50 protein-coding genes, 1 pseudogene and 1 riboswitch (1 of these 52 running past the window's edge) are annotated in these 55,890 nt (G+C 74.7%); of the genes and pseudogenes, 18 read left to right on the top strand and 33 right to left on the bottom strand.

Features of this window, described 5'->3' with window-relative positions; all coding sequences use genetic code 11:
• Positions 1-109: 109 nt before the first annotated feature.
• Positions 110-1,378 (bottom strand): glycoside hydrolase family 16 protein, encoded by a 1,269-nt coding sequence (locus tag ABT263_RS16700; RefSeq protein ID WP_352291152.1) that lies wholly within the window; start codon positions 1,376-1,378, stop codon positions 110-112.
• A 4-nt stretch (positions 1,379-1,382) separates the two neighbouring features.
• Positions 1,383-1,507, bottom strand: a riboswitch (cyclic di-AMP (ydaO/yuaA leader).
• Positions 1,508-1,952: 445 nt separating this feature from the next.
• On the opposite strand from ABT263_RS16700, the gene ABT263_RS16695 reads away from it, so the two are divergent.
• Entirely contained in the window at positions 1,953-2,282 is a 330-nt protein-coding gene (locus tag ABT263_RS16695) for a MoaF-related domain-containing protein (protein ID WP_329490584.1), read from the top strand.
• Between the two features lie 69 nt (positions 2,283-2,351).
• Here the strand turns inward: ABT263_RS16695 and ABT263_RS16690 are convergent, their stop codons facing one another.
• Both ABT263_RS16690 and ABT263_RS16685 read right to left on the bottom strand, forming a co-directional pair.
• On the bottom strand, positions 2,352-3,494 hold the full coding sequence (locus tag ABT263_RS16690; RefSeq protein ID WP_352291151.1) for an alpha/beta hydrolase: 1,143 nt from the start codon (positions 3,492-3,494) through the stop codon (positions 2,352-2,354).
• A gap of 288 nt (positions 3,495-3,782) precedes the next feature.
• Positions 3,783-4,403 (bottom strand): TetR family transcriptional regulator, encoded by a 621-nt coding sequence (locus ABT263_RS16685; protein ID WP_352291150.1) that lies wholly within the window; start codon positions 4,401-4,403, stop codon positions 3,783-3,785.
• Positions 4,404-4,882: 479 nt separating this feature from the next.
• Here ABT263_RS16685 and ABT263_RS16680 point away from each other — a divergent pair, with 479 nt between their 5' ends.
• From ABT263_RS16680 to ABT263_RS16670, 3 genes are all read left to right on the top strand, one after another.
• Positions 4,883-5,647, top strand: a complete 765-nt coding sequence (locus tag ABT263_RS16680; protein ID WP_352291149.1) for an SDR family NAD(P)-dependent oxidoreductase — start codon at positions 4,883-4,885, stop codon at positions 5,645-5,647.
• A gap of 161 nt (positions 5,648-5,808) precedes the next feature.
• A complete protein-coding gene (locus tag ABT263_RS16675; RefSeq protein WP_352291148.1) occupies positions 5,809-6,918 on the top strand; it encodes an FHA domain-containing protein in 1,110 nt (369 codons plus the stop codon).
• A gap of 41 nt (positions 6,919-6,959) precedes the next feature.
• A complete protein-coding gene (locus tag ABT263_RS16670) occupies positions 6,960-7,352 on the top strand; it encodes a hypothetical protein (RefSeq protein ID WP_329490579.1) in 393 nt (130 codons plus the stop codon).
• Positions 7,353-7,920: 568 nt separating this feature from the next.
• On the opposite strand, the gene ABT263_RS16665 is transcribed toward ABT263_RS16670, so the two are convergent.
• From ABT263_RS16665 to ABT263_RS16650, 5 genes and pseudogenes are all read right to left on the bottom strand, one after another.
• Positions 7,921-8,880: a phosphotriesterase family protein gene (locus ABT263_RS16665; RefSeq protein ID WP_352291147.1), complete on the bottom strand. Its 960-nt coding sequence runs from the start codon at positions 8,878-8,880 to the stop codon at positions 7,921-7,923.
• Entirely contained in the window at positions 8,877-9,293 is a 417-nt protein-coding gene (locus tag ABT263_RS16660; protein WP_352291146.1) for a carboxymuconolactone decarboxylase family protein, read from the bottom strand. Before ABT263_RS16660 ends, ABT263_RS16665 begins: the two co-directional genes overlap by 4 nt.
• Before the next feature lie 11 nt (positions 9,294-9,304).
• Entirely contained in the window at positions 9,305-9,940 is a 636-nt protein-coding gene (locus ABT263_RS16655) for a DUF4865 family protein (RefSeq protein ID WP_352291145.1), read from the bottom strand.
• A 161-nt stretch (positions 9,941-10,101) separates the two neighbouring features.
• Positions 10,102-10,188: pseudogene (locus ABT263_RS38905) on the bottom strand (TetR/AcrR family transcriptional regulator); the annotation flags it as partial.
• A gap of 218 nt (positions 10,189-10,406) precedes the next feature.
• A complete protein-coding gene (locus tag ABT263_RS16650) occupies positions 10,407-11,426 on the bottom strand; it encodes an LLM class flavin-dependent oxidoreductase (RefSeq protein ID WP_352291144.1) in 1,020 nt (339 codons plus the stop codon).
• 410 nt (positions 11,427-11,836) lie between these two features.
• Between ABT263_RS16650 and ABT263_RS16645 the strand changes: the two genes are divergently transcribed.
• Positions 11,837-12,826 (top strand): aldo/keto reductase, encoded by a 990-nt coding sequence (locus tag ABT263_RS16645; protein WP_329490574.1) that lies wholly within the window; start codon positions 11,837-11,839, stop codon positions 12,824-12,826.
• Positions 12,827-13,075: 249 nt separating this feature from the next.
• On the opposite strand, the gene ABT263_RS16640 is transcribed toward ABT263_RS16645, so the two are convergent.
• The 6 genes from ABT263_RS16640 to ABT263_RS16615 form a co-directional block, all read right to left on the bottom strand.
• Positions 13,076-14,152, bottom strand: coding sequence for an LLM class flavin-dependent oxidoreductase (locus ABT263_RS16640; protein ID WP_352291143.1), 1,077 nt, complete (start codon positions 14,150-14,152; stop codon positions 13,076-13,078).
• 4 nt (positions 14,153-14,156) lie between these two features.
• Positions 14,157-15,062 (bottom strand): ABC transporter substrate-binding protein, encoded by a 906-nt coding sequence (locus ABT263_RS16635; protein ID WP_352291142.1) that lies wholly within the window; start codon positions 15,060-15,062, stop codon positions 14,157-14,159.
• A gap of 56 nt (positions 15,063-15,118) precedes the next feature.
• Positions 15,119-15,898, bottom strand: coding sequence for an ABC transporter ATP-binding protein (locus tag ABT263_RS16630; protein ID WP_352291141.1), 780 nt, complete (start codon positions 15,896-15,898; stop codon positions 15,119-15,121).
• On the bottom strand, positions 15,895-16,701 hold the full coding sequence (locus tag ABT263_RS16625; protein WP_329492337.1) for an ABC transporter permease: 807 nt from the start codon (positions 16,699-16,701) through the stop codon (positions 15,895-15,897). The genes ABT263_RS16630 and ABT263_RS16625 overlap by 4 nt, the downstream gene beginning before the upstream one ends.
• 104 nt (positions 16,702-16,805) lie before the next feature.
• Complete coding sequence (locus tag ABT263_RS16620; RefSeq protein ID WP_502885812.1) at positions 16,806-17,834, bottom strand: ABC transporter substrate-binding protein; 1,029 nt, start codon at positions 17,832-17,834, stop codon at positions 16,806-16,808.
• Between the two features lie 133 nt (positions 17,835-17,967).
• Complete coding sequence (locus ABT263_RS16615; protein ID WP_352291139.1) at positions 17,968-19,050, bottom strand: ABC transporter substrate-binding protein; 1,083 nt, start codon at positions 19,048-19,050, stop codon at positions 17,968-17,970.
• 555 nt (positions 19,051-19,605) lie between these two features.
• Here ABT263_RS16615 and ABT263_RS16610 point away from each other — a divergent pair.
• Positions 19,606-20,388 carry an IclR family transcriptional regulator gene (locus ABT263_RS16610; RefSeq protein WP_352291138.1) on the top strand — a complete coding sequence of 261 codons (783 nt, stop codon included), beginning with the start codon at positions 19,606-19,608 and terminating at the stop codon, positions 20,386-20,388.
• A gap of 76 nt (positions 20,389-20,464) precedes the next feature.
• On the opposite strand, the gene ABT263_RS16605 is transcribed toward ABT263_RS16610, so the two are convergent.
• The 6 genes from ABT263_RS16605 to ABT263_RS16580 all read right to left on the bottom strand — a co-directional run bounded on the left by ABT263_RS16605 (position 20,465) and on the right by ABT263_RS16580 (position 26,615).
• Positions 20,465-21,286: a winged helix-turn-helix domain-containing protein gene (locus ABT263_RS16605; RefSeq protein WP_352291137.1), complete on the bottom strand. Its 822-nt coding sequence runs from the start codon at positions 21,284-21,286 to the stop codon at positions 20,465-20,467.
• Positions 21,287-21,368: 82 nt separating this feature from the next.
• The gene (locus ABT263_RS16600; protein ID WP_329490566.1) at positions 21,369-21,497 is read right to left on the bottom strand and encodes a hypothetical protein; all 129 of its coding nucleotides are present in this window, start codon (positions 21,495-21,497) and stop codon (positions 21,369-21,371) included.
• A 658-nt stretch (positions 21,498-22,155) separates the two neighbouring features.
• Positions 22,156-22,704, bottom strand: coding sequence for a GTP-binding protein (locus ABT263_RS16595; protein WP_352291158.1), 549 nt, complete (start codon positions 22,702-22,704; stop codon positions 22,156-22,158).
• Between the two features lie 70 nt (positions 22,705-22,774).
• Positions 22,775-23,242 (bottom strand): DUF742 domain-containing protein, encoded by a 468-nt coding sequence (locus ABT263_RS16590; RefSeq protein ID WP_352291136.1) that lies wholly within the window; start codon positions 23,240-23,242, stop codon positions 22,775-22,777.
• 8 nt (positions 23,243-23,250) lie between these two features.
• Positions 23,251-23,670 (bottom strand): roadblock/LC7 domain-containing protein, encoded by a 420-nt coding sequence (locus tag ABT263_RS16585; RefSeq protein ID WP_329490565.1) that lies wholly within the window; start codon positions 23,668-23,670, stop codon positions 23,251-23,253.
• Positions 23,667-26,615, bottom strand: a complete 2,949-nt coding sequence (locus tag ABT263_RS16580) for a sensor histidine kinase (RefSeq protein WP_352291135.1) — start codon at positions 26,613-26,615, stop codon at positions 23,667-23,669. The genes ABT263_RS16585 and ABT263_RS16580 overlap by 4 nt, the downstream gene beginning before the upstream one ends.
• A gap of 577 nt (positions 26,616-27,192) precedes the next feature.
• Between ABT263_RS16580 and ABT263_RS16575 the strand changes: the two genes are divergently transcribed.
• From ABT263_RS16575 to ABT263_RS16565, 3 genes are all read left to right on the top strand, one after another.
• Positions 27,193-29,022, top strand: a complete 1,830-nt coding sequence (locus ABT263_RS16575; RefSeq protein ID WP_352291134.1) for an AMP-dependent synthetase/ligase — start codon at positions 27,193-27,195, stop codon at positions 29,020-29,022.
• Between the two features lie 213 nt (positions 29,023-29,235).
• Positions 29,236-30,369 carry a polysaccharide deacetylase family protein gene (locus ABT263_RS16570; protein ID WP_352291133.1) on the top strand — a complete coding sequence of 378 codons (1,134 nt, stop codon included), beginning with the start codon at positions 29,236-29,238 and terminating at the stop codon, positions 30,367-30,369.
• A gap of 322 nt (positions 30,370-30,691) precedes the next feature.
• A complete protein-coding gene (locus ABT263_RS16565) occupies positions 30,692-31,570 on the top strand; it encodes a nitroreductase/quinone reductase family protein (RefSeq protein ID WP_352291132.1) in 879 nt (292 codons plus the stop codon).
• A 144-nt stretch (positions 31,571-31,714) separates the two neighbouring features.
• Here ABT263_RS16565 and ABT263_RS16560 read toward each other — a convergent pair whose 3' ends face one another.
• The 4 genes from ABT263_RS16560 to ABT263_RS16545 all read right to left on the bottom strand — a co-directional run bounded on the left by ABT263_RS16560 (position 31,715) and on the right by ABT263_RS16545 (position 35,094).
• Positions 31,715-32,515: an SGNH/GDSL hydrolase family protein gene (locus ABT263_RS16560; protein ID WP_380384441.1), complete on the bottom strand. Its 801-nt coding sequence runs from the start codon at positions 32,513-32,515 to the stop codon at positions 31,715-31,717.
• A 298-nt stretch (positions 32,516-32,813) separates the two neighbouring features.
• Complete coding sequence (locus ABT263_RS16555; RefSeq protein ID WP_352291131.1) at positions 32,814-33,176, bottom strand: VOC family protein; 363 nt, start codon at positions 33,174-33,176, stop codon at positions 32,814-32,816.
• Between the two features lie 4 nt (positions 33,177-33,180).
• Positions 33,181-33,993 (bottom strand): hypothetical protein, encoded by an 813-nt coding sequence (locus ABT263_RS16550; protein WP_352291130.1) that lies wholly within the window; start codon positions 33,991-33,993, stop codon positions 33,181-33,183.
• A gap of 204 nt (positions 33,994-34,197) precedes the next feature.
• A complete protein-coding gene (locus ABT263_RS16545) occupies positions 34,198-35,094 on the bottom strand; it encodes a DUF8829 domain-containing protein (protein WP_352291129.1) in 897 nt (298 codons plus the stop codon).
• 555 nt (positions 35,095-35,649) lie between these two features.
• On the opposite strand from ABT263_RS16545, the gene ABT263_RS16540 reads away from it, so the two are divergent.
• Positions 35,650-36,819 carry an exonuclease SbcCD subunit D gene (locus tag ABT263_RS16540; RefSeq protein WP_352291128.1) on the top strand — a complete coding sequence of 390 codons (1,170 nt, stop codon included), beginning with the start codon at positions 35,650-35,652 and terminating at the stop codon, positions 36,817-36,819.
• Entirely contained in the window at positions 36,816-39,866 is a 3,051-nt protein-coding gene (locus ABT263_RS16535; RefSeq protein ID WP_352291127.1) for an AAA family ATPase, read from the top strand. The genes ABT263_RS16540 and ABT263_RS16535 overlap by 4 nt, the downstream gene beginning before the upstream one ends.
• Before the next feature lie 67 nt (positions 39,867-39,933).
• Here the strand turns inward: ABT263_RS16535 and ABT263_RS16530 are convergent, their stop codons facing one another.
• Entirely contained in the window at positions 39,934-40,155 is a 222-nt protein-coding gene (locus ABT263_RS16530) for a hypothetical protein (protein ID WP_352291126.1), read from the bottom strand.
• A 254-nt stretch (positions 40,156-40,409) separates the two neighbouring features.
• On the opposite strand from ABT263_RS16530, the gene ABT263_RS16525 reads away from it, so the two are divergent.
• A complete protein-coding gene (locus tag ABT263_RS16525; protein ID WP_352291125.1) occupies positions 40,410-41,096 on the top strand; it encodes a DUF1990 domain-containing protein in 687 nt (228 codons plus the stop codon).
• Positions 41,097-41,187: 91 nt separating this feature from the next.
• Here the strand turns inward: ABT263_RS16525 and ABT263_RS16520 are convergent, their stop codons facing one another.
• Positions 41,188-41,625, bottom strand: coding sequence for a YjbQ family protein (locus ABT263_RS16520; protein WP_329490552.1), 438 nt, complete (start codon positions 41,623-41,625; stop codon positions 41,188-41,190).
• 254 nt (positions 41,626-41,879) lie between these two features.
• Positions 41,880-42,146, bottom strand: a complete 267-nt coding sequence (locus ABT263_RS16515; protein ID WP_329490551.1) for a hypothetical protein — start codon at positions 42,144-42,146, stop codon at positions 41,880-41,882.
• A gap of 799 nt (positions 42,147-42,945) precedes the next feature.
• Between ABT263_RS16515 and ABT263_RS16510 the strand changes: the two genes are divergently transcribed.
• On the top strand, positions 42,946-45,144 hold the full coding sequence (locus tag ABT263_RS16510; protein ID WP_352291124.1) for a bifunctional glycosyltransferase/CDP-glycerol:glycerophosphate glycerophosphotransferase: 2,199 nt from the start codon (positions 42,946-42,948) through the stop codon (positions 45,142-45,144).
• Positions 45,145-45,346: 202 nt separating this feature from the next.
• Here the strand turns inward: ABT263_RS16510 and ABT263_RS16505 are convergent, their stop codons facing one another.
• Complete coding sequence (locus ABT263_RS16505; protein ID WP_329490549.1) at positions 45,347-45,559, bottom strand: EF-hand domain-containing protein; 213 nt, start codon at positions 45,557-45,559, stop codon at positions 45,347-45,349.
• Positions 45,560-45,796: 237 nt separating this feature from the next.
• Here ABT263_RS16505 and ABT263_RS16500 point away from each other — a divergent pair, with 237 nt between their 5' ends.
• Positions 45,797-46,465 carry a lysophospholipid acyltransferase family protein gene (locus ABT263_RS16500; protein WP_352291123.1) on the top strand — a complete coding sequence of 223 codons (669 nt, stop codon included), beginning with the start codon at positions 45,797-45,799 and terminating at the stop codon, positions 46,463-46,465.
• 41 nt (positions 46,466-46,506) lie between these two features.
• On the opposite strand, the gene ABT263_RS16495 is transcribed toward ABT263_RS16500, so the two are convergent.
• On the bottom strand, positions 46,507-48,324 hold the full coding sequence (locus tag ABT263_RS16495) for an ABC transporter ATP-binding protein (protein WP_329490547.1): 1,818 nt from the start codon (positions 48,322-48,324) through the stop codon (positions 46,507-46,509).
• A 231-nt stretch (positions 48,325-48,555) separates the two neighbouring features.
• Positions 48,556-49,329 (bottom strand): SDR family NAD(P)-dependent oxidoreductase, encoded by a 774-nt coding sequence (locus tag ABT263_RS16490; protein ID WP_352291122.1) that lies wholly within the window; start codon positions 49,327-49,329, stop codon positions 48,556-48,558.
• A gap of 189 nt (positions 49,330-49,518) precedes the next feature.
• Between ABT263_RS16490 and ABT263_RS16485 the strand changes: the two genes are divergently transcribed.
• From ABT263_RS16485 to ABT263_RS16470, 4 genes are all read left to right on the top strand, one after another.
• Complete coding sequence (locus tag ABT263_RS16485) at positions 49,519-49,707, top strand: hypothetical protein (protein WP_329490545.1); 189 nt, start codon at positions 49,519-49,521, stop codon at positions 49,705-49,707.
• A 94-nt stretch (positions 49,708-49,801) separates the two neighbouring features.
• A complete protein-coding gene (locus ABT263_RS16480; RefSeq protein WP_352291121.1) occupies positions 49,802-50,614 on the top strand; it encodes a hypothetical protein in 813 nt (270 codons plus the stop codon).
• A complete protein-coding gene (locus ABT263_RS16475) occupies positions 50,611-51,549 on the top strand; it encodes a DUF6895 family protein (protein ID WP_329490543.1) in 939 nt (312 codons plus the stop codon). Before ABT263_RS16480 ends, ABT263_RS16475 begins: the two co-directional genes overlap by 4 nt.
• 5 nt (positions 51,550-51,554) lie before the next feature.
• Complete coding sequence (locus tag ABT263_RS16470; protein WP_352291120.1) at positions 51,555-52,658, top strand: serine hydrolase domain-containing protein; 1,104 nt, start codon at positions 51,555-51,557, stop codon at positions 52,656-52,658.
• Between the two features lie 53 nt (positions 52,659-52,711).
• Here the strand turns inward: ABT263_RS16470 and ABT263_RS16465 are convergent, their stop codons facing one another.
• The 3 genes in view from ABT263_RS16465 to ABT263_RS16455 are tightly spaced (each overlapping or abutting the next) and all read right to left on the bottom strand, a layout consistent with a single transcriptional unit that may run on beyond the window.
• Entirely contained in the window at positions 52,712-53,605 is an 894-nt protein-coding gene (locus ABT263_RS16465; RefSeq protein WP_352291119.1) for an SDR family oxidoreductase, read from the bottom strand.
• A complete protein-coding gene (locus ABT263_RS16460; protein WP_352291118.1) occupies positions 53,602-54,549 on the bottom strand; it encodes an alpha/beta fold hydrolase in 948 nt (315 codons plus the stop codon). Before ABT263_RS16460 ends, ABT263_RS16465 begins: the two co-directional genes overlap by 4 nt.
• Positions 54,546-55,890 carry the 3' portion of a flavin-containing monooxygenase gene (locus ABT263_RS16455; RefSeq protein WP_352291117.1) on the bottom strand. 290 nt of this gene lie beyond the right edge of the window, so 1,345 of the gene's 1,635 nt are visible here — the last part of the coding sequence; the start codon falls outside the window, past its right edge; it ends in the stop codon at positions 54,546-54,548. Before ABT263_RS16455 ends, ABT263_RS16460 begins: the two co-directional genes overlap by 4 nt.

The raw sequence follows: 55,890 nt of genomic DNA, 5'->3' as shown, positions 1-55,890 counted from the left end.
CCGGCCTCCGCGGCGGGGCGGCCCCGCGCGCCCCCGCGCCCCCCCCGGGCCGTTCCGCCCCGGGTCCGGCCCGGCGATCACGCCCGGCGGGCCCCCGGCGGGACGGGGCCTAGCGGTAGACCCGGACGTAGTCCGCGGCGAAGGTGATCGGGGCCGTGCCCTGCGGCGCGGCGTGGTACTGCCCGGCGCTCAGGGACAGGTTGAGGATCAGGTACGCGGACCAGTTGGCGCCGACGCCCTTGCCGTCCGAGAAGACCTTCGTGCCGTTGACGTACCAGTCGACCGAGGTGGCGCCGTAGTGGGTGCCGATGGTGACCCAGCCGTCCTTCGCGATCGCCTTGGCGTCGGTGTAGTACAGGTGGCCCGGGTTGACGTGGTTGGTCAGCTCCAGCAGGTTCGGGTTGTCGGGGTGGTACTCGAAGGAGTCGATCTCCCCGTTGCCGTTCTTCCAGGTCCACAGCGCCGGCCAGGCGCCCGTACCGGCGGGGAGCTTGACCCGGGTCTCGGCGTAGTCGCCGGTCTTCACCTGGAAGCCCTCGCTGGAGTACTCGGTGGTGAGCAGCCCGGTGTCCCAGGACTTCTTGCCGTTCTCCAGCGTGTTGGCGCCCGGCTTGGCGGTGAAGGTGGCGACGCCGCCGGCCACCGAGACGTTGTTCTTGTTCAACCAGTCGAGCTTGTTGTCGTCCGGGTTGTGGTTGCCGTAGTGGTAGGCGCTGCTCTTGTCGCCCGTCCAGCGCGAACCGTAGGCGATCGGGCCGTTGAACTCGTCCGACCAGGTCAGCGACTTCCCGGCGACCGGGGCGCCGGTGGCCGGGGCGCCGGTGGCCGGGGTCGACGGGGTGGCGGTCGCGGTGGGCGTCGGCGTCGGGGTGGGCTTGGGGGTGGCGGTCGGGCTCGGGGTGGGCGCGACGGTCGCGTCGGAGACCGCGAGCTGGCGCGAGGGCAGGTTGTGCCAGGCACCGCCGAGGTCCTGCCAGAAGCCGAACTGGGTGTACGTCCCGGCGGGCAGGGTTCGGGCACCGGTGGTGATCGACAGGCCGCTGGGGCAGATCTGCGCGTTGGAGACGTTGCCGGGGAAGTCGAGGTTGTGCCCGGCCGCGTCGCGGACGCCGACCCCGACGGTCCTGGCCGTGAAGCAGGACGAGGAGTGGACGGTCAGCGCGGCCGTGGTGGCCTTGCCCGCGACCATGGTGGCCGGGGCGAGCCGGTCCTGGGTGACGGTCGGCGCGGTGGCCGCCTGGGCGCCGGTGAGCGCCGGGACGCCGAGCAGGCCGGCGCCGCTGATGGCGAGCGCTCCGGTGGCGGCGAAGGCGGCCTTGCGGCCTCGGTGGGAGGGGCGGGCGTGGCGCGGCGTCGCGCGCCGGGCAGGCTGCTGCATGGCGGTGTCCTCTGTAGACGCCTGCGAGGTGAGCTGTCGGGTTCGGGCTGAGGTTGCCCGGCCGCCTGTGGGAGCGGCTTCACCCCTAGCCTCGGTCCGCACGCGCGGGCGCGTGGGCCGGGCACTGACCTGGGTCCCCCGCTCCCGTCCGCTGCGGTGCTCGACTGCCGACCGGCGGGTGGACAGGACTCGGCGTCCCGACGGCGGGGTCCGCGAAGACGGACTCGTGCAGGCTAGGCAGGCCGCTCGAATGTCGACAAGCCGACAGGGGGTGTTGTCGCGCAGCTCACAGTGGGAGCCGTCCGGAGTGGATCAAGTCACCGGGGAAGTTGATCAGTTGGAGGCGGGGCGGGGCGTGGGGCGGCGGCCGGGGCGGCCGAGGGGGTCGGCGGCGGGCCGGCGAGCGGGTGGCGGAGGTCCGGCCGGGGTGGGCGCGGCGCCGGGGCGGGCGCGGCGCCGGCCCGGTGTCCGCTCCGTGGCCGGGTGCCCGCATGTCCGCCGCGAAGGTCGGCCGGTCGGATAGGTTGGGAGTCCAGCCGTACCGCACAGACGAGAGACGAGGACCCGCTCCGCCATGACCGCGCCCCTGCCCGCCTTCGCCGGCCGTACCTACCTCTTCCAGGTCGACAACGGCGCGGCCTTCCGCAACGCCTACTCGCCCGACGGCAAGCGGCTGCGCTGGGAGGGCCTCGGCGAGTCGGCGGGTCAGTGGGAGGACGTCGCGCTGCACATCGCCGAGATCGGGCCGGAGCTGTACTTCGTCAGCTGGACCGAGCAGAGCGGCATCACCGTCAGCCACGTGATGGACCTCGGCAGGCTGACGGTGCGCGCGTTCTGGACGTACGAGGGCGAGGGCGGCCGGGTCGGCGAGCTGCACACCGGGACCCTGGAGCCGGTGGCCTGAGACCGGTCCGGGGCCGCCGCGCGCGCTGGTATCCGGGCGTGCTGGCCGGGCGGGCGGGCCCGGCGGCGGTCAGACCGTGTGGCTCGGCACCTTGAGGTGCTGGGAGAGCCACTCCAGCGAGGACGGCAGCAGCCTGCTCCAGGTCTCGAAGTTGTGGCCGCCGGTCTTCATCATGCTGTAGGAGACCTTCATGGGCGCGTGCGCGGCCGCCACGAAGGCCTCGGTGTCCCGGCGGTAGTCGCCGTCGCCCTCCCTGGTCCCGGCCAGCAGGACGGACACCTCGGGCTGCGGCAGGTTCTTCAGCCGCCACATCAGGTCCGCCTCGTTGCGACGCTGCTGGCTGCCCCGGAAGAGGTCGCCGGTGGTCGGGTCGTCGGCGGCCTGGTAGTAGCCGGAGAGCGAGACGGCGGTCGGGAAGACCTCCGGGTGCCGCATGGCGAGCTTGAGGGCGCAGTAGCCGCCGGTCGAGTTGCCCATGAAGCCCCAGGCCTGCGGGTCCGAGGAGACCCGGTAGGTCGCCTGGATCGCGGCCGGGACGTCCTTGGTGAAGTACGTCTCCGACTGCGCGCCACCCGGGATGTCCTCGCACTCGGTGTCCTGCGGGAGTGCGGGCGAGGGGCGCATCAGCACCATCACGGTCGGCTGCATCCGACCCTCCTGGAGCAGCTTGAGCGCCGCGCCCGGGTAGTTCAGCCGGGTCACCAGGTTCTTCGCGATCCCGGGGAAGCCGGTGCTCACGATCACCGCCGGGAACTGCTTCTGCGCGTACTCCGGCTGGAAGTACTGCGGCGGCAGGTAGACGTACCCGTCGGTGGAGAGCCGGGTGCCGGCGCCGTCGATCCGGACCTCGCGGATCTCGCCGGACTGCTTGGGGTCGCGACCGAGCGCCCCGCCGCCCTGGACCGACGCGTGCCCGATGGTCTCCACCTGGAGGCGCCCGGAGGCGTCCGCCTTGTTCTGGATGACGACCGGGCCGTTGTCGCCGGTGCCGAGCAGATCGTCCCAACTACTGTAGAAGGCGAAGTAGTTGTTGGCCACCAGGCCCAGCGCGGCGAGCACGGTGAGCTGGGTGGCGAGCAGCGCGCCGATCCGGCCGAGCACCGCCTGCCAGGTCGTCTTCGACAGTCTCGGCCACAGCCAGACCGTGCCGGCCATCATCACGACGGCGATCAATACGGTCAGCGCCAGCACCTTGTGGCTCGTCAGACCCATGTCCTACTTGCTCCCACGCCTCGAACTCCCCCGCCCCCGTTGTCAGGACAACTGTCAGGACAACCGGAACGGCCGCCCCGGTTCCCCCGTCCACCACGGAAGCCACCACCGAGGCGCGATCAACAACCCTAGCGGCCCGCCGGGCCCCCGTGGACCCGCCGACCAGCGGGTATAGCGGCCGGGGCGGTGCCGGAACCGCGGGAGAGCGGGCTGGCACGAGCGGAGTGGCGGGCGATGTGGCCGGCGCCGCGGCCGGCGCTGTGGCGGGTGGGCCGGGCTGAGGTCGCCTCAGCTGACGCTGCTCCAGAGGCGCAGACCGGCGGTCAGTTCGCGCATGCACCGGGCGCCCAGCTCCTGGGGCGAACCGGGCCCGGCGGCGGGGGCGTCGGAGAAGGCCCACTCCTCCAGGGCCACCCGGATGGCGGTGGTCGCGGCGGCGGCCGCGAGCCGGATCTCCAGCTCGTCGGTGCCCCGGGGGCAGCGGGCGGTGAGCACCGCGCGCAGCCGCTCCTCCGAGTCGGCGTGCACCCGCTGCCAGACCGAGTCGAGCCGGGGATCGCGCAGCAGGTCGCGGGTCCAGTGCATGGCCTCCACGGCCGGAGTGTCGGATGGCGTCAGCGACTCGACCGCCGAACGCTCCAGCGCCTCGCGGACCGGCAGATCGGCCGAGCTCTCCGCGAAGAGCAGCACCCAGCGCCGGCCGCCGGCCGCCAGCAGCGGGGCGACGGCGTCCTCCTTCACGGAGAAGTAGCGGTAGAAGGTGCGCACCGAGATGCCGGAGGCGAGCGCGATCTCCTCGGCGGTGGTCGCCTCGGCCCCGCGCTCGGCGAAGAGCGCGGCGGCGGTACGGGCGATCTCCAGCCGGGTGGTGTCACGGCGGCGCTGGTTCAGGGTAGGGCGTCCGATCACGGCACTCAGCGTACGCGGACCGACGCACCTGGTGGCGCGACGTGCCGGGATGGCGTGTTGTGCCAGGAAGGCGTGTCGCGCCGGAGTGGCGTGACACGCCCGGGTGGCGGGACGTGCCGGGATGGCGTGTTGTGCCAGGAAGGCGTGTCGCGCCGGAGTGGCGTGACACGCCCGGGTGGCGGGACATGCCGGGGTGACGTGTTGTGCCAGGACGGCGTGACACGCACGGATGGCGCGGCGTGCCGTGATGGCGTGTCGCGTCAAAGTGGCGTGACACGCCCAGGTGGCGCGGCGTGCCGTGGTGGCGCGGGCGCACCTCGGCGGCGTTCCGCACCGGGCGGTCAGCGGTATGACCGTCGAGCCGAACCGGTATGGCACATCGTGCCACTTTGGCCCGCCACGACTCATTGGCACGATGTGCCACTTCGGCGTACCGTGTCAATCGAGGTCGCGAGACCACGAACGAACGGAGAACCACCATGGAGCGCTTCAGCGGACGGAACGTCCTGATCACCGGCGGCGGCTCGGGCATCGGCCGGGCCACCGTGCACCGGATCCTCGCCGAGGGCGGGCGGGTCGTCGCGGTCGACGTCAACGAGGACGGCCTGAAGGCCACCCTGGACCGGGCGACCGGTGACGGGACCGCCGACCGGTTGACGACCTCGGTCGTGGACATCTCGGACGAGGCCGCCGTCCGCGCGGGCGTGGCCGAGGCGGTGGCCGGGCTCGGCGGGCTCGACGTCCTGGTCAACGCGGCCGGGATCCTGCGTTCCTCGCACACCCACGAGACCAGCCTGGAGTTCTGGAACACGCTGATCGCGGTCAACCTGACCGGCACCTTCCTGATGACCCGCGAGGCGCTGCCGGCCCTGCTCGCCGGTGGGCGGGGCGTGGTGGTGAACTTCAGCTCCACCTCCGCGACCTTCGCGCACCCCTACATGGCCGCGTACGCCGCGACCAAGGGCGGCATCCAGTCGTTCACCCACGCGATCGCCTCGGAGTACGCCAAGCAGGGACTGCGCGCGGTCTGCGTCGCCCCGGGCAGCATCGACAGCGGCATGACCAACAACCCGGGCCTGCCGGCCGACGCCGACTTCAGCCTGCTCGCCAAGCTCTCCCCCGCGCTCGGCCAGGGCTTCGCCGGGCCGGAGACGGTGGCCGGCGTGATCGCCATGCTGGCCTCGGACGACGGCGCCTTCGTCACCGGCACCGAGATCCGGATCGACGGCGGCACCCACATGTGACCCCCGATCGGACGGCGGGCCGACCCGGTGGGGCCCTGGGGCTGTCCCGGGGCGCCGAGGTGGCCTTTACTGGAGGTGAGGGCACCCGAGCCGGCGGACGGACGCCGCACCGTGTCGCCGCCGCCGGTGGTTCAGCAGCCCGCCCGGCAGGAGGCCGTGCCATGAGCTCACCGTCGCGGGAACAAGCCTTACCCCGTCTCGTCGTCGACACCCCCGGCCGGCTCCGGGGCGAGGTCTTCGAACTGACCGACCGGCCGCTGCTCGTCGGCCGGGACGCCACCTGCCAGATCCGGGTGGGCGAGCCCGGCGTCAGCCGGCGCCACGCCGTGGTGCAGCGGTCGGCCGGTCACACCACCGTCGAGGACCTGGCCTCCACCAACGGCACCCGGCTCAACGGCCACCCGGTGCACGGACAGGAGGAGCTGCACGCCGGGGACGTCCTGGACTTCGGCCCCTTCGAGGTGCACTACGAGGACCCGTGGGAGGCCGACACCGCCATCCTTCCCGGCCCCGGCACGGGGGACCCGGCGCAGAGCCCGGCGGAGCGGCCCGCCGATGTCACCCGGACCGCCGCGCTGCCGCTCCGGCCGGAGCCGTCGGAGCGCCAGGGCCGCCAGGAGTACCAGGAACGCCAGGAGTACCGGCAACCGCAGGAGCAGCCGCGCGGGCTGCGCGGTCCGCTCGTGTCGCCGTCGGCGCAGCAGCAGCAGCAGTACCCCCCACAGCAGTACCCCCCGCCGCCGCAGTACCCGTCGGCGCGGCCGCCCCCGCCAGGCCGCCGCCCGCCACCGCCCGGGCCGCCCGACCGCCCGGCGGCGCCGCCGTACGGGGCGGAGCGCAGGTTCGAGGTGGGGCAGCAGCAGGCGGGCAACCTCAGCAACGTCGCGGGTGACCAGTACAACTACGTCACGCAGGCCCGGCGGGAGAGCTTCTTCCGCGAGATCGCGGCCACCCGGACCAGGGCGCGGCACCTGGTGGTGGCGGGCTTCCTGCTCTTCGTGGTCGGCGGCGCGGTCTACGGCTGGGCGATCATCCGCTTCATCGCCGAGACCAACGACGCGGCCAACACCGACAGCCCCGACCTGACCGTGCCCAATGTCCTCGGCCCGGAGATCGGCGGTATGCCAGTGGGCGCCATCGGCTTCGGGGCGGCCGCGATCGGCAGTGTTCTGGTCCTCGTCGGAATCGTCCTGCACATCGTGGCCACCTCCCGTCGGCGGCGCTTCGAGTCGGCGGAAGCGCAGCGGCTCCAGGCGCCACCGCCCCGCTGAGACTCCCAAGCCTCGAAGGACCGACTCCCCGGAGGGACGCCATGGTCTTCAACATCGGCAACCAGCAGGGCGGCGTGATCAACAACGTCGCCGGTGACCAGACGGTCCGGGGCGGCCAGACGGGCCACTTCACGGCGGCCGGGCAGGACGTCCGCGCGCTGGTCGGCGAACTCCGCTCCGCCGCCGAGCGGGCGCAGCTGCCACCGGCGGTCGCCCCCGAGGTCCGGACCGAGCTCGACGCGCTGGACACGGAGGTCGCGCGACCGGAGCCGGACCGCGAGGCGGTCGCGGGCCGGCTCACCAGGATCACCCGCCTGCTCGGCTCGGCCGGTGCACTCGTCGCGGCCGGCACCGGCCTGCTCGGGCCCCTCTCGGCCCTGGCGGGCTGGCTCGGCGCACTAGGCCAGCCGATCCTCCGGGCACTCGGCGGCTGACCCGGCCCCCGGCCGGGCGGTCGCACGCCAACGCGGCACCCCCCGGTCCTCAGCGGTCGGCCCGGGGAGGGCGCAGCCCGTACCGGTCCGCCGAGCCGCTCCCCGCCCGCCCGGCAGCGGGCCCCGGCCCCGGATACGCGCCAGCGCGGCACTTCCTGGCCCGCAGCACACGGCCGCCGGGACGACCAGCGCACTCCCCCGCAGCCCTGACCGGTCTACGCGGACCGCACGCCGCCCAGACGAACGGCGCGATGCTCCAGACGGCTGCGCCGAACCCGCCGGCCCCCACCCGCCCGGCAGCACCAGCCCTCGACGAACGCCCACGCGACGGCCGACGCCCTCGCCGCGACCGGCATCGGTCTGCCCGACCCACCGGGCAGCCCAACCGAGCCCGCCCAACCGAACCCCGGCCGAGCGAGCCGCCGTCGGGCAGACGGCCCAGCGGGTCGGTGAGCAGCCCGCAGGACAGCCGGTGCACCTGCCATCGGCTCGGACCGCGCACCACCACGGCCCGGCAGGGCGGCCCGGGCCGAGGTGGCAGCCACTCCGGCCCGGCGGCGCAGAGCGCTCAGTGGGCCGCCCAGCGGACGGTCAGGGCCTGGGCGGGGTTGGTGACGAGGAGGCGTCGGGCCAGGTCCGGGCCGAACTCGCGGTCCAGGCGCGGAGCGACGGCCGTGAGCAGGTGGGTGGGTCCGGGGCTGTGCCGGGCGGTGCGGGTGGTGGTGTCACCGCCGAGGAGCAGCCGGTCGGCGTGGCCGGCCTCGACCAGTGCGGCGACGGTGTCGAACAGGTGGTGGTCGGTGGCGTGATGGGCCCGGGAGGGACCGTCCAGGGCCAGGTAGGCGCCGGAACCGGCGAGGTGCCGGTGCAGCCGCAGGTCGGGCAGCCGGTTGAGGTGGCCGAGGATGACCCGGTGGGCCGGCACGCCGTGCTGCCCGCAGAGCAGGTCGAGGACGTCCGAGGCGGCGGTCCCGAGTTCGTGGTGGACGGCGATCGGCGCGCCGGTGGCGTGGTGCGCCTCGGCCGCCGCCGCCATCACCCGGCGGGTGTGCGGGCCGAGGCCGTGGTAGTCGCCCGCCACCTTGATCAGTCCGGCCCGGACGCCCGCGGGCGCGGCGCGCAGACCGGTGGTCAGCTCGGCGGTGAACAGCTCGGCGAGCCCTTCGTAGCGCTCGGCCAGCCACTGCGGGTCGTAGTGGACGTCCTGGTGCAGGCCGGTGGCCGCGACCAGGTGGACGCCGGTCGCGCGGGCGAGACCGGGGAGCGCGAAGGCGCCGCGGCCCATGCCGTGCGGGGTCCACTGGACCATCGCCCGGCCGCCGGCCGCCGCGAAGTCGCGCAGCACCCGCTCGGCGGCCGCCGGGTCGTCGAGTTCCTCGCCGGGCAGCCGGGGGCTGCGCAGGAACAGGTGATCGTGGGCGTCACAGACGCCGAACTCGGCCGGGTCGAGGTCACCCAGAACGGTGCGGACGGCGCCGCCCCCGGCGCCGGCGGCAACCTCGGCGGCACTGTCGACAGAAGCACTCACGCGGCCCGGCCCCCGGTCTCCGCCTCGGCGAAGGCGGTCTTCGCCACCCGCAGGGCGGCCAGGGCCTTGGGCACGCCGACGTAGGGCGCGAGGTGGACCAGCACCTCGGTGATCTCCTCTCTGCTCAGCCCGACCCGCAGGCTGTTGCGGACGTGGTCGGCGAGCTGCGGCTCCACCCCGCCGAGGGCGGTGAGCGCGGCCAGGTTGGCCACCTGGCGGTCGCGCAGGCCCAGCCCGGGCCGCTGGTAGGTGCCGCCGAAGAGGCTGGTGACGATCCAGTCGGCGAAGCCGGGCGCCAGCGCGTCCAGGCCGGTCAGGGTGGCGGCCTGGGTCTGCGGCCCGGCCAGTTCGTCCAGGAGCGCGTAGCCGGCGGCGCGGTCGAGCGGGGCGGGGACGAGGTCGGCGGGGTTCACGGGGGGGCCTTTCACCAGTGGCGGCCGGCGGGCAGCCGGTCGAGTTCGGGGGTCGACAGGTGCAGCACCCGGTAGCGGGTGCCCGGGGCGTCCTCCGGGACCGGGCCGCTCCAGAGCGCGATGCGCAGCAGTTCCCAGCGGTCGGGGTCGACGGCGACGGCCGCCGTGTGCAGCGCCGGGTGGTCGGGCAGGGACGCGAGGGCGGCCTCGACGGCCTCGGCCGGGTCGGCGCCGTCCGGGAGTGGTTCGAGGTGGCGGCTGGCGAAGCCGGCGGACCCGTCCGCGTCGCCGCGCAGCAGACCGACGCGCGGCGGTCCGTCCCGGCGCGGACCTTCGTGGCGCGGACCTCCGTGGCGCAGACCTGCGCCGAGCCAGTGCCGGACGGCCGGACGGCCGAAGTCGGCACTCAGGCCCCGGAAGCCCGGGCCCCAGAGGAAGCTGTTCATGCCCTCGGCGGTCCGCCAGAGGTAGAACGGGGCGTACTGGTGGACGGGCGAGTCGTCGCGGCCGCGCTCGCGCACCAGGTACGCCTTGAGGCCGAGACCGGGGTAGGCGTCGAGCAGGTGGCCCTTCTCGGCGACCCGCCGGTGGATGATCCCCATGTCGTAGTCGGCGGGGAGGGTGATCTCGTACTGCATGGCGTGCACGTCGGGCTCCTGGTGGGGGCTTCGGACAGGGCGGGGCGGCTCACCTCGGCCGGTGGGCGGTCTCGGCCGGTGCGGTACGCGGCGAGCAGCCCGAGGGCGCCCCGGACGGCCCGGTCGAACGGCTCGGCCGTACCGGCGGCGCGGGCGAGCACGTAGCCGCCCTGGACGACGGCGACCACGGCCGCGGCGGTGTCGGCCGGGTCGGCGCAGGGAGCGAGCTCACCGGCGTCCTGTCCCTCGACGATCACCTCGGCGAGCCGGTCGCACGCCCCGGTCGAAGGTCGCCTCGACCGGGGCGCGCGGCCGCGGGTCGGCGATGACGTCCTGGGTTGGCGTGGCCATGCGGCGACTGTACCTACTGGTACGTCCAATGTACATACCAGTAGGTACAGAGCCGCGCGCCGGCTGCCGGAGCCCCGGGTAGCGGAGCCTCACCGGGTGACGGTGGTGCGCGTGGGGTCGCCGGTCAGGGCAGCTCGCGGCGGATCACCGGGGCGACCTCGGCGGCGAACAGCTCCAGCTGCTCGTGCTGGACGTCCTCGGTGAGGGCGTCCACGCCGATGCCCACCACCTCGTTGCCGAACGCCTCGTGATAGCGGTGGATCTTCTCGATCACCTGCTGCGGGCTGCCGACCAGCGCCGAGCCGCGCTCCAGCGCGTCCTCCAGCGACTCGAACGGCGAGTTGTTGTACCGGCCGGCCGCCGAGCCGAGCAGGGCGTCCCAGTACGGGCGGAAGCCCTCGATCGCGTCCTGCGAGCGCCTGGCGACGAACAGGCCGCCGAAGCTCGTCCCGACCCGGGCGTCCTCGGGGTCGCGGCCGTAGTGCTCCCAGCGCTCGCGGTAGTGGTCGACCAGCGCCTTGTACTTGGCCAGCGGATGGAAGGAGTTGGCGGAGAACAGCGGGTCCCCGAAGCGGGCGGCGAGGTCGGTGGACTGTTCGCTGGTCGCGCTGCCGTGCCAGACCGGGATCGGGTCCTGGTACGGACGCGGCGAGGTGGTGACCTCCCTGAGCGGCGGGCGGGTGCTCCCCTCCCAGCTGACCTTCTCCTCCCGCCAGAGCCGGTGCAGCAGTCCGTAGTTCTCGGCCAGCGCGTCCCACTGGCGGTCCTCCGGCAGCCCGAACAGGTCGAAGTGGCGCGGGTCGTTGCCCTTCCCGATGATCAGTTCGAGGCGGCCGCCGGAGAGTTGGTCGAGCACCGCGTAGTCCTCCGCGACCCGGACCGGGTCCAGGATGCTGAGCACCGTGACGGTGGTGAAGAGCCGGATCGTGGAGGTGCGGGCGGCGATGGCGCTGAGCAGCACGGGGGGCGCCGGGGAGAGGAACGGTTCGCCGTGCCGCTCCCCCACGCCGTAGCCGTCGAAGCCGAGCCGTTCGGCGGTGACGGCCTGGTCGATGACGTTGTGCAGCTTCTCGTAGGTCGTGCGCCGCACTCCGGTGACGGGGTCGGGTCCGTTGGAGACGAGGGACGAGACGGTGAACCGCATGGCGGTCTCCTTGTGGGGCGTTCGGTGTCGCTCGGCGGGGTGCGCCGGCGCTCGGCGGGGATCCACCGGGGAGGTCCGGGGGTCCGGAGGGAAACGGGGATCCGGGAGGAACGGGGATCCCCGGGGGGCGGCGGTGCGGCGCGCCCGGGCCCCGGCGGCCCCGCGTCCAGGGGCCGATCGCGCTCACACGGGAACGGCGGCGGGTCGGGAGCGGCGGCGGGAGAGGAGCTTGGGCGGCGGCGGCGTCAGCGCGTGCCGCGGACGGGGCGACAACAACGCGGGAGAGCTGCGCAGATGGTCATACCGGCTCCCCTTCGCCTCGCACCCATACGATCCACCGCGAGCATATGCACCGGTCAGGGGCGGGGCAAGAGCTTGATCGGGGCGACGGTCCTGGCAGGATGTCCGGCATGACGTACCTCGCCGCGGATGACCGCTATGCCTCGATGACCTACCGCCGGGCCGGCCGCAGTGGCGTCCAGCTGCCCGCCGTCTCGCTCGGCCTGTGGCACAACTTCGGTGACGCCCAGCCGCTGGAGGTGCAGCGGGCGGTGCTGCGCCGCGCCTTCGACCGGGGCGTCACCCACTTCGACCTGGCGAACAACTACGGCCCGCCGTACGGCAGCGCCGAGCGCAACTTCGGCTACCTGTTCGCGCAGGACTTCCGCCCGTACCGGGACGAGATGTTCATCGCCAGCAAGGCGGGCTGGGACATGTGGCCCGGCCCGTACGGCGACGGCGGCAGCCGCAAGTACCTGCTGGCCAGCCTGGACCAGTCGCTGGGCCGGATGGGCCTGGACTACGTGGACGTCTTCTACTCGCACCGCCACGACCCCGACACCCCGCTCGAAGAGACGATGGGCGCGCTGGACTCGGCCGTCCGCTCGGGGAAGGCCCTGTACGCGGGGATCTCCAACTACCCGGCCGAGCAGCACCGGGAGGCCGTCGCGATCCTGCGCGAGCTGGGCACCCCGGTCCTGCTGAACCAGTCCGCGTACTCGATCCTCGACCGCTCCGTGGAGGAGGGGGTGCTGGACGCGGTCGGCGACACCCGGACCAGCCTGATCGCCTACTCCCCGCTCGCCCAGGGGCTGCTGACGGACCGCTACCTCTCCGGTGAGGTGCCCGCCGGATCGCGGATGTCGGTCGGACGGTTCCTGAACAAGGAGGCGCTGACCGGCCCGAAGCTGGAGCAGCTGCGCTCACTGAACAAGGTCGCCGAGCGGCGCGGGCAGACCCTCGCCCAGCTGGCGCTGTCCTGGGTGCTCCGCGACGACCGGGTGGCATCGGTGATCATCGGGGCGAGCAGCGTCGCCCAGCTCGACCAGAACATCGACGCGCTGAACGGCGGCCCGCTGACCGCCGAGGACCTCGCGGAGATCGACGCGCTCAGCCGCTGAGCCGTCCCGGCCGCCTGATCCGGCAGTCCCGAAGTCCCGGCAGTCCGTACAGTGCCGCCCCGAGCTTCCTCGGGCGACACCGCGTGACCTGCCGGGACTTCGGGCGTTGTACCGTCCGCACACGTCCTTCGAGACCCTGGAGTCCCCGTGCGGACGCTCCTCCTGCGCACTCTCGCGCGCTTCGCCCGACAGCTGGCACTGACCTCGCCGGTGCCGTTCCCCGTCCTGCCGGGCGCCTTCGCCCCTCCGCTAGCGGCGGCCCACGCCGAGCGCGGGTAGCACCGTCTCGGCGACCCGGTGCGCCTCTTCGAGCAGCGGGTTGCCGGAGAGGATGAAGGTGTCCACACCGAGCGACTCGAACTCCTGGAGACGCTCGACCACCTGGGCGGTCGAACCGACCACCGCCGTACCGGGGCCGGGGCGGAACAGGCTCATCCCGGGCCACAGGTTCCGGTGGCTCTCCAACTCCCTTGCCCGCGCCGGTACTCGGCCCCCGTGCTGGCGGAACTGGCGCTGCCAGCCAACCCCGTCCTCACCGGTCGCCCCGCCGAGCTGCCGGGCGTAGGTGGCCTCGCTGGTGACGTCGAGCAGCCGGTCGGCGGCGGCCCAGGCCTCGTCCTCGGTGTCGCGGACGATCAGGTGCAGCCGCAGGCCGATCCGCAGGGTGCGCCCGTACGCGGCGGCGCGCTCGCGGACCAGGTCCAGCTTCTCCCGGAGCTGCTGGGGCGGTTCGCCCCAGGTCAGGTAGACGTCCACGTGCTCGGCGGCCATCTCGATGCCGGCCGCCGAACTGCCGCCGAACCAGAGCGGGATGCCGCCCGGCTGGACGGGAGCGAGTTCGCGCAGGCTCGCGCCGGCGTTCTTCAGGTCGTAGAACTCGCCTTTGTGGTCGAAGACTTCACCGGAGGTGAGGCGCCGGACGATCGACCAGTACTCGGCACTCAGCCGGTACCGGTCGTCGTGTTCGACGTCCAGGCCGTACTCGCGCAGCTGCGCGGTGGAGCCGTTCACGACGTTGAACCGGAGCCGGCCGCCGTGCAGGTGGTCGAAGCTGAGCGCCATCTTCGCCAGCAGGGTGGGCGAGATGAGCCCGGGGTGGACGGCCAGCAGCGGCTTGAACGCGGGGGTGGTGGCGGCGGCCAGCGCGTTGCCGAGGTCCCAGACGTCGTAGAGGTCGGTCGCCAGCAGCGCGCCGGTGTAGCCCAGGCGCTCGACGCTGCCCGCGAGTTGCTGGAGGTAGCGGAGGTCGACCGGGCGTCGGCCGGCCGGCTCCCAGGGGTAGTGGCCCTCGCGCGGGATGATGTACCAGAGGACTTCGGAGGCCATCGGGTCAGACCGCCTTGGCGAGTGCGGCGGCCACCGGGGCCTCCAGCGCAGGCAGATGGGCGTCGGCGACGGTCAGCGCGCGGTCGATGAAGCCGACGCCGTGGAAGATGTCCGCGGCCTCCTGCTGCTCGGCGACGAACCCGGCGGTGGCGGGCTCCAGCCGCCACGGCAGGGCGGTCAGCGCCTGCTCCCAGTCCTCCACCGCCCCGCCCAGGTCGGCGGCGGCGATCGCGGCCGCCTCGGCCGGGTGGGCGGCCACCCAGGCATCGGCACGGCGCAGCGCGGCCGCGATCGCCGCCACCACCTCGGGGCGCTCGGTGGCGAAGTCCCGGCGGGTGAAGAACACCGAGCGGTCGGTGATGACGTCACCGGTGCGGATCAGCTCGCGGAACCGCCCGCTCCGGCGGGCGGCGGCCAGTTCGGCGCCCTGGGCGATCCAGCCGAGGATCTCGCCGTCGCGCAGCCGCTGGGCCTGGTCCTCGTCGGCGGCCGGGCGGACCGGGGTGATGTCGGTCGCGTAGGAGAGGCCCTCGGCGTGCAGCGCCTTGGCCAGCAGGTGCGTCTGCCAGGAGCCGACGGCCAGCACGACGGTGCCGCCCCTGAGGTCGGCGACGGAGGCCACCGGGCCGTCGGCGAGCACCAGCAGCGCACCGTGGTCGGGGCGGGGAGCGGAGACCGCCGCGTACACCAGGTCGTGTCCGGCGGCCTGGGCGGTGACCGGCGGGGTGGAGCCGGTGCCGCCGAAGTCGATGGTGCCGTCGGCCAGCAGGGCGCCCGTACGGGTGCCGTCGGCGTAGTGGTGGAAGACGCCGGTCTCACCGAGCGGGGCCAGCTCCTCGGCCAGGTGGTCCAGCCGGGAGAGGTAGTAGAGCGAGGGGTTGCTGGCGTGGACGCCGAGGGTGATGGCCATGGTGATCTCCGGTGTACTGGCGGGGACTTGGGGGGTGGGGAATGCGGAGCGCGGGGTCAGTGGACGCCGAGGTCGGCGAGCAGGCGGCGGCGCAGCTCGGCGAAGGCCGGGTCGGCCGGGTCCCGGGGGCGCTCGACGGCGACCCGCTCGTCGCGGACCAGCCTGCCGTCCCGCAGGACGGCGACCCGGTCGGCGAGCCGGACGGCCTCCTCCACGTCATGGGTGACCAGCAGGACGGCCGGGCGGTGGCGGCGGACGAGGTCACCGACCAGGTCCTGCATCCGTAGCCGGGTGAGAGCGTCCAGGGCGGCGAACGGCTCGTCCAGGAGGAGGAGTTGCGGCTCCCGGACGAGCGCCCGGGCGAGCGCCGCCCGCTGCGCCTCACCGCCGGAGAGGGTGGCCGGCCAGGCGTCGGCGTGCTTCTCCAGCCCGACCTCGGCGAGTGCCCGCAGGGCGGTCTCCCGGGTCGCGGCGCCGCGCGGCAGCCCGACGGTGACGTTGGCGAGCACCCGCTTGGACGGCACCAGGCGGGGCTCCTGGAAGACCACCGTGCGGACCGGCGGAACGAGCACCGTACCGGCGTCGGCCCTGTCCAGGGCGCCGAGGATCCGCAGCAGGGTGGTCTTGCCGGTTCCGCTGGCGCCGAGCAGGGCGACGAACTCGCCCCGGGCGATGGACAGGTCCACCCCGTCGAGGACGGCCCGGGTGCCGAAGACCCGGCGCAGGCCGCGCAGGTGGACGGCGGGGGCGCCGCCCTCGGCCGCGACAGCGCCGGCGGTCGGGGACGCGGTGGCGGCCAGGGTCGCGGTGGTGGCGGTGGTGGTCGGGGTGCTCATCGGCCCGCTCCTTGGGTGGCCTTGCGCCAGGGCATCAGGAAACGCTCCAGGAGGCGGACCACACCGTCCGCGGTGAGGCCGAGCAGCCCGTAGATCAGGATGCAGACGGCGAGGACGTCGGTGCGCGAGAAGTTCTGCGCCTGGGCCATCAGATAGCCGATGCCCTCGGTGGAGTTGATCTCCTCGGCGGCGATCAGCGCGATCACACTGAGCGTCATCGAGAGCCGCAGCCCGGAGAGCAGCGAGGGCAGCGCACCGGGCAGCACCACGGTGCGGACGATCGCCCAGCGGCCGAGGCCGAAGCTGCGCATCGCCTCGATCAGCTTGCGGTCGGTGTTGCGCACGCCCCCGGAGGTGGAGACGTACATCGGGAAGCTGGTCGCGACCCCGATCAGGGCGATCTTCGCCGTCTCGGTGATGCCGAACCAGACCATGAAGAGCGGGACCAGGGCGAGGAACGGCACCGTGCGCAGGACCTGCACCGCGGAGTCCAGCAGCTCCTCGCCCAGCCGGAAGAACCCGGTGACGACACCGAGCACCAGCCCGGCGCCGGCCCCGAAGACCAGGCCGAGCCCGGCCCGGGTGAGCGAGACGGTGAGCGCGTCGGTGAGCTGGCCGTTGCCCCAGAGCTCGCCGACCGCGTCGGCGACCTGGGCGGGCGAGGCGAGCACGTCCTGGGTGAGCGCCCCCGTGGCGGAGGCCAGCGCCCAGCCGCCGAGCAGGGCGAGGGGGCCGATGGTGCGCAGGATCAGCGCGACGGCGCGGGGGCGGGGCGCGGGCAGCCGGGTGCGCGGGGCGACCAGACCGGCTTCGAGGGCCGCGACGGTGCCGTCGTCGGCGGTGGCGGACCCGGTGGCGGCGTCCCCGGTGGCTTCCCGGGTGGCGGCGGGCGCGTCGGTCACGGTGCTCACTTGGCACCGTCCGCGAGGGTGGCGATGTCGATCAGGTACGGCTTGACGTCGACCAGCTGCTTGGTGACCTTCTGGTCGGCGAAGAACGCCGCCACCGTGGCGAAACGGGCGGTGTCGGCCTCGGTGATGACGTCGGCGGTGGCGCTCTGCCGGGTGACGGCGACCGCGATCTCCTTCTCGGCGGGGGTGACGGCGGTCGGCCCGGAGTCGGTGAACACGTTGAGGTAGCCCGCCGGGTCCGCCTTCTCCTTCAGGCCGCCCTCGTGCAGGTAGGCGTAGAAGGCCTTGACCACCTCCGGGTGCTTCTCGGCGAAGCCGTTGCGCACCGCCCAGACCGCGTAGTTGTCGGAGCCGACCTCCTTGCCGTTGACCAGGAAGTGCGCGCCGGAGTTGGCGATCGACGGGGTGGAGAAGGTGTTCCAGGTCGCCCAGGCGTCCACCTGGCCGGAGTTGAAGACGCCCGAGGTCTGGTCGGCGCGCAGGTAGACGCGTTCGACCCGGTCGGCCGGCACGCCGCTCTTCTCCAGGGCCTTGAGCAACAGGTACTCGCTGGTGCCGCCCTGGCTCACCGCGACCTTCCGGCCGGCCAGGTCCTGGACGGACTTGATGGGCGAGTCGTTCTTCACCAGGATGCCCTCGCCCACGCCGTCCGGCGCCGTCTGGGCGAACAGCTTGAAGCCTGGCTTCTGCGCCAGTGCGGCGACGGCCGAGGTGATCGACCCCAGCGCGACGTCGAGCTGGTCGGCGGAGAGCGCCTGGGCGGCGGGGGCGAACGGGCCGGCGCTCCCCGTCCAGGCGACCTTGGCGTGGACGGCGGCGAGGGCCCGGTCGAGGGAGCCGTCCTTCTTGCCCAGGGCGAGGAAGCCGCTGTTGCCCGGGTCCGGCAGGCGCAGCACCACCTCGGCCTTGCCTCCCCCGTCGGCGGAGGCCTTGGCGCCACCGGCGGACGAACCGCAGGCGGCCAGGGCGGTGGTGGTGAGCAACGCGGTGGCGGTGAGGGCGAGGCGGCGGGTCTTCACGGTCAGCTCCAGGGGAATCGGCAGGCCGGCGGGCGCGGCGGAGGGCAGGACAGCGGCGGAGGGCAGGACGGCGACGGGGGGCAGGACAGCGACGCGGACAGAGCGGCGACGCGGGCGGGGCGGCGGCATGGGGGGGGCGTCAGGCCGGCCCGGCCGCGGCGCGGCGGGCGGCGAGCAGCGCGCGGGCGGCGCGCAGCGGCTCGGGGTCCGCCCAGGCGGCGACGTCGACGGGGGCGGCGAGGAAGCCCTGGTGGCGCAGGAAGCGCTCCTGCTGCTCCAACAGGCCGAGGCGCTCCTGCGAGAGGTCGAGGTGCAGGGTGCGGTGACCGCCCGCCGCGTAGGCCCCGGCGACGCCCTCGGCGCCGGCGCCGGTCTCGGCCTGCAGGATCCGGGCCACCTCGGCGGGGTTCCCGGCGGCCCAGTCGGCGGCCTCCAGGAGGACGGTCAGGAAGCGGGCGACCAGGTCCGGACGCTCGTCCAGCAGTCGCTGGTGGACGGTGACCGGGCGCGGTGTGCCGTTGTTGACCCGGCTGCGGCGGTCCGGCGCGGCGTCCAGCTCGATCGCGACCTCGGCGCCGAACCGGCGGGCCGCCTCGACGGCCAGCGCGCCCTTGACGTATACCGCGTCCACCACGCCGTCGCGCAGCGCGGCCAGTTCGGCGGCCCACTGCCCACCGCCCGGCGCGGCCGGGACGTCGACCAACTCTGCGTCGTCCAGGGTGAGTCCGGCCGTGGCGAGGGCTCCGTGCAGGCCGGCCAGGGCCATCGCCCGCCAGAAGTCGATGCCGATCCCATGGCGTGGGACGGCCAGTCGCAGCCCGCGCAGCTGCCCGGGCGAGCCGATACCGCTGCCGGCCCGGACCAGGACGACCTGACGCTCCTCGATCCAGGTGAGACCGATCAGCCGGGTCCGCTCGCCGCGCGAACGTGCCCAGAGCGCGGGCACGTTGCCGCCTTCGCGGAACAGGCCGGTGAGGGCGTGGGTGTAGTGGTGGTCGGCGGCCACCTCCGGCGGGGCGTCCTGGAGCGAGCGGACGGTGATGCCGTCGGCGGCGAACTCCCGGGCGAAGCGGCCCTGGTCGGCGGCGATGCCGGTCGCGGTGGGGACGGGGCAGCGGGTGAACCAGAGCGTGTCCGGGGCGTCGGCTGCGACACCGGCCGCCGCGGCGGGTGCGGCGTCGGAGGGGGCGGCATCGGCGGTGGAGCGGGCGTGGCTGGGCACGGTGGCGGGTCCTCTGGCTGGGCGGATACGGGCAGCGGCGGGGCGCGGCACCGGGCGTGGTCGGTCGGAGGAAGAGGGTTGAGCGGAGGGCTGAGCAGCGGGCTGCACGGGGGCCGACCGGGGAACCGGGTGGGGAGCGGGCGGGCGGTCCGGCCGTGGCGCGGCCGGGCGACGGGCCCATGGCGGTGCGGGAGGGCACCGACCTGGGAGGACACGGGGCGCGGTGCGGCGTTTCGACTGGCTCGGGGGCTACGGCGGGTCAGCGACAACAGGTGCAGGGGGCGGAGCACCGGTGGGTCGTCACGGCGCTTCTCCTTCCTGCCGGTTGGGTGGTCCGGGTGACAACTCGGGCTCCGGACGGGGCCGTCCGGGGCGATGTGCCGAGCGTTCCACGCCGAGGGAGCGCGAAGCAAGCTTTTGCCACATCGTGGGATCACTTGTTCATCAACGCCATCCCATTGCAATGCCGCCGACACAATTCCGCAGCAGCGGCTGCCATAGTCTGGAACCGACCCCGGTGGACCCGCCGGGGCGCCGGACCGAACGCGAGGTGCCATGGCCGAGGCCGCCACCGCCGTCCAGAGCCCGCCGGCCGGTGCACAGGCCGTCCAGCGGGCCCTCGGGCTCCTGCACTGCTTCCACGACAACGGCCCCGACCTGAGCGCCTCGGACCTGGCCCGCCGGATGGACCTCTCGGTCTCCACCGCGCACCGGCTGGCCCGCACCCTGGTCAGCGCCGGCTTCCTGGAGCAGGACGAGCAGACCGCCCGGTACCGGCTCGGCCCGGCCGTCGCCGAACTCGGCCAACTCAGCTTCCACCAGCGGGGGCTGCACCTGGCCGCACCCGAACTGGACCTGCTCGCCAAGCGCACCGGGGCCACCGCGGACCTCGCGATCCGCAGCGGCCCGCACGCGGTCATCCTGGTCGGCGCCTCCGTGCGCCCGGACACCGGGCTCGGACTGCGGCGCCCGCTGCACTCGACGGCGCTGGGCAAGGTCCTGCTGGGCTGGCCGCGCCCCGGCGAGCCGCAGCCTTCGACGATCGGCCCGCTGCTGCCGTTCACCGACCGGACCATCACCGAACCCGCTCGGCTGGACGAGGAGTTGGCGAAGGTACGGGCTGCCGGCTACGCGCTCAACGACGGCGAGTCGGCAGCCGGGGTCCGCACCGTGGCCGTCCCGGTGCTGGACGGCGCCGGGCAGGCCCGCTTCGCGCTGGCCGTCCGCTCGACTCCGGCGCACCTGACCGACGACCGGCTGGACTGGTTCCTGGGGCACGCGCGGACCTGCGCCGCCGCACTGGCCGTCCTGCTGCTGCCGCCCGACCAGCGGGCCTGACGGACCGTCATGCATGCGTCACGGGCCGGGCGTTCGTAGGAACGCCCGGCCCGTGACGACGGGATTCAGCAGCGGGTCACGCCACCGGGGTGTACTTGTAGCCGACCCGGCGGACCGTGACGATGCTGTCGCGGTAGGCCGCGCCGAGCTTGCGGCGCAGGCGCGCCACGTGCACGTCCACCGTGCGGCCGTCGCCCACGTGGCCGTAGCCCCAGACGGCGGAGACCAGGTGGTCACGGGTGTGCACCCGCTGCGGGTGCTCGGTCAGGTGCGCCAGCAGCTCGAACTCCAGGTAGGTGAGGTCGAGCAACCGCCCGTCGACGTAGGCGTTGCGCCGCTCGGTGTCGACCGAGATGCCGTGACCGGCGGGCCGGACCGGGCGGGCGGCCTGCGGCTGGACCTGAGCGCGGGGCTGGGACGGGTCCGGTGCCTGCGCGGCGAGGAGCGGGGCGCCCTGGACGTGCTGACCGGGGCCGACCGCAGTGGCCCCGCCGCCGAGCGGCGCGCCGCCCTCGGCGGGCACCAGCACCAGGTAGCCGACCATCGGATGGCCGGCCGAGGCGCCGAACTGCGCGCCGTACTGGGCCAGCAGGGCCTGCGGCAGCGCCCCCTGCGGGAGCGCGGCGACGACGGTGGCCCCCTCCGGCAGCGCGGCGAGCAGGGCCTGCGCGACCTGGCCGCCCTGCGGCGCCGGGGCCGCGACCGGGGCGGGCGCCACGAAGTGCGACGGCGCCTGGCCGACCTGGTGGTGCGGCCCCGACTGGTGCTGAGGGGCGGCGGGGTGCGGCGGGATCGTGGCGCCGTGCCATCGTTCGGCGCTCGACGGGACGGAGCGGACCGCGCGCAGGTGCGGGGTCGCGGCGGGAAGGGGAAGGGTGGCCGTGGAGGAGGAAGACATGGTGCCGCTCATTTCGCGCGTGACGGACGGGGTGGAGTCGTCTGCGCGTCGACCGGGTGTACTGCCGGGGGCTGAACCGAGGTCAGCGGACGGCGGGCCGGGACGCGCTGGGCGAGCCCGGACACGTCTGGTCGAACAGGTGCGGCTGCCGGGACGGCCAGAACGGCTCAAGGTCGAGGTGACCCCGGCTGCTGTCCACGACGTTGCTCATGCGCCCATTCAACCATGTGAACGGACCGTTGCACCGCACGCGGTGCGACGCTCCCGGCACGCCGACGGGCACGGCGGCAGCAGGGGTGGTGAGGGGGCGGGCGAGGTTCACTGGTGGTCTCCGCGAGAGCGGGCATGGGAAACGGCGGCACGGTCGGACCGGCGTCCGGTGCGGCTGGGCCTAGGGATTGACGAAGCGTCAGAGGTGCGCTTCACGATCGGGTGGGCCGCGAGGCCCGTCGGGCTACCGGGAGGTCGGCCGGTCCGTCACCGACAGCAGGCGCTGCAGATCAGCGCGTGGTCGATGTACCGGCGGATCGTCAGGGCCGGCGTGACCGGGGCCGGCGCGGCCGCGGCGCGGCGGTGGTCGACGGTCACGGTACTGCCCTCCCCCTGGTCCTGGACGCGGTCGCGTGAGCGGTGCGTCGTGGTGCGCCGCCGGTCTTCCCGCGGCGTTCCGGTGTGCTCCGAGGCATCCCGAACCGCAGGGCCGGGCGGCCTTCGTCCAGAGCCTTCCACGCCGGACCCGGTCTAGGCAACCTTCCGACCGGCGGACGTCCGGCATGCGGACGCCCGAATGAGACGACGGCTCCGGGCGGCCGCCGGCGACCGCCCGGGCTCCCCGGCGTCTGCGCCGGGCCCGATCGGCAGAGCACCGGTCAGGCCCGGCCCGCGCCGCCCCTTCGCTGTGCGCCGACGTGCTCGACCAGGGCGACCAGCACGTCCTTGCCGTCCTCGCGCCGGCGGGCGTCGCAGAGCAGCACCGGGATCCCCGGGTCCAGGTCGAGCGCGTCCCGGACCTCCTCGGCGGCGAACAGCTCGGTGCCGTCGAAGCAGTTGACGGCCACCACGAAGGGGATGCCGCGCTGCTCGAAGAAGTCCACCGAGGGGAAGCAGTCCGCCAGTCGGCGGGTGTCGGCGAGCACCACCGCACCGAGCGCACCGCGCGCCAGCTCGTCCCAGACGAACCAGAACCGGTCCTGCCCGGGGGTGCCGAACAGGTAGAGCGCCAGCCCGGCGCGCAGGTCGATCCGGCCGAAGTCCATCGCCACGGTGGTGGTCCGCTTCGCCTCCACCCCCGCGGTGTCGTCCACCGGGCGGCCGAGTTCGCTCAGCTCCTCCTCGGTGCGCAGCGGGCGAATCTCGCTGACCGAGCCGACCAGCGTGGTCTTGCCCGCGCCGAAGCCGCCCGCGACCAGGATCTTCACCGCGACCGCCGGACCACCCCGCCAGGGCGGGTCGTCGGCCGTGGCACCGGCGGCGGCGTTCTCGTGGTGGTCAGAGCGCACGGAGTCCATTGATCACGTCTCGCAGCAGGCGCTCGTCCGGCAGCTCGGCGAGCGGAACGGGTCGGGTGACGCTGATCAGCTCGGCGTCGTAGAGGTCGCCGAGCAGCACGCGGACCACACTGACCGGCAGGTCGGTGTAGGAGCCGAGCTCGGCGACGGACAGCGGCTCGCGGCGGCACCAGGTCAGGATGGTCTGGTGCTCCGGGTCGAGCACCAGCGCGGGCACCGCCCCGGCCCGGGGCCCGGGTTCGGCGACGGTGATCAGCGAGATCAGGTCGAACAGGCCGTCCTCGACCGGGCGGGTACGGCCCCGGGTCATCGAGTACAGCCTCACCACCGGACCGGCCTCGTCGTCGAACCACCGGTCGTCGACCGGGGTGCGCGGCTGGAACAGGTCGACCCCGGACTCGTCCGCGGCCGGGGCGTCCTGCTCCAGCTCGGGCTCCTCCTCCGCCATCGGGCCGCTCATCTCCCCGGCGGGGCGGCTTCGGTGCGCGGCTCGGCGGCCATGTGCTCGCCGACCCGCTTGACCAGCAGGGCCATCTCGTAGGCGATCTGGCCGATGTCGGCCTCGGCCTCGCTCAGCACCGCCAGGCAACTGCCGTCGCCGGCCGCGGTGATGAAGAGGAAGGCCTCGTCCAGCTCGACCATGGTCTGGCGGACGCCGCCGACCTTGAAGTGCCCGCCGGCGCCCTTGGCCAGGCTGTGGAAGCCGGCCGCGACGGCGGCCAGGTGCTCGGCGTCCTCGCGGTCGAGGTCGCGGGAGGCCCCGGTGGCCAGCCCGTCACTGGACAGGATCACCGCGTGCCGCAGGGCCGCGACGCGCCCCACGAGATCGTCGAGAAGCCAGTTGAGGTCCCCGGACGACTGCGTCGAAGTGGTCATGAATCTCTTCCTTCCGCTGGAGCGGGTGGTGCGGGTGGTGCCTTCACTGCGGGTGGTGCCTTCACTGCGGGTGCTGCAGGTGGTGCCGGTACCGCGGGTGTCGAGGGTGCTGTCTGTGCGGGGCGCGGGGCGGGCGACGCGCCCGGTACCCAGCGGGCGAGCGGGGCCCGGTCGCCGGGCGGCGGGGCGGGCAGGGCCGCCGGGGCCGGGGCCGGTGCGATCGCGCGCCGGTTCGGGTCCGGCGGCTGCCACGCGGGCACGGCGGCCGGCCGGGCGGGCGGGACGGGGTCGGCCGAACCGCGGCCCCGGGTGAAGCCGCGCTGGAAGGAGGCGAACGTCGCCCGCGCCTCCTCCGGCGAGCGCTCGCGGGCGGTCTCGGCGGCCGACCGCTCGGGCTCCTGGACGGCGCGCTCCCGGAGCTGGGGCGCGAGGCTGGCCTGCCGGACGCGGCGCGGCAGCGGACCGGGCCCGCCGGCGGGAGGACCGTCGGCCGCCGGCCCGGCGGAGGGCTGCTCCGCCGGGGGCTGCGCTGCCATGGATCGCCCGGCCTCGGGCAGCCCGGTCTCGGGCAGTCCGACCGAGGGCCGACCGACCGAGGACAGCCTGGCGGAGGGGACGGCGGCCGGCGGCTGCTGCCCCACCGGCGTGCGGTCCGGAACACCGGCGGTACCGGCGTCCTGCGGTCCGGCCTCGGCGCCCTCCGGCGCGGCCAGGCCCTCCCGGCGGTGACGGCCCGGGCCCCGGACCGCCTCGTCCGGCGAAGCCGTGACCAGCGTCGGCCCGGTCCTGTTCCGCGCCCGCCGCGGCAGACCGCCCGGGGTACGGGTGGTGTCGGGCGCCGACGGCCGCGGGCCGCCGCTCCCCCGGTGCCGTCCGCCCTGGTCGGACGCGGTCCCGACGGCCCGGCGGGCCTCCGGCCCCGGCCCGCCGTCGGCCGCGCCGCTCGCCGTACCCGCGCCGCCCGGCGGCGGCACCACGACCAGATCGCGCTCGCCCTGCCCGGCCGGCACCGCACGCCGGCCGGGAGCCGCCCCGGCCGGCGGCCCGTCCGACGCCTCCGCCAGCAGCTCGCGCGGGATCAGCACCACCGCGGTCGTCCCGCCGTACGGCGACGGCCGCAGGTGGACCCGGATGCCGTGCCGGCGGGCCAGCCGGCTGACCACGAAGAGGCCCAGGCGGTCGGTGTCCGCGAGGTCGAACTCCTGCTCCACCGCGAGGCGCTCGTTGATCTCGGCGAGCGCGAGTTCGCTCAGCCCGAGCCCCCGGTCGTCGATCTCCAGCGCGAAGCCGTGGGCCACCACCTCGCCCTGGACGGTCACCTGGGTGCTCGGCGGGGAGTACACCGCGGCGTTCTCGACCAGCTCGGCGATCAGGTGGGTGACGTCCGCGACCGCGCTGCCGAGCAGTCCGGTGCCGGGGAACGGCCGGACGATCACCCGCGCGTAGTCCTCGACCTCGCCGACGGCGGCACGGACGACGTCCACCATCCGCACCGGCTTGCGCCAGGCCCGGCCCGGGGAGCCGCCCGCCAGGATGATCAGGCCCTCGGCGTGGCGGCGCATGCGGGTGGTGAGGTGGTCGACCTTGAAGAGGTCCTCCAGCTCCGCCGGGTCCTCGGTGCGGCGCTCCATGGTGTCCAGCAGCGTCAGCTGGCGGTGCAGCAGCACCTGGCTGCGACGGGCCAGGTTGACGAAGACCGCGGAGACGCCGCGCCGCAGGTCCGCCTGTTCGACGGCGGCCTCGACGGCGGCCCGCTGGACGGCGTTGATCGCCCGCCCGACCTGGCCGATCTCGGCCGAGCCGAACTGCAGCTCCGGCGCCTCGGTCGCGACGTCCACCGCCTCGCCCTTGCGCAGCCGCAGCATCACCGAGGGCAGCCGGGTGCCGGCCAGCTCGTTGGCGGCGTTGCGCAGGCCGATCAGCTCGCGGGCCAGGCCCCGGCCTATTCGGTAGGAGATCATCACCGACAGCACCACCGCGACCAGGCCGATCGCACCGGCGATGCCGCCGCGCCAGAGCAGCCCGATCGCGTACGAGCGCTCCCGGTCGCCGATCGCCCCCGCCAGCCGGGTGTTGATGGCGGCGAGGTCCCCCAGCGCCCGGTCGGCGGTCTCCCGCCAGGAGTCGCCGTTGATCGCCTGGACCACCCGCTCCGGCCCGCCCGCGCCCACGAAGTCGGCCTCGGCGCGGGACAGCGCCGCCCAGGCCTCGCCGCCGCGCAGCGCGATGTAGTCGCTCTGGTCGGCCGGGTCGAGCTCGGCGATGTAGACGGTGAACAGCGCCTGCTGGTTGTGCAGGGCGTCGATCGCGACCTGGTACTGCTCGGCGGTGGGCCGACCGGAGGCGGTCCTGAGGCCCTCCATCGCCGCGTCCTCCTGGGAGAGGTACTCGCGGGCCCGGGCCAGCTCGATCAGGATCGTCCCCTGGCGCGGCAGCTGGCCGCTCTGGCGGGCGACGAAGGCGGACCGGAATCCGAAGGTGGGCTTGACGAGGTCGCTGTACTGCCCGAGCGCGAACTCCCAGTTGAGCGAGGAGCGGTTGATCTGGCTGCGGAGCGGGGTCAGCTGGTCGGCGGCCGCGAGGATCTGCAGGTACCGGCCGCGCTGCGCCGCGTCGAGCTTGCCCCCGTCGTCGGTCTTCTTCAGCCGCAGCGTCACGAGGTCCCGGTCGGTGACGGCCTGGGCCTGCTCGAAGGCGTCCCGGGCGGCCCGCGAGCTCGGGTCGGCCAGCCGCTGGACGGCGGCGCGGCGCTCGTTCTGCAGGTCGTACGCGTACTGGTCGACCGGCTTGCCGAACTCCTTGTACGTACTGCTGACCGCCAACTGGCTCCAGACGTCACCGGTGGTGGCGAGCGTCGCGTACACCCACAGGGCGGTGAGCGCGACGATGGGCACCAGGAGCAGCGCGATGATCTTCGCGCGGATCGAGCTGCTGCGCAGACGCATGGAGTCCTCGGTCGGGAAGTGCCAGGCGCGGACGGGGAGCGGTTCGAAGGGGCGGTCGGCAGAGGCGGGCTGGCGGTGGCGGTGACGGTGCGGCGGGGGTGGTGCGGGGTGGTGCGCGACCTCGGGCGAGGCCTTCGGGCGGGGCTGTCGTTCGGGGTCGCTCTCAGGGGCTGTGGACCAGGGTGGCTCACGGCTGTCAACCAGGGCTTTCGTCCTGGTTTCCGGCGGTCGGACCAGGCCGGTCGGCGAGGCCTCGGCCGCAGGTCTGCGAGAGCCTACTACGCCCTGACCACTCGTTCGAGGGTCGAACCCGCCCTCTCCCGACCCCCGGCCCGATGATGTCCGAATGATCCCTGTCATCCCGGATTCACCCCTCGGCCGCCCACCCCCGGCCATCCCCCGCCGCGGCACTTTCCCTACGGGCCGGTGCCGATCTCGTCGCGTCACGGTCACACCCCTGGGCAGTGACAGAGCAATCCGATAGTTTCGCTCCACCTGCCCGACCGTTCAGCGCGCCGCCGATCCGGACGCCCGTACGGGCCCGGCAGGCAGGGGCCACAACGGGATCGGGGGCAGTGTGCGCGAGTTCAGCTCCCCCGCACCGACCGGACCACCGGCCACCGGCGGGCTGGCCGACTCGCTCTACGACACCGCCGAACGCATGTCCGGCCTGGTCCAGCTGGCCCGCCGGACGGACGGCGACCCGCAGTGGCACGAGGTCACCGCGACCGCCTTCCGGGACGAGGTGCTGGCGCTCGCCAAGGGCCTGCTGACCCGGGGCGTCCGGTACGGCGACCGGGTCGCGCTGATGTCCCGCACCCGCTACGAGTGGACGCTGTTCGACTACGCGCTCTGGTCGATCGGCGCGATCACCGTCCCGATCTACCCGACCGCGGCGCCCGAGCAGGTCCGCTGGATCCTCGCCGAGACCCAGGCGGTGGCCTGCCTGGTCGAGGACGAGGACCACGCCATGACGGTCGGCGCGGTCTGCGACGCGCTCCCCGACCTCACCGGCATCTGGCAGTTGGACCGGGGCTGCGTCGACTCGATCACCGAGGACGGCCGCGGGGTGCCCGACTCGCTCGTCCACCGCCAGCGGCTCGGCGTGGCGGCCGAGAACGTCGCCACCATCGTCTACACCTCCGGGACGACCGGCCGCCCCAAGGGCTGCATGCTCACCCACGCCAACCTGGCCTCGGCGGCCGACGCCCTGCTGGACGGCTGGGCCGAGGTCTTCGCGGACACCGGCGGCGGCCAGCCGTCCACCCTGCTCTTCCTCCCGCTGGCGCACGTCTACGGCCGGATGGTGCAGATCGCGGCGATCCGCGGCGGCTTCCGGATCGGGCACATCCCCGAAGTCTCCACCGAGGCCCTGCTGCCCGCGCTCGCCGCGTACCGGCCGACCTTCCTGCACCTCGTCCCCTACGTCTTCGAGAAGGTGTTCCAGCAGGCCCGGCGGGCGGCCGAGGAGGCCGGGCGGGGCGAACTCTTCGAGCAGGCCCGGCAGGTGGCCGTCGAGTGGGCCACCGCCCGCGAGCAGCGCGCGCTCGGCCACGGCCCCGGACCGGGCCCCCGGCTGCGGCTGCGCCACCTGGCGTACGAGCGGACCGTCTACCCGCGACTGCGGGCCGTGCTCGGCGGCCGGGTGCGCGGCGTGATGTGCGGCGGCTCGGCCCTCAACCGGGAGCTCGCCCTCTTCTTCACCGGCATCGGCCTCAGCCTGTACGAGGGTTACGGCCTCACCGAGACCTCTGCCGCGATCACCGCCAACCCGGCCGGCCGGCAGAAGCTCGGCACGGTCGGCCGCCCCGTCCCGGGGGCCTCGGTGGCCATCGCCGACGACGGCGAGGTGTGGGTGCGCGGCTCCGGCGTCTTCGGCGGCTACCTCAACCACCCGAGCTGCACCGAGGAGTCGCTGTACGACGGCTGGTTCGGCACCGGCGACCTCGGCCGGCTGGACGAGGACGGCTACCTCACCCTCACCGGGCGCAAGAAGGACCTGATCGTCACCAGCAGTGGCAAGAACCTCGCCCCGGCCACGCTGGAGGAGCGGGTGCAGGCGCATCCGCTGGTCTCGCAGTGCCTGGTGGTCGGCGACGACCGCCCGTACGTGGCCGCGTTGATCACGCTCGACCCGGCCGCCCTGGCGCACTGGCTGAAGTCGCACGGCCGGGAGCAGTTGGACCCGTGGGCGGTGCTCTCCGACGAGCAGTTGCACGCGGAGATCCAGCGGGCGGTGGCCGCGGCGAACACCGCCGTCTCCCGCGCCGAGTCGATCCGCGCGTTCCGGCTGCTGCCGCGCGAGTTCGGCGTCGACCAGGGCCTGATGACGCCCTCGCTGAAGCTGCGACGAGCGGCGATCACGGAGTACTACCGGCCGGACATCGACGAGCTGTACAGCTCCTGACGGTCCGTCTCGTCCCCTTTGCGGCAAGGATGACAGTGTCCTCACGGCACGTCACTCCCTTGACGATCCGAGTGGTCCAGTCCATTGTTTTGCCTCGGTCTGAGTGCGGCACGCCCACGGCTCCCGCCCCTCGGGGAGCGCTCCACCCCGTTCCACACGCCCTCCCCACGGGCGTGTCCTCCACTGCCCCCACGCAGGAGTCCTCACGTGTCCATGTCCTCACGCCTGTCGGCGCTCGCCGCCTGCACGCTGCTCGCCGTCTGCGGTCTCGCGGCTCCGGCGTCGGCCTCGACCTCTACCTCGGCCGATTCCGCCGGACCGGTCGGGGCCGCGGCGCCCGCCGTCAACCTGGCCACCAACCCGGGCTTCGAGATCCCCGCCTCCTCGCTCGCCGACTGGGGCAGCGTCCCCGGCTGGCGCTGCTCCGGCGGCCCCGCCGAGGCGTCCGCCACCACCACCGCCCCGCACTCCGGCGGCTCCGCCCTCGCCGTCACCCCGGCGAACGACGACTCCAACGGCGAGTGCGCGCAGACCGTCTCCGTCCGGCCCGGCACCACGTACACCGCCTCGGCCTGGGTCCGCGGCGCCTTCGTCCACCTCGGCGTCACCGGCACCGGGCGCGATGTCGCCCCGGCCTGGACGGCGACCACCAACGGCGGCTGGCAGAAGCTGACCACCCGGTTCACCACCGGCCCCGACGCGCGCACCGTCCGGCTGTACGTCCACGGCTGGTACCAGCAGGGTCCGTTCGCCGTCGACGACGTCCGGGTGGACGGTCCGGCCCCCGCTCCGGCCACCGCCGCCGGCTCGGTGCCGACCAGCGACCGGGTCGTCTTCTTCACCGTGGACGACGGCTGGCAGCGCACCCCCGAGGCGGAGCGGTTCATCGCCGACCACCAGCTGCCGATCACCGCGTTCCCGCTGCCCATGCCGGCCGCCACCGACCCCGACTTCTTCCGCCGCGTCACCGCCGTGCCCGGCTCCTCCATCCAGGACCACAGCGTCTCCCACCCGGATCTGACCACGCTCAGCCCGGCCGAGCAGCAGGTCGAGATCTGCGACGCCCGCGACGCCCAGGTCCGCACCTTCGGCACCGCCCCGACCGTCTTCCGCCCGCCGTTCTTCGCCTGGAACGCCGACACCCTGCAGGCCGCCGCCAACTGCGGCATCCAGCACCTGCTCACCGCCGACGCCGACTTCAGCTGGGGTGCCTCCAACATCTGGCACGAGGGCACCCTGTCCCCCGGCGACGTCGTCCTGATGCACTGGACCGACACCCTCGCCGGAGACCTCCAGCGCGCCCTCGCCGCCGCCGACACCGCCGGCCTGGCCTCCTACCTGCGGTAGCCCCCGACCCGCGTCGCCGCTCCCCCGAGGGAAGAGCGGCGGCGCGCACCGCCCTCGATCCTGATCGAGCTCGTTGACACGGGGTGGGCGGGTGACTGTAATGGGGGGCGTGCAGCGCGGTGTCGGCCAAAGAGAACTGGGCCGGCCGACGACCGGGCGGGCACCTTCGACCGAGGGACGATGCGCGATGAGTTCTCACTCCGCTTCCCTGATCTGACCCGCGCGGCTGCGGCGCTGCCCGCACGCCCGCTTCGGTCCGTTGCGCTCGTGCGATGCGGCGCCGTGGCCTCCACTCCCCATGCACCGGAGACCCCACAGGCGTATGCCCATGTCATTCAACCAAGCGATCATCGAGGAATTCCGAACCAACGGCGGCGAGGTCGGCGGCCCCTTCGAGGGCGGCGACCTGCTGCTGCTCACCACCACCGGCGCACGGACCGGACAGGACCACACCGTGCCGCTCGGGTACGTCCGCGCGGACGGTCTGCTGCTCGTCGTCGCCTCGGCGGCCGGGGCGCCGGACCACCCCCAGTGGTACCGCAATCTGCTCGCCCACCCCGTGGTCCGGGTGGAGCTCGGCGCCGAGGCGTTCGAGGCCGTCGCGGTGCCGGCCGAGGGCGCCCGGCGGGACCGACTGTTCGAGGCGGTGGTCCGGGCGGCCCCCGGGTACGGCGACTACCAGGCGCACACCGCACGGGTGCTGCCGGTGGTGGCACTGGAACGGTCCGGGGCCGAGCCGCGCGAGGTGGCCGACCTGGCGGGCAAACTGCTGGAGGTGCACACCTGGCTGCGTGCCCAGCTGCGGCACGTCCGGGCCGAGACGGAGGCCCACTTCGCGGCCGGGCCCGCCGGTGACGGCCGGCCGCCGGGCCTCGGGCTGCAGATCCGGCAGCACTGCCTCGCGCTCTGCGCGGGGCTGACCCACCACCACACCGGGGAGGACGCCGCGATCTTCCCCGCGCTGGCGCGGAGCCACCCGCACCTGCGGGAGACGCTCGCCCGGCTGGGCGAGGAGCACCGTTCGGTCGGCCGGATCAAGGACGGGCTGGTGAAGCTGCTCGCCGGGATCGGGGTGGCCGAACCCGAGCGGTTCCGGGCGGAGCTGGCCCGGATGTCGGCGGAGCTGGAGGCGCACCTGGACCACGAGGAGCGGGAGCTGCTGCCGGTGCTCGCCGGCATCCCTTTCCCACCGGGGCGGTGAGCCGGTGCGGTGAGCCGGTGCGGTGAGCCGGTGGGTTGAACAGGTGCGCTGAGCCGGTGCGCTGAGCCGGTGCGCTGAGCGAGGCGCCGGCCGGTCCCGCCCCGGAGGTGGGCGGGACCGGCCGGCACCCGGGTGCCGCGCCGGCTAGACCTGCGCGGAGAACACCGGGAGGTAGCCGCCCGACTGCCCGGCGGCCTTCGGGTGGTAGCTCTCCTCGATGGGCAGGGTCGTGCTGTTCAGCCAGGTGGTGCCGGAAGCGCAGATCTCGTGCCCGGTGAAGGCGCTCCGGACGTCACCGAACGCGAAGCCGGCGTCGGCCGCCCGCTTGGCGATGACACCGTCGAGGACGTCCGCCGCGCTGTTGATGGCGGCGCGCTTGGTGTCGCCGATGCCGAAGATGCAGCTGCCGCCGACCTTGTAGAGGTGCGGGTAGCCCAGCACCACCACGCGGGCGTTGGGCGCCTTGGCGTGGATGGCCGCGTAGACCTGGTCGAGCTGGCCGGGCAGGGTGTTGTTGGCGTAGGTCTTCGCGGCGGCGACGGCGTTGAGGCAGGCGCTCTCCGAGTCCAGCACGCAGGTCTGCATGGTGCTGGCGAAGCCCGCGTCGTTGCCGCCGACGCTGATGCTGACGAGCGTCGTGCCGGAGTTCAGGACCGAGAGCTGGTTGTTGAGGACGTCACCGGTTCTGGCACCGGAACAGGCGACGAAGGAGAAGGACGACGGCGCGTGCGCGTTCTTCCAGAGGTAGGCGTAGGCGTTGGTGCTGCGCTTGCAGCTGCCGCTCTCGCTCGTGTAGCTGCCGGAGCCGAGGCCGGAGGCGTAGGAGTCGCCGAGGGCGGCGTAGTTCACGCCGGCCGCGTGGGCGGACGAGGCGGTGAAGAGGGTGGTCATCGTGAGGAGAGCCGCGAGGGCGGCCATGGACATGGCACGGGTGGGGCGTAGCATGACACCTCCAGGGAGTGACGTGAGTCACATCTGTGATACCAGGCAGTAGGGTGCTCGGTAAGTGGTCATGCCAAGACAATTGACGGGCAGTCTGACGACGGTGGAGTGAACTCGGCGGCGGGATACGGCAAGTGCGCTGGTCAGGCCCCGGCGGCGCCGTCGGGGGCACCGGTGTCGGGGTGCCCCGATCGAGGGACGGTCACGAGGCCGTCGCGCACTCACCCTCCGGTGCCGGCGCCGGGAATCCGGGGCGGACGGCCGCCGGACGCCACGCGGGAGCGGACACCGAGGCCTGCCGCTAGGCGCAGACGATCTCCAGCTCGAAGCCCTGACCGTTGATCAGGTGCACCGCCTCGCCGGTGTCCACCCGGACCGTCCACCCGGCCGCGAGGGCGGCGGCCACCGCCGCGCGCGAGCCGTGCACGGCGAGGTGGTTGAGCCCGGCGCGCAGGCGCTGATGACCGCCGGGGAGCAGCGCGGTCGACTGCTCGATCACCAGGTAGGCGGCGCCCAGACGCCAGCTGCGGCCCCGGGGCCACTGCTGGAACGGCTCGCAGCCGAGGGAGAGCAGCACCGGGGACCACTGCGCCTCGGCGGCGGCGAGGTCGTCCACCCAGAGCTCGACGTGGTGGAAGAGCCCTGCCGGGTGCGGCACCGTCACTCGGTCACCCCCCGCTCGCACGACGGCCGGGGGTGGGAGAGGCGGGGCGGGGGGCGTCGGGGGCGGGGACGTCGGGGCCGGGGACGTCGGCGGGGGCGGCTCCGGCACCGGGGCCGGGGCGCGGGCCCGCGCCGGGGCCCGCGCCGAACCCCGAGCCCGGGCCCGGGTCACCCGCGGCGGCGGTCAGCCGGAGGGGCGCCGGGCCCGGGTGGGCGGCGCCGGGGAAGACCTCGCAGCCCTCGGCCGGCAGCTCCTCGATCGCCTCGTTGGCGGCCGAGGGCACCCCGAGCCACCGGACGCCCGCCGCGACCGCCGCCCGCGCCTGGCGCAGCCCCGGTTCGCCCCAGCCGAGCAGCTCGACCGCGAGACCGGGCGCGACGAGAAGCCGCCGGTAGTGCCGCCCCGACGCCGGGTCCGCCGCGCTGGGACCGACGGCCCGCAAAGCGGCCGCCATCCGGACCCGGGCGCACTCGTGGCCACCGTTCGCCGAGCCGACCCGGTCGTAGAGGTAGCCGAGGTAGTGGGGCGTGCCGATCACCGCCTGGGCCTCCTCGGCCGCCTCGCGGGCCAGGGCGGAGCCCGGGTCGCCGTCGTCCTCGGGCTCCAGCGAACCGCCGGGGAGCGAGACGATGCCGTCCTTGGGGTTGACCAGGGTCAGCACCCGGCCGTCGGGCGCGAAGAGCCAGCCCCACGACTGCTTCACCGACAGCCCGGCCGGCACCCGCTCGCCCGGCCGCCACGGCCAGCCCGCGGTGGGACGCCGCCGCACCTTGCCCAGCAGCTCGGCGATCTCCGCGCTGTACTCGATCCGGCTCATGCGTCCCCCTTTCGGTGTCGGGCTCGCCGGACCGACGGTGCGCGGGGAGGACCTGCGTGCGCGGTACAGGGCGGAGCGGCGGAGGCGGCGGTGTGGGGCACCGCGCGCTTCTCCTGTTGATCTTCCCCGAAATCTTCCCCGAACAGGCGGTCGATGAACAGTCCCCAGCGCCGCTTGGTGGACACGGAGGCCTCACCCGGGTGGTCAGCCCAGCGGCCCACCCCCCTCCGGCCCCCGGTCGCCGGGGTCCGACGCCCCGCCGGGCCACGGCGGCGCGGCGGGCAGCGGGAAGCCGGGCAGCGGTACGGCTCCGGGCGGGAACGGCACCCCCAGCGCGGCATCGTCGGCGAGCGCGTCGACCACCTCCCGGGCGGTCATCGGCCTCAGCCGGCCGGCCGCCAGGGCCCAGCCGCGCACCACCGGACCACCGGGCGCCGCAGGGTCCCCGTGCAGCAGGAGGGCGCCCGCGCCGCCGAGTGCCACCCCCGCCGCCAGGGTGGCGCAGAACGCCTCGGCGTCCCGGCCGCCGAGGAGGACCCGCCCGCCGTCGCCGCGCACGTCCGCCGCGGCGGTGAGGTGCTCGCCGTCCTCCGGGCCGTGGCAGCGCAGGGTCAGCAGGTGGCCGCCCTCCCCGGCGCCCTCGGCCAGCGCCAGGTACACCCCGGTGACGTGGTGCATCACCGCCACCAGCCGCGACTGCCCGGACGGGCCGTCGCCGACCGCGTCCAGCAACGCGGCGCAGGCGATCGAGATCCGCACCCGGGCCAGGTGGTCGTCGACCAGGACCGGGAGCAGCTCGGTCAGCTGCTCCCCGCCGTAGACGAAGGGCTCGCCGGCCAGCTCGGGGTCGGCCGCGTAGGCGACGCGTGCCGCCGCCGATCCGGGGTCGAGGCCGAAGGCCTCGCAGTAGTCCCGGTAGTCGGCCGGCTCGAACACCCTCAGGTGCACCTCGATGCCCTGCCCGCGCAGGGCCCGGAGCCGGGCCTGCGTCCGCCACAGGTAGTCCCGGAAGCCGAGCGGGCCGAACAGCCCGAGCCGGGCCAGCTCGGCGAAGTCGGCGGCGTGGACGGCCAGCGCCAGCGCCACCGGCTGCGGCGGCACACCGCGCGAGCCGCCCCGCTGCCGCGCCCGGACGCCGGGGCCGCCTCCCCCACCGGCCGCCCGACCCCCCGGGCCGCGGCCACCGCCCCGGCCGCCCGACGAGGGGCCACCCGGCGGGCCGCCCGAGGGGCCGCCGGGAGGGCCGCCGGCGAACGGGCCGCCCGGCCCCGGCCCGGACCGAACACGCGCCGGCGGCGGCGCTCCCGCAACCGCCACGCGCCGCATCGCGCGCCGGGCGCGCCCACCGGCCGCCGGGCGCCCGGGCCGGTCCCGCCCGACCGGCTCAGGCACGGCGGACGCCGACACGACAGGCACGGGCACGGACCCGGGCACGACGGACCCGACCGCGGGGCGGCCGTCGACCTTCGGGGACTGCACGGACATGGGTCCTCCCAGGGGCTCGTGCCGCCGCCCCGGGCTCGGAGCGGCCGGCGATCGAGAACATACACACCGTCACTGACAACGCACCCTGAGCGATCGGCCGGAGTCCCCGAGGACGGGTGTGACGTCCGATCCGGCCCGCGTTGTCAGTGCCGGACGTTATGGTCGGGGACCATGCGACTGCTGCATACCTCTGACTGGCATCTCGGGCGCTCCTTCCACCGGGAGAGCCTGCACGACGCCCAGCGCGCCTTCCTGGACCACCTCGTGGCGGTGGTCCGGGCCGAGCGCGTCGACGCCGTGCTCGTCGCCGGCGACGTGTACGACCGCGCGCTGCCCGGTCTGGAGGCGGTCGCCCTGTTCGACGACGTGCTGCACCGGCTGGCCGACCTGGGCGTGCCGACGGTGTTCATCAGCGGCAACCACGACTCGGCCCGCCGGCTCGGGGTGGGCGCGGGCCTGATCGGCCGGGCCGGCGTCCACCTGCGGACCGACCCGGGCGAGTGCGAGGTGCCGGTCCTGCTGGCCGACGAGCACGGGCCGGTCGCCGTCTACGGGCTGCCCTACCTGGAGCCGACGCTGGTCCGGGAGCGCTTCGGGCTGGCGCGCGGCGGCCACGCGGCGGTGCTCGGCGCGGCGATGGACGCCGTCCGGGCCGACCTCGCGAGCCGCCCCGCGGGCACCAGGTCGGTGGTGCTGGCACACGCCTTCGTCACCGGCGGCGCACCCAGCGACAGCGAGCGGGACATCGCGGTCGGCGGAGTCGCCTCCGTCCCCGCGTCCGTCTTCGACGGGGTGGACTACGCCGCGCTGGGCCACTTGCACGGCTGCCAGACGCTCGCCCCGCACCTGCGCTACAGCGGCTCGCCGCTCGCCTACTCCTTCTCCGAGGCCACCCACCGCAAGACCATGTGGCTGGTCGACCTCGCGGCGGACGGCTCGGTCGCCGCCGAGCGGATCGACTGCCCGCGGCCGCGGCCGCTGGCCCGCCTGCGCGGCCGCCTCGACCAGCTGCTGACCGCCCCGGAGCACGCCGAGCACGAGCGGTCCTGGGTCCAGGCCACCCTGACCGACCCCGGCCGCCCGGCCGAGCCGATGGAGCAGCTGCGCCGGCGCTTCCCGCACACCCTGCAGCTGCTCTTCGATCCCGAGGAGAGCGAGGCCACCGCCTCCCCCTCGTACGCGGCCCGGGTCAGCGGCCGGGCGGACCTGGAGATCGCCGAGGGCTTCCTGCGGCACGTGCGCCCCGGCGCCGAGCCGGACGCGGACGAGCTCGGCTGGCTGCGCGAGGGCTTCGAGACCGTCCGGGAGAGCGACGACCGCAAGGCGGAGCTGCCCCGATGAGACTCCACAGCCTCACCGTCACCGCCTTCGGACCGTTCGCCGGCACCGAGACGGTGGACTTCGACGCGCTCGCCTCCGGCGGGCTCTTCCTGCTGCGCGGGGCCACCGGCGCGGGCAAGAGCAGTGTGCTGGACGCCGTCTGCTTCGCCCTCTACGGCGAGGTGCCCGGCGCCAGGCGGGCCAGCCGGCTGCGCAGCGACCACGCCGAACCGCTGCGGCTCACCCAGGTCCGGCTGGAGCTGACGCTCGGCGGGCGGCGGTTGGAGATCACCCGGCTGCCCGAGCAGCTGCGCCCCAAGAAGGTCGGCCGGGGGACGACCGTCGAACGCGCCCAGACGCTGCTGCGCGAGTGGGCCGCCGACAGCGGCGACGGCACGCCGGGCTGGCGGGCGGTCAGCAAGTCGCACCAGGAGGCCGGGGAGGAGATCCACCGGCTGATCGGGATGAGCCGGGAGCAGTTCTGCCAGGTGGTGCTGCTCCCGCAGGGGGACTTCGCCCGCTTCCTGCGCGGCGACTCCGAGGAGCGCGGCAAGCTGCTCAGGCGACTGTTCGACACCGAGCGGTTCCAGCACGTCGAGGCCTGGCTGGCCGAGCAGCGCCGCTCCCAGGAGGCCGCCGTCCAGACCGGCCGCCGACGCCTGCGGGACTTGGCCAGCAAGGCCGAGCAGGCGGCCGGTCCGCAGGCCGAGCCCGCCGCCGGCTGGGTGCCCACCGAGGAGGAGTCGGCGCACCCCGCCGCTGACCTCACCGCCGGGGTGCTCGGCTGGGCCGCGATCCTGCGCGGCGGCGCCGCCGAGCAGCTCGCCGTCGCCGAGGCCGCGCTGGCCGGCGCCGAGGCCGGCCATCGCCGGGCCCAGGCGGACCGCGGGAACGCGGAGGAGCTGGCCGGCCGGCAGCGCCGCCACCGGGAGGCCGCCCTGGAGGCGGCCCGCCTCGCCGAGGGCGCACCGGCGATGGAGCGTGACTCCGCCAGGCTGACGGCCGCCCGGGCGGCCGTCGGGGTGGAGTCGCTGCTGCACCTGCGCGAGGCCGCCGAGGCCGCCCACCGGGCGGCCCACGAGGAGGAGCGCCGCCAGCGCGCCGCGCTGGCCGGCGCCCCGGACGGCGAGGGCCCGGCGCTGGCCCGCGCGGAGGCCGAGGAGCTGGCGGCGGCCGAGCACCGGCTGCGGGCCGAGGTGGTCCGGCTGGAGACGGCCCGGGCCGAGGAGCGGCGCTGCGCGGAGTTCCGCCGCGAGCAGGCGTCGCTGGAGGCCGACCGGCGGCGCGCCGAGGAGCTGGCCGAGGAGGCCGCCGACTGGCTGGCCGACTTCGACGGCCGGCTCGCCACGCTCCAGGAGGAGCAGTCCGCCGCCCGGGCCGCCGGTGCCCGGGTCGAGCAGCTGGACGTCCGGCAGGCCGAGCTGGCCGGGCGGCTGGCCGCCGCCCGCCGCCGGGACGAGCTGCGGGCATCGATCGCCGTGGCCGAGCCCCGGGCGCTCACCCTGCGCACCGAGGCGCTCGACGCCCGCGAGCACAGCCAGAACGTCCGCGAGCGCCGACTGACCGGCATGGCCGCCGAGCTGGCGGCGCAGCTGCGGTCGGGCGAGGCCTGCCGGGTCTGCGGATCGCCCGAGCACCCGGAGCCGGCCCTCCCGGCGAGCGGCCAGGTCGGCGCGGAGGAGGAGGACGCCGCCCGGACCGCCCAGGCGCGGGCCGAGCAGGCGGCCGACACCGCCGAGCGGGAGCTGGCGGGCCTGCGGGTGAGCGAGGCGACCGCCGCCGGGGCGGCCGGGCCGGAGAGCGTCGCGGCCCTGGCCGAGGCGCTGGGCGCGCTGGAGCGCGAGCACCGCGAGGCGCTGCGGGCGGCAGAGGGCCTCGACCCGGTCACCCGGGAGCTGGAACGCCTGGCCCAGGACCAGGCCCGCCAGCTCGCCGCACTGCGCGACGCCGGTGAGCGTGCCGCCGCGCTGACCGCCCGGATCCAGACCCTCGGCAGCGAGCAGGAGGAGCTGACCCGCCGGGTGACCGCGGCCCGGGGCGACGCGGCGTCGGTGTCCGCCCGGGCCTCGGCGCTGGCCGGCCTCGCCGGGAGCGTGGCGGCACTCGCCGGAGCGGCCCGGGCCTGCACGGACGCGGCGCTGCAACGGAAGAAGGCCGAGGACGAGCTGGCCAGGGCAGCCGTCGCGGCCGGGTTCCCGAACCCGGAGGAGGCGACGGCCGTCCTGCTGCCCCGGGAGGAACGCGAGCAGCTGGAGGCCCGGCTGACCCGGCACCGCTCGGCGCTGGCCGCGGCGGAGCGGGAGCTGGCCCGGCCCGAGCTGGCCGAGGCCGCCGGCCGCCCGCCGGCCGATCTGCCCGGCACCCAGGCCGAGCTGCTGGCGGCCACCGACCGGCTCCGCCGGGCGCACGCCGGCCACGAGGCGGCGCAGGCGCGCTGCACGGCACTGGCCGGGATCGGGCGGCAGCTGGCGGAGCTGGCCGCGTCACTGGCCCCGGCCCTGGACCGGTACGCCCGGATCAACCGGCTGGCGTCCGTCGCCGCCGGCACCTCCACCGAGAACCGGCTGCGGATGCGGCTGGAGTCGTACGTCCTGGCGGCCCGACTGGAGCAGGTGGCGGCGGCGGCGAGCGCCCGCCTGGTACGGATGTCGGGCGGCCGGTACACCCTGGTCCACAGCGACGGCCGGGGCACCGGCAACAAGCGCTCGGGCCTCGCACTGCGGGTGGTGGACGCCTGGACCGGCACCGAGCGGGACACCTCGACGCTCTCCGGCGGCGAGAGCTTCTTCGCCTCGCTCGCCCTGGCGCTCGGTCTCGCCGACGTGGTCACCGACGAGGCCGGTGGCATGCCGCTGGACACGCTCTTCATCGACGAGGGCTTCGGCACGCTGGACGAGCAGGCGCTGGAAGAGGTGATGGACGTCCTCGACGGCCTGCGCGAGCGGGACCGCGCGGTCGGCATCGTCAGTCACGTCGCCGATCTGAGGAGCCGGATCCCGGCGCAGCTGATGGTCCGCAAGGGCCGCCGGGGCTCCACGCTGGCGCTCGCCGGGCGGGAGGACGCCTGAGGGGAGGCCCGGGGACCGCGGGGCCCGGGGCGCCACGGCCGCGCCGGGCCCGGTCGGGTGCGCTCCGTCAGCCGGAGCAGGCGATCCGCTGCGCCTGCTGCCAGGTGCAGACCGGGCAGAGCGTGACACCGGGGTGGTCGGCGGGCAGTTCGGTCGGCTCCCCGCACAGCACGCAGTCCGCGCGCGGCCCGGTCAGCTCCGGGTCGTGCGTCAGGGCGGCCTCCGGCCCGGCGCCACCGGGGGCGAGTGCGCAGACCGGGTCCGTTTCGTTCTTCACCGCTTCGCTCATGCCGCCTTGATACTCCGCGCCCCCACCCCTCGGCAAGGCCGGCCCCGGCCGGACGGGCCCGGAGCGCTGGGCGGACGGCCCCGCCGGCCGGGGCCGGGGCACCGGCGGCCGGGCGGGCGGAGCCACCGAACCAGGACCCGCGCCGCCCAGGCCCGGCCGGACGGGCCCGAGGCGCCGCGAGTGCCACGGCGGGCGACCCGTCCGCCCACCCCCACCCCCCGTCCCGACGGCCGGGCCCGGTTACCGTGAGGCCCATGCCCGCCTCCTCCGCCTCCCCCGCCTCGCTCCACCGGCGGTTGCTCGCCGCTCGCGCCGCCGCCCCGACCTACCCGGAGGTGGGCGCCACCCGCGAGGCCCGGCTCCCCGAGGGCTACGCCCAGTTGCGGCGGCGGATCCACCTCGGGCACGGTCCCGACGTCCTGGAGCGGGCCGGGCGGTACGTGCTCGGCTGGGGCAGCCAGCTGGGCAGCGGCTTCGCCGTCCATCCGTACGCGCCGGCCGAGGAGGGCGCGACCGTCCTGCTGCGGCTGAGCCTGCCCGGGTTGCGGCGGCCCCGGCTGGTGATCCCCTGCCGGGTGGTGTGGACGGTGGACGAGCCGGACCGGATCGGCTTCGCCTACGGCACCCTCCCCGGGCACCCGGAGTGCGGCGAGGAGGCGTTCCTGGTGACCATGGACACCGCGGGCGAGGTCTGGTTCGAGGTGACCGCGTTCGCCCGGCTCGCCTCCTGGTACGCGCGGCTCGGCCGCCCGGTGGCGGTGCTCTGCCAGTACCTGGCCATCGAGCGCTACCTCTCCGCCGTCGCCACGGCGGCCTCCCCCACCGGGGCGGCCACCCCACCGGAAGCCACGCCACAGGCCCCCGGCAGGAGGGCCGGGCCGACGGCGACCCCGATCCTCCCCGCACCCGGCCGGACCGACGGCCGCACGGCCACCCGATAGCCGACCCGCCAGCCACGACCGCAGCCGGCCGTCCCGCCGGAGGCCACGCCACAGGCCCCCGGCGGGACGGCCGGGCCGGGGTGCGGGCCGGTCAGCCCAGGAAGGAGAGCCGGACCGTCCGGCGCGGGTTGTCTCGGTTGGTGTCGATCAGGACGACGGACTGCCAGACGCCGAGCGCCAGTTGGCCGCCGATCACGGGCAGGGTGGCGTGCGGGGCGACCAGGCCCGGGACGACGTGGTCGCGGCCGTGACCCGGGCTGCCGTGCCGGTGACGCCAGCGGTCGTCGGCGGGCAGCAGTTCGCGCAGCGTCGTGAGGAGGTCGTCGTCGCTGCCCGAGCCGGTCTCCAGCACGGCGATTCCGGCCGTGGCGTGCGGCACGAAGACGTTGAGCAGGCCGTCACGGCCGGCTGCCCGGTCGTTCAGGAACTCGGCGCAGCGGTCGGTGATGTCGAGGGCGACCTCGTGGCTGCCCGTGGTGATCTCGAAGGTGGTGGTGTGGAAGGGCGTGGAGTGGATGTTGTCCGCCATGAACGCCATCCTCACGTACCGCCGGGGGCACCGGGGCCCGCCTCGCCGACTCGCCGTGCTGGTGGGGGCTGGGGGCCGCACGGTGGACGGTTCGGGCTGCTCCCGGCCGGGCGGCCGACCGCGGGCCCGGTAAGGGCCCAAGGGCTTGGGCCCACGGAGCCCGAGGTCGGCCGAAGGACCCCGGGTACGCCGAAGACCCGACGGTCCCTGAGGTCCGCCGGGTCGGATGCCGGTGGGCGCGAGGGCTTGAGGCCCTAGCCGCGACCGCCGAACAGGCTCCGCCGCAGCCGGCGCAGCGGCGCCAGCAGCGACACCCGCGCATGGCGACGCGGCTCGGTCGGGGCACTGGAGCCGCGCGGCGTCAGTTCCCTTATCAACCCGAGTGCCTCGGCGGTGTCCACCGCCGGGAGTGCGGGCGCGCCGAGCACTGCCAGGTGACGCTCGATCCGACGGCCGGTCGCGCCGACGCCGCACTGGATCGCCGGCACGCGGGGCCGGGACCGCACTTGCATGTGTTCCATCAGTTTTTCCCACCCCTACGAGGCGCCAGGGCCGTGAGGCGAAGACTATCCGTGACAGACGGCCTTCGCGCAACCGTCCTGGTGTGCTGCCACCGTATCGTGCGGCGTCAACTGACGCCGCACCAGGGGCCGCCCGGAGCGGTTACGACTGAGCATCAATGATGGTGCACGACCGGCCGCGCGTCACGGGTGCCTCGGGGGTACGCGCCCGGCGCTTGCCGGGGAGGCACGCGCCGGGCGTGCGGGATCACCGTCGATCACGACCGGCGGGGCCCGGACGCGACCGGCGGTCGCCCCGCACGCCACCGGAGCGCCACCGACCACTCGGAAGAGACAGTTCAGAAAGTGAACACAATCGAGGGATTGACGCGGGGGAAACCTCCAAGCAATATCTTCATCGACCGCGCGAACACGGATCCCGCTCAAGCACCGCTCAATCGTGCGTTCGACTGATGAAGAATTCCGGCTCCCCCGAGCCACTGCCCGGCCACCTCGACGCTGCGGTGGCCAGGCCCGGGAGGCGCTGGGACGGGCGGCCGGCCGTGAGGGTCGGCCGGGCCGCCACCAGGCTGCCGGTGCCGCCCCGTACGGGGCCCGGCACCGGCGGTTCCGGGTCCGCGGACGGCCTCCGGTACGGCCCCTTACCGAGGCACCGGACCGGACCCCGCCCCCACGCTCCCGCGACGCATCTCACACCCCCGTACCGCGCCCCCGCCCGGCACCGCGCACCGCACCACCACCCCGTGACCCGACCCCGCGCGAATCCGCTCCCCGGCGGCGCTCGGTAGACTCGGCCAGCGTGCCAGTCCTCCTCAGCATCGTGCTCCCGGTCCACGGAGTCGAGCGCTACCTGCCCCGCTGCCTCGACTCGATCCTGGAAGCCACTCCCCGCGGGGAGTCGCGCTTCGAGGTGATCGCGGTCGACGACCTCTCCCCCGATCGCTGCGGCGCGATCCTGGACGAGTACGCCGCCCGCGACCCGCGGTTGCGCGTGCTGCACCTCACCGAGAACCAGGGTCTCGGCGGCGCCCGGACCGCCGCCCTCCCCGAGGTGCGCGGCGAGTACGTCTGGTTCGTCGACAGCGACGACTGGCTGCCGGACGGCACCGTCTCCGCGCTCCTCGATGAGCTCGCGCAGGAACGCGCCCGCGAGACCCCGGCCGACGTCCTGCTCACCGACTTCACCCACGTCTACCCCGACGGCGGGACCGAGCCGAACCCCTGGCGCCACGTCCTGGTCGGCTCGCCGCTGGCCGACGGCTGCACCCTCGCCGAGCACCCGGCGCTGTTCCGGACCGTGATGTCGGTGTGGAACAAGGTCTTCCGCCGCGACTTCCTGCTCGGCCTCGACGTCTCCTTCGGGCGCGGCTTCTACGAGGACATCTCGGTCACCTACCCGGCCCTGCTGGCCGCCGGACGGCTGCGCTACCTCGACCGGGTCTGCTACTTCTACCGGCGCGGCCGCCCCGGGGCGATCACCAGCACCGCCTCCCCCAAGCACGCCGACGCCTTCGCCCAGTACGACGCGATCTTCGCGTTCCTGGACCGCCCGGCCCGGCCCGGCCGCCCGGTGCCGGACACCCTGCGCACCCTCGTCTTCGAGCGGACCGTCCAGCAGGCGCTGACCGTCCACGACACCCCGGGGCTGGTCCCGGCCGGGCTGCGCAAGGACTTCTTCCGGCGGATCGCCGAGCACTTCACCCGCCACCGCCCGGCCGGCTACCAGTTCCCCGGCGGCCTGCGCGGCCTGCAGTTCCGCCTGGCGGCGCGCGGCGCCCGGGTCGCCTACGCGGAACTGCGCCGCACCGGCCGGCTGCCGCGCGAACTCAAGCGGGGGGCGCGGGCCGTCGCCCCGGCGGTGAAGAAGGGGGTGCGCAGCGGCGCCCGCTTCACCGCGTACAACGCGTTCCGCCGGCTCCCGCTGGACGAGCACCTGGCGGTCTACGCGGCGTACTGGCACCGGGGTTACGCGTGCAGCCCGGCGGCGATCTACGAGAAGGCCAGGGAACTCGCCCCGGACGTACGGGGCGTGTGGGTGGTGGAGAACCGCAAGCAGGCGGCCACGCTGCCGGCCGGGGTGCCCTACGTGATCGTCAACACACCGGCCTACCTGAAGGCGATGGCGACCGCCAAGTACTTCGTGAACAACGTCAACTTCCCGCGCACCATGGTGAAGCGGCCGGGGACGGTGCACGTCCAGACGCAGCACGGCACGCCGCTGAAGGCGATGGGGATGGACCTCCGGGACCACCCGGTGGCCGCCGACGGGATGGACTTCGACCGGCTGCTGGAGGCCGTCGACCGCTGGGACTTCCTGGTCTCCTCCAACCCGCACACCAGCGAGCACTTCGCCCGGGCCTTCCCCGGCCGCTACGAGATACTGAACACCGGCTACCCGCGCAACGACCGGCTGGCCGTCAGCACGCCGGCCGAAGTGGCGGCGATGCGCGAGCGGTTCGGGCTGGCACCGGACACCACGGCGGTGCTGTACGCGCCGACGCACCGCGAGGGCCGGGGCGGGTACGTCCCGCTGCTGGACGTCCGCGAGCTGGCCCGGCGGCTTGGCCCCGGCTTCACGCTGCTGGTGCGCACGCACTACTTCCACACCGGGGGCCCGGGCGAGTTGGCGGCGGGTGAGGACGCGGCCGCGATCGTGGACGTCTCGGCGCACCCGACCGTGGAGGACCTCTACCTGGCGGCGGACGTCCTGGTCACCGACTACTCCTCGATGATGTTCGACTACGCCGTGCTGGACCGGCCGATCGTGGTCTTCGCGCCGGACTGGGAGGAGTACCGGCGGGTACGCGGGGTCTACTTCGACCTCTTCGCGGAGCCGCCGGGCGCGGTGACGGTGGATGCCGACGGGCTGGCCGCGGCGCTGCTGGCCGGCGACCCGGAGCCGGCGGCGCGGGCGAAGTTCCGCGAACGGTTCTGCCCGTGGGACGACGGCGGGGCGAGCGAGCGGGTGGTCCGCCGGGTGTTCCCGATCCGGGCCTGAGCAGGCGCCGGCCGGACCCGAGCGGGCGCCGGCCGGGCCGCCCGGAGGGCCGGACCCGCCCGGAGGGCCGGACCGACCGGCCCGGGAACGCGGCGGGCGGGACCCCGGGAATCCCGGGGCCCCGCCCGATGCGGGCTCGGCCCGGTACGGACTCGGCCCTGAACGGGCTTCGGTCCGGTACCGGATTCGGCCCGAAGCCGGCTCAGCCCTGACGCGCGGCGAGGAACTCGTCGAAGGTCAGCTCGCCGTCGTGGTTGGTGTCCATCTGCTTGATGATGGCCTCGGCCATCGAGATCGACGTGGTCAGGTCGCCGAGCTCGCGGGCGACCTTCGCGTACTCGACGGCGGTGATCCGGCCGTTGCCGTTCACGTCGTACTTGTCGAACGCCGCGCGGATGGTGTCGACGTCTGCCATGGGTGGCCCCTCCTGAGGAACTGCGTGCCTGCGATGATCCGCATGACTGCTGATGTGCGTTTCCGACGGCCGTACCCTACCCGGCCGTGGTGAGCGCCACGGTTGGCGGGAGTGGACGGGCTCGGGGGTGGGTGTCGTAGTCTGCGGGTCTGATCCCGGCCCGGCCGGGGAACGAACGCCGATCGTCGTCTGTTCAGGCCCGGGCTCGTCTCGGGCGTGCTCGTCCTGGGAGGGACCATGCTCGATCTCGTCACCAAGCTGGTGCTGAAACCGCTCGCGCGGGGGATCTGGCGGCCGACCATCGAGGGCCTGGAGAACGTGCCGCGCAAGGGCAGCGTGATCCTGGCCAGCAATCACCTCTCCTTCATCGACAGCGTGGTGATCCCGCTGACCGCGCCGCGCCGGGTGCACTTCCTGGCCAAGGCCGAGTACTTCACCGGTACCGGGATGAAGGGCGCGCTCTCCAAGGGCTTCTTCGAGGCGATCGGCGCGGTGCCCGTCGAGCGCGGCACCTACCGCTCCGCGCAGGCCTCGCTGGAGTCGGCCCTGGAGATCCTGGAGGACGGCAAGGCCTTCGGCATCTATCCCGAGGGCACCCGCTCGCTCGACGGCCGCCTCTACCGCGGCAAGACCGGCGTGGCCTGGCTGGCCCTCACCGCCGGCGTCCCGGTGGTGCCGGTGGCGCTGGAGGGGCCCGACCAGATCCTGCCGATCGGCAAGCGCGTCCCGCGCCTGCGCAAGGTGACGGTCCGCTTCGGCGAGCCGCTGCACTTCGACGAACTGCACGGGCAGGCCCGGTCGCTCAAGGCCCGCCGGCAGGTCACCGACGAGGTGATGCGGGCGATCCAGCAGCTCTCCGGCCAGGAGATCGCGGAGACGTACAACGAGATCCCCAAGGCCGCCTGACCGTCACCCGCGCCCGGGCCGCGGACCGGCCGCCCCGGCGGCTACCGCTTTTCGAGCACCGGGACCGGCGCCTCACGGCGCAGCAGGGCCGCGTACCGGCCGTCGGCCTCGACCAGCTCGTCGTGGGTGCCCTGTTCGACGACCTCGCCCCGGTCCAGCACGACGATCCGGTCGGCGGCCCGGACGGTGGAGAGCCGGTGGGCGATGGTGATGGTGGTGCGGTCGGCCGCGAGGGTGTCGATGGCCTGCTGGACGGCCTGCTCGGTGCGGTTGTCCAGCGCGCTGGTGGCCTCGTCCAGGATCAGCACGGGCGGGTTGCGCAGAACGGTCCGGGCCAGCGCGAGACGCTGCTTCTCCCCTCCCGAGAAGCGGTAGCCGCGCTCCCCGACCAGGGTCGCGTAGCCGTCCGGGAGTCCGGCGATGGTGTCGTGGATCTGCGCGGCCCGGGCGGCGGCGACGAGTTCCTCGTCGGTGGCGTCCGGCTTGGCGAAGCGCAGGTTGTCGGCGACCGAGGCGTGGAAGAGGTAGGTCTCCTGGGAGACCACGCCGACCGCCCGTGACAGCGAGTCGAAGGAGAGCTCGCGGACGTCCACCCCGTCGATCGTCACCCGGCCGCCGGTGACGTCGTAGAGGCGGGGGACGAGGTAGCTGAGCGTGGTCTTGCCGGAGCCGGTCTCGCCGACCACGGCGAGCGAGCTGCCGGCCGGGACCTTGAGCTCCACCCCGGCGAGCGTGGGCCGCTCCTGCTCGGGGTCGTAGCGGAACTCGACGCCCTCGAAGCGGACCTCGCCGCGGATCTTCTCCAGGACGGTCGGCCGCTCGGGCTCGGCGATCTCCACCGGGAGGTCGAGGTACTCGAAGATCCGCTGGAACAGCGCCAGCGAGGTCTGCACCTGGACACCGGTGGAGAGCAGGCTGATGGTCGGGCGGAACAGGCCCTGCTGGAGCGAGACGAAGGCGACCAGGGTGCCGACGGAGACGATCGGCGAACCGCCGGCCGAGGCCAGTCCGGCCGCCCAGTAGATCACCGCGGGCATCGCGGCCATCACGATCTGGATGGTGTTCATCCGCCAGCGCCCGGCCATGCTGGAGCGCACCTCCAGCTCGGCCAGCCGGTCGGACTGCCCGGTGAAGTCCGCGGCGAGCGAGTCGGAGCGGCCCATGGTGCGGCCGAGCAGGATGCCGCTGACCGAGAGGGACTCCTGCACGGCCGAGCTCATCGCGGCGAGCTGCTTCTGCCGCTCACCGGTGATCTTCTTGCGTTCGTTGCCGACCCGGCGGCTGATCCAGACGAAGACCGGCAGGAGCAGCAGCGAGACGACGGTGAGCCGCCAGTCCAGCGCGACCATCGCGACCACCGAGGCGATCACGCTGGTGAAGTTGGAGACCAGCGAGGTGGCGGTGGAGGTGACGGTGGACTGCATGCCGCCGATGTCGTTGGCGATCCTGGACTGCACCTCGCCGGTGCGGGTGCGGGTGAAGAACGCCAGCGACATCCGCTGGAGGTGGCCGTAGACGGCGGTGCGCAGGTCGTGCATCACGCGCTGGCCGACGGTGGTGGAGATCAGCGTCTGCAGCACGTTGAAGATGCTGTTGACCACGGCGGCGGCGATCATGCCGAGCGCGAGCAGGCTGAGCAGGCCGGTCCGGCCCTGCGGGATGGCGGTGTCCAGCACGGCCTTCAGCAGGAACGGCGTGACCACCGAGACGACCGCGGAGGCCGCCACCAGCACGCCGACCACGGTGAGCCGACCGGAGTACGGGCGGAACAGCGCGAGGATGCGGCGCCACTGGGCCGGCGGGCGGGGCTCTCCCTCGGCCTGGGCGGGCGGGGTCCAGCTGATGCCGTCGGGCCTCAAGGGCGGGCCTCCTGGGGTCGGACGCGCGGGCGCGCGGCGGGCACGGCGCCGCAGGGGGCTGCGGCGGGCGTGGTGGGCGTGGTGGGCGTGGTGGACACGGCGGTCGGGCGGCCACCGGCATAGCGAGGATAGCTCATAGTTAGCTAAGCTAATAGTGAGACTGTTCCTATTCCCAGGGCCGCCCCTGGGGGCCGGTGCCGCCCGACCCCGCCCGCCCGCCGAACCGGTAGGTCAGTCGGTCCGGTACGTCCGCGCCGCCTTCGAGGAGACCCCGCCGAGCTTGCCCGACGGCAGCACCCGGGCGATCGCGACCGCGAGCTTGTAGCGCTTGCTCGGCACCGACAGCGAGCGGCCGCGCGCCAGGTCCCGCATGGCCTCGGCGACCACCCGCTCGGCGGACAGCCACCCCCAGGAGGGGATGTTGCCGGTGCCCATGCCGGCCCGCTCGTGGAACTCGGTGTGGGTGAAGCCCGGGCAGAGCGCCATCAGCCGCACGCCGGTGCCGCCGAGGTCGCGCATCACGCCCTGGGTGAAGCTCACCACCCACGCCTTGCTGGCCCCGTACGTGCCGCGCGGCAGGAACGCCGCCACCGAGGCGACGTTGACGATCGCGCCGCGGCCGCGCTCGCGCATGCCGGGCAGCGCCGCCGTGGTGAGCCGCAGGATCGCCTCGACGTGCACCTTCAGCATGTCCAGCTCGTCCTGGAGCGGGACGGTCAGGAAGGCGCCCTTGTTGCCGAAACCGGCGTTGTTCACGAGGAGGTCCACCGGGTGGGCCGGGTCGGCCAGCCGGGTCTCGACGGCCGCGATACCGGCCTCGGTGGCGAGGTCGGCGGTGAGCACCTCGGTGTCGATGCCGAACTCCGCCCGCAGGTCGGCGGCCGCGCGCTCCAGCCGCTCGGTGTCCCGGGCCACCAGGACGAGCCGGTAGCCGCTCCGGGCGAGCCGGCGGGCGAACGCGGCTCCGATGCCGGCGGTCGCGCCGGTGATCAAGGCAGTGGTCATGCAGCGACCGTATCTACTCGCGGGTATCCGCGACACCCCGGGCGCTCTCGCTGCGCGCCGGGGAGGTACCTCTCGGTGACGGTGGTCACGGAGCGTACAGCGGTGGCGCCGGATGGTTCGTGCTCCTATGGTCGATGAAGGGGGGCATCGCCGGACCAGGCGGTGGAACTTCGATGAGGAGGCACTCAGATGCTTACTCAGACCACGCGGACGACGCTCGCCACCCAGGCCGAGCTCGACGCACTAGGCATGTTGATCACGGAGGACGAGGCGACCGTCAGCGACGCGCCCACGTACCGCCCCGAAGCCGCCGCCCTGCTGCTCCTGGCAGGAGCGCTGCTGCTGTCGCCGAAGCCGCCGAAGGAGAAGACCCGGTAATTCGGGACCGACGGCACCAGGCACCGCGCGGAGTCCGCGGGCGCACAGCGGGCCCGTGACACCGCGAAGCCCTCTTCAAGGAGAAGTACGCACCATGCCAACCGCCGATCTCTCGCTCCGCGACGAATACGCCGCAGCGGTGGAGCGGCTGGCAGGCCGCACCCTCGACGCCCTCCGTGGCGTCGAGGGCGCGGTCGCGCCCGCCGCGCCCGACACCGGCCCCGCGCCGCGTCCGGTCCTCGCCGCCGCCCGGGTGCTCGGGCCGGACGTGCTCGCACCGCAGGTGCTGGGCGTGGCCGGGGCCGACGAACAGGCCGTCCTGCTGCTGACCGAAGCCCACCGGGCCTTCCCCCTCGCCGGCTTTCCGGCGCCCACCGAACCGGGGTCCCCCGTCCCCGCCCGGTCCGCCGACGACGACCGGGCGGCCGGTGCCGTCCTCGTCGCCGCGTGGCGGGACTGGGCCACCACCGTGCTGCTCGCCCGGGCGCCCGGACCCGCCGCCGACCTCCCGTTCCCCGAACCGGCCGGCGACACGGCGCACGACCGCGGCGAGCCCCACCCCGGTCACGCCCCGCGGCCGGAGCCCCACGCCTGGCAGGCCTGGTCGGTCCGGATGGCCCAGCTGTCCGCCCTCGCCCTCCCCGGCCTCGACGGCCCCGTGCACGACGCGGCCCGCGAGCACGGTCTCGCCCTGGCCCGCGGCGCCGTCCGTTCGCTGCTGCGCTGCGACTACCGGGTCGCCGCCCGGCTCACCAGATGGCTCGCCTGGCTCGCCGCCGACGGACGGCCGCTGCCCCTGGAGGTCGAACCCATGCTGGACCGGATCCGGGCCGTGGGTGACGGCAGTGCGCGCACCGCACTCGAACTCGCTGTGGCCGAACACCTGCTGAGCGGAGCGCCGTCATGACCGACAACCAGCTCCTGTCCTCCGCACAGCAGTTGGGATCACGCGCGATGGCCTGGCTGCACGACTGCCACGAGCGCGGCTTCGGCCGGCTCCCCGACGACGTCACCATCGACCTGGCCGATCCGAACAACGCCTACAAGCCGCTCGCCGAGTCCGCCCTCGCCGCGTCACTCGTCCTGCGGGACGGCGTCACCGGCCCCCACGACGCCCGCATCGCCCGCGAGCTCCTCGACTTCGGCTGGTCCCAACTGCGGGAGGGGAACCTCCTGTACGAGCGGCTGCTGCGCTACCCCGTGATGACCGACCCGCTGGAGACGTACGTCCACTTCGCCCGGTCCGGCTACCGGCACGCCCCGCTGGAGGAGCTCCTGGAATCCCTGACGAAGGTCCGCGGGATCCAGGCCATCGAGATGATGCCCAACCGGCGGCTCGCCCTCGCCAACGCGCGCCGGGTGATCGGACTGCGCAATCAGCCCGACGACTGGGACGCCCTCACCTCCCGGACCTGGCTCGGCGCGACACCGGAACCCTGGGCCATCGACTGGCTGACCGGCTACCACATCACCCACGCCGTCTTCCACCTCACCGACTGGGGTGCCCGGCCCGAGGGCATGCCCGAACCGATGCGCGACTACGTCCGCAACTGGCTGCCGGTCTGGGTCGACACCTGGCTGGAGGTCGGCCAGTGGGACCTCGTCGGCGAACTCCTGGTGGTCGACTCGTGCATCGGGGAGCCCGTCACCGGCACGCAGGGCTGGGAGGCGCTGGCCGCGATCCAGCGCGAGGACGGGCTGATCCCGCGCGAGAGCGCCGAGCCGGTCTCGGACGACCCCGAGCAGGCCTTCCGCGACCACGAGCACACCGCCGTCGTCGCCGTGGTGGCCGGCACCGTCACCCTGTCGCGGGCACTCGGCGGCGCCGCGGTCGCGGCCTGAACGCGATGACCGACCCGGACACGATGACCGGCCCGCCCTCCGCCGCCCGCCGGGCGGCGGAGGGCGGCTTGGACGGCTTCAGCGGCCCGGGTGCGGACCAGGTCCCCGCCCTCGTCCGGGCCGCCGCGCCGTACGCCACCGCCGTGACGCTGGCCGTGGCCCGCGGGGACCGGACCGCCGTCCACTGCCACGGCCGGACCGCCCTCGACGGGGAGCCCTGCACACCCGAGACCGTCTACGAACTCGGCTCCGTCACCAAGACGTTCACCGCGCTGCTGCTCGCCGTCATGACCGCACGGGGCGAAGTCGCCCTGGACGACCCGCTGCGGCGGCACCTCCCAGCGGACTGGTGCCCGCCGGACGTCCGGCACGGCGGCCCGATCCGGCTGCTCCACCTGGCCACCCACACCTCGGGCCTGCCCAAGCTCCCGCCCGGACTGCTCGCGGCCGCCCTCCCCAGCTGGGCCCGCAATCCGTACGCGGGCTTCGACGACCGACGGCTGCGCGCCGGCGTGGCCCGAACCAGCGTGCGCCACGCGCCCGGTACGCGCTACGGGTACTCCAACTACGGGGTCGGCCTGCTCGGCCGGCTGCTCGCCGAGGCGGGCGGCACCGGCTACGCCGAGCTGCTCGCCGACCGTCTCTGCCGCCCCCTCGGCCTGCGCACCGCCACCTGCTCCCCCGACGCCCCGCACCGCGCCACCGGTCACCGGCGCAGTCGCCCGATCCCGCCGTGGCTCATCCCCGGGCTGCCGGGCGCCGGCGCCGTCCGGGCCGGCGGCGCCGATGTGCTGCGCTTCCTCCGCGCCCACCTGTCGCCGGAGGACGGCGAGTTGGGGCAGGCGCTGCGCGACGTCCAGCGCCCACGGCTACGGCTGTCTCGATCGGGCGACCGGATCGGCCTGGTCTGGAACCTGCGCAGGACGCCGGACGGCCGCGATCTCTACTTCCACTCCGGCGCCACCCGCGGGTTCACCGTCGTCGTCGGCTTCTGCCCGCAGACCGCGACGGCGGTGGCCGCCCTCACCAACACCGGTCCGGCGCTCGACGGGCGCTTCGTGCAGTCGGCGTACGACACTCTGAAACAGCTCGCGAAGCCGGCGACCTGAGCGGTGCCCCGGCCCGGCCGGCCCTGCGGGACGGGGCCGGCCGGGCCCGGCGGTCAGGGCTTCTCGGGGTGCGCGGCGCTGTCCGCGGCGCCGCCGGCGCCGACCGGGCGGAGGCGGGAGGCCGCGGTGGCGGCCAGCTGCGGGGCGAGCCGGGCGATGTCGCGGGAGCCGACGGCGGCGATCAGCGAGGGCAGGATCCAGCGGACCGGCTGCATGCCGCGCAGCCAGGGCTGGGCGTAGACGTGGGCGGAGCGGCGGGCGATGCCGGCGACCAGACGGTCCACGGCCGGGCCGAGCGGGTACGTCTTGTTGGCCGGCCAGGGCAGGCGGTCGCGCATCTGCTTGAGGACGGCGTCCTGGTCGGCGCCGCGGACCATGTCGGTGTCGGTCCAACTCAGGTAGCCGACACCCACCTTGACGCCCTGATGGGCGACCTCGGCGCGGATCGAGTGGGCGAAGGCCTCGACGCCGGACTTGCTGGCACAGTACGCGCTCATCAGCGGGGCGGGCGTGAGCGCGGCGAGCGAGGCGATCTGGAGCAGGTAGCCGCGGCTCTCGGCGAGGGCCGGCAGGAAGGCCCGCGCGGTGGCCACGCTGCCGAGCAGGTTCACCTCGATCACCCGGCTGAACGCCCGGTGGTCGCTGTCCAGCAGCGGGCCGCCGATGGCGATGCCCGCGTTGGCGACCACCACGTCGATCCGGCCGTAGTGCTCCTTGATCCGGCGGGCGGTCTCGGTGAGCGCGTCGATGTCGGTGACGTCGGCCTCCCAGGCGGTGGCGCCCGGGCCGCAGAGTGCGGCGACCTCCTTGAGCTCGGCCGGTTCCAGCCCGAGCAGCGCCACCTTGGCGCCCCGCAGGGTGAGCTTGCGGGCCAGGGCGGCGCCGACCCCGCGCGCGGCACCCGTGACGACGACGACCTGTGCGGACAGCGGCAACGTGGCACTCATGCGGTCAGGCTCCTCTGGGGGGAAGGACGGTGGACGGCGGGCAGGTGGGCGGTCGCGAGCCGCTCGATCTCGGCGGCGACCTCGGCGGGCCGCTCGATCGGCACCATGTGGCCGGCCGCGGGCAGCAGGAGCAGCCCCTGCGGGTCGGGCAGCGCGGCGACGATGCGGTGCGCGTGCGCCGGCGGGGTCAGCCGGTCGTCGGTGCCGACCACGACGGCGGTCGGCACGGTGAGCCGGGCCAGCCCGGCGCGGACGTCGAGCGAGTCCAGGACGCCGGCCCAGCGGGCCCGGACGACGGTCGGACAGGCGTGCACCACCCGGGCCGTCGCCTCGACCCGGTCGGCGGGCGAACCCGCCCCCATGGTGACGTACTTGAGCGCCGCGCGGCTGACCGGGCCGACCGGGCCGAGCGGCAGCCGGGAGCGCAGGCCCTGCCGGTGCAGGAAGCGCCGCAGCCGTGCCGGGCGCACCGCCTCCGGCAGCACGAGCAGCTCGGTCACCAGGTCGGCCGGGCCGGTGGAGACCAGCACCGCGGCGGCGGTCCGCTCGGCGACCTCGGGGCGGCCGGCGGCGGCCATCACGGTCATACCGCCCATGCTGTGGCCGACCAGGACGGCCCGCTCCCCCGCCGGGACGGTCCGGGTGAGCACGGCGGAGAGGTCCTCGGCGAGCGCCCGGGTGGAGTAGCGGAGCCGGCTGGGCGGGACCTCGCTGCGGCCGTGGCCGCGCTGGTCGTAGGCCACCACCCGGTAGCGGTCGGCGAGCCGGTGGATCACCGGCGCCCAGAAGACGGTCGAGCAGGTCCAGCCGTGGGCGAGCACCACGGTCGGGGCGCCGGGCTGCCCGTGGATCTCGGCGTGCAGCCGGCTCCCGTCGGCCGAGCGGATCACCAACTCCTCGGCGGGGGCGGGCGGGACGCAGTCGGCGGGGATCGCGGGGCTCATGCCAGCGCCTCCTCGGGCGTCCCGGCGCTCCGGCCGGCCGGCACGGTCCGCATGATCAGCTCGTACTCGGCGAGGTCGACCTTGCGGGTGGCCCGGCGGAAGGAGGTGGTGGAGCCGGGCCAGAGCACGGTGTTCTTGCCGCTGCTGTCCAGGTACCAGCTGCGGCAGCCGCCGGTGGTCCAGACGGTCCGGTCCATCCGGTGCTGGAGTTCGAGGTTCCAGTGCCGCTGGGCGCGGGCGGTCGGCTGCATCGCGGTGGCGCCGACCGAGCCGAGCGTGGTGAGGGCGTCGACCAGGTAGTTCAGCTGGGACTCGATCATCAGGATCATCGAACTGTTGCCGAGGCCGGTGTTGGGGCCGATCACGAAGAACAGGTTCGGGAAGCCGTGCACGGTGGAGCCGCGCAGCGCCTCCATGCCGTCCTTCCACTCCTCCGCCAGGCTGGTGCCGTTGGCCCCGAACACCCGGGCGCCGATGGGCATGTCGGTGACGTGGAAGCCGGTGCCGAAGACGATCGCGTCGACCTCGTGCTCGCTGCCGTCGGAGGCGACCAGGGTCGAGCCGCGCACCTCGCGCAGGCCGGCGGCGACCACCTCGGTGTTGGCGGCGGCCAGCGCCGGGTAGTAGGTGTTGCTGAGCAGGATGCGCTTGCAGCCGATCCGGTAGTCCGGCGTGAGCTTGGCGCGCAGCGCCGGATCGGTGACGCTCTGGGCGATGTGCCGCTCGGCGAGCTGCTGGACGAGCTTCAGCAGGCCGGGCCGGCGGACGAACGCGTCCACCTGGAGCTCGCGGAGCGCGAAGAGGGTGCCCCGGCGGAGCTTGGCGGTGAGGGGCAGCCGGGTGTGCAGCCACTTCTCGGCGTCGGTGATCGCGCGGTCGCGGCGCGGCAGGACCCAGGCCGGGGTGCGCTGGAAGACGGTCAGCCGGCCGACCTCGGGCTGGATGTTGGGGATGATCTGGGCGGCGGAGGCGCCGGTGCCGACCATCGCGACCCGCTTGCCGGCGAGGTCGAAGTCGTGGTCCCAGCGGGAGGAGTGGAACACCTTGCCGGTGAAGGAGTCCAGACCCGGCAGGTCGGGGATCCGCGGGTCGGCGAGCGGCCCGGCGGCGGAGACCACGGCGTCGGCCGTCCACTGGCCGGCCGTGGTGGTGATCCGCCAGCGGGTCCGGTCGGCCTCCCAGCGGGCCTCGGTGACCTCGGCGTTGAACCGCAGGTGCGGGCGGATGCCGAAGACGTCGGTGACCTTCTCCAGGTAGGCGCGGATGTCGGGCTGGCCGGAGAAGCTGCGCGGCCAGTCGGGGTTGGGCGCGAAGGAGAAGGAGTACAGGTGGGAGGGGACG

It is taken from the genome of Kitasatospora sp. NPDC001603 (assembly GCF_040298365.1).
Taxonomy (GTDB): domain Bacteria; phylum Actinomycetota; class Actinomycetes; order Streptomycetales; family Streptomycetaceae; genus Kitasatospora.
The sequence above is the reverse complement of the archived record's forward strand: the minus strand, read 5'-3'. Positions and strand labels throughout refer to the sequence as shown.

What these genes read in the sequence shown, in the direction of transcription:
- ABT263_RS16540 (WP_352291128.1), top strand. Translation starts at nt 35,650, where the DNA reads ATGCGACTGCTGCATACCTCTGACTGGCATCTCGGGCGCTCCTTCCAC.
- ABT263_RS16480 (WP_352291121.1), top strand. Translation starts at nt 49,802, where the DNA reads ATGCCAACCGCCGATCTCTCGCTCCGCGACGAATACGCCGCAGCGGTG.
- ABT263_RS16695 (WP_329490584.1), top strand. Translation starts at nt 1,953, where the DNA reads ATGACCGCGCCCCTGCCCGCCTTCGCCGGCCGTACCTACCTCTTCCAG.
- ABT263_RS16550 (WP_352291130.1), bottom strand. Translation starts at nt 33,993, where the DNA reads ATGAGCCGGATCGAGTACAGCGCGGAGATCGCCGAGCTGCTGGGCAAG.
- ABT263_RS16500 (WP_352291123.1), top strand. Translation starts at nt 45,797, where the DNA reads ATGCTCGATCTCGTCACCAAGCTGGTGCTGAAACCGCTCGCGCGGGGG.
- ABT263_RS16560 (WP_380384441.1), bottom strand. Translation starts at nt 32,515, where the DNA reads ATGCTACGCCCCACCCGTGCCATGTCCATGGCCGCCCTCGCGGCTCTC.
- ABT263_RS16645 (WP_329490574.1), top strand. Translation starts at nt 11,837, where the DNA reads ATGACGTACCTCGCCGCGGATGACCGCTATGCCTCGATGACCTACCGC.
- ABT263_RS16525 (WP_352291125.1), top strand. Translation starts at nt 40,410, where the DNA reads ATGCCCGCCTCCTCCGCCTCCCCCGCCTCGCTCCACCGGCGGTTGCTC.
- ABT263_RS16605 (WP_352291137.1), bottom strand. Translation starts at nt 21,286, where the DNA reads ATGTCTTCCTCCTCCACGGCCACCCTTCCCCTTCCCGCCGCGACCCCG.
- ABT263_RS16535 (WP_352291127.1), top strand. Translation starts at nt 36,816, where the DNA reads ATGAGACTCCACAGCCTCACCGTCACCGCCTTCGGACCGTTCGCCGGC.
- ABT263_RS16465 (WP_352291119.1), bottom strand. Translation starts at nt 53,605, where the DNA reads ATGAGTGCCACGTTGCCGCTGTCCGCACAGGTCGTCGTCGTCACGGGT.
- ABT263_RS16485 (WP_329490545.1), top strand. Translation starts at nt 49,519, where the DNA reads ATGCTTACTCAGACCACGCGGACGACGCTCGCCACCCAGGCCGAGCTC.
- ABT263_RS16700 (WP_352291152.1), bottom strand. Translation starts at nt 1,378, where the DNA reads ATGCAGCAGCCTGCCCGGCGCGCGACGCCGCGCCACGCCCGCCCCTCC.
- ABT263_RS16680 (WP_352291149.1), top strand. Translation starts at nt 4,883, where the DNA reads ATGGAGCGCTTCAGCGGACGGAACGTCCTGATCACCGGCGGCGGCTCG.
- ABT263_RS16520 (WP_329490552.1), bottom strand. Translation starts at nt 41,625, where the DNA reads ATGGCGGACAACATCCACTCCACGCCCTTCCACACCACCACCTTCGAG.
- ABT263_RS16490 (WP_352291122.1), bottom strand. Translation starts at nt 49,329, where the DNA reads ATGACCACTGCCTTGATCACCGGCGCGACCGCCGGCATCGGAGCCGCG.
- ABT263_RS16670 (WP_329490579.1), top strand. Translation starts at nt 6,960, where the DNA reads ATGGTCTTCAACATCGGCAACCAGCAGGGCGGCGTGATCAACAACGTC.
- ABT263_RS16585 (WP_329490565.1), bottom strand. Translation starts at nt 23,670, where the DNA reads ATGACCACTTCGACGCAGTCGTCCGGGGACCTCAACTGGCTTCTCGAC.
- ABT263_RS16460 (WP_352291118.1), bottom strand. Translation starts at nt 54,549, where the DNA reads ATGAGCCCCGCGATCCCCGCCGACTGCGTCCCGCCCGCCCCCGCCGAG.
- ABT263_RS16515 (WP_329490551.1), bottom strand. Translation starts at nt 42,146, where the DNA reads ATGGAACACATGCAAGTGCGGTCCCGGCCCCGCGTGCCGGCGATCCAG.
- ABT263_RS16475 (WP_329490543.1), top strand. Translation starts at nt 50,611, where the DNA reads ATGACCGACAACCAGCTCCTGTCCTCCGCACAGCAGTTGGGATCACGC.
- ABT263_RS16580 (WP_352291135.1), bottom strand. Translation starts at nt 26,615, where the DNA reads ATGCGTCTGCGCAGCAGCTCGATCCGCGCGAAGATCATCGCGCTGCTC.
- ABT263_RS16570 (WP_352291133.1), top strand. Translation starts at nt 29,236, where the DNA reads ATGTCCTCACGCCTGTCGGCGCTCGCCGCCTGCACGCTGCTCGCCGTC.
- ABT263_RS16635 (WP_352291142.1), bottom strand. Translation starts at nt 15,062, where the DNA reads ATGGCCATCACCCTCGGCGTCCACGCCAGCAACCCCTCGCTCTACTAC.
- ABT263_RS16470 (WP_352291120.1), top strand. Translation starts at nt 51,555, where the DNA reads ATGACCGACCCGGACACGATGACCGGCCCGCCCTCCGCCGCCCGCCGG.
- ABT263_RS16690 (WP_352291151.1), bottom strand. Translation starts at nt 3,494, where the DNA reads ATGGGTCTGACGAGCCACAAGGTGCTGGCGCTGACCGTATTGATCGCC.
- ABT263_RS16675 (WP_352291148.1), top strand. Translation starts at nt 5,809, where the DNA reads ATGAGCTCACCGTCGCGGGAACAAGCCTTACCCCGTCTCGTCGTCGAC.
- ABT263_RS16565 (WP_352291132.1), top strand. Translation starts at nt 30,692, where the DNA reads ATGCCCATGTCATTCAACCAAGCGATCATCGAGGAATTCCGAACCAAC.
- ABT263_RS16610 (WP_352291138.1), top strand. Translation starts at nt 19,606, where the DNA reads ATGGCCGAGGCCGCCACCGCCGTCCAGAGCCCGCCGGCCGGTGCACAG.
- ABT263_RS16630 (WP_352291141.1), bottom strand. Translation starts at nt 15,898, where the DNA reads ATGAGCACCCCGACCACCACCGCCACCACCGCGACCCTGGCCGCCACC.
- ABT263_RS16505 (WP_329490549.1), bottom strand. Translation starts at nt 45,559, where the DNA reads ATGGCAGACGTCGACACCATCCGCGCGGCGTTCGACAAGTACGACGTG.
- ABT263_RS16640 (WP_352291143.1), bottom strand. Translation starts at nt 14,152, where the DNA reads ATGGCCTCCGAAGTCCTCTGGTACATCATCCCGCGCGAGGGCCACTAC.
- ABT263_RS16590 (WP_352291136.1), bottom strand. Translation starts at nt 23,242, where the DNA reads ATGGCGGAGGAGGAGCCCGAGCTGGAGCAGGACGCCCCGGCCGCGGAC.
- ABT263_RS16650 (WP_352291144.1), bottom strand. Translation starts at nt 11,426, where the DNA reads ATGCGGTTCACCGTCTCGTCCCTCGTCTCCAACGGACCCGACCCCGTC.
- ABT263_RS16530 (WP_352291126.1), bottom strand. Translation starts at nt 40,155, where the DNA reads ATGAGCGAAGCGGTGAAGAACGAAACGGACCCGGTCTGCGCACTCGCC.
- ABT263_RS16600 (WP_329490566.1), bottom strand. Translation starts at nt 21,497, where the DNA reads ATGAGCAACGTCGTGGACAGCAGCCGGGGTCACCTCGACCTTGAGCCG.